This is a genomic window from Leucobacter sp. GX24907, from assembly GCF_053567335.1.
The window spans coordinates 228,264-285,119 of sequence record NZ_JBSGPD010000005.1; the positions used below are offsets into that span (position 1 = coordinate 228,264).

Annotated in this window: 50 protein-coding genes, 1 tRNA gene and 1 riboswitch (2 of these 52 running past the window's edge); of the genes, 18 read left to right on the top strand and 33 right to left on the bottom strand. The window is 66.1% G+C overall.

Going from position 1 to position 56,856, the window contains the following annotated elements; genetic code table 11:
- From ACUYV6_RS09540 to ACUYV6_RS09555, 4 genes are all read right to left on the bottom strand, one after another.
- Positions 1-24, bottom strand: the 5' end (the start) of a protein-coding gene (locus tag ACUYV6_RS09540) for an ABC transporter permease (RefSeq protein WP_449278428.1). 957 nt of this gene lie to the left of the window's left edge; only the first 24 of its 981 coding nucleotides appear in the window; the start codon lies at positions 22-24; its stop codon lies beyond the left edge, outside the window.
- A gap of 86 nt (positions 25-110) precedes the next feature.
- Positions 111-1,676, bottom strand: a complete 1,566-nt coding sequence (locus tag ACUYV6_RS09545) for an ABC transporter substrate-binding protein (RefSeq protein ID WP_449278429.1) — start codon at positions 1,674-1,676, stop codon at positions 111-113.
- A 72-nt stretch (positions 1,677-1,748) separates the two neighbouring features.
- Positions 1,749-2,987 carry an acyl-CoA dehydrogenase family protein gene (locus ACUYV6_RS09550; RefSeq protein ID WP_449278430.1) on the bottom strand — a complete coding sequence of 413 codons (1,239 nt, stop codon included), beginning with the start codon at positions 2,985-2,987 and terminating at the stop codon, positions 1,749-1,751.
- A gap of 348 nt (positions 2,988-3,335) precedes the next feature.
- A complete protein-coding gene (locus ACUYV6_RS09555) occupies positions 3,336-5,024 on the bottom strand; it encodes an ABC transporter ATP-binding protein (RefSeq protein ID WP_449278431.1) in 1,689 nt (562 codons plus the stop codon).
- 307 nt (positions 5,025-5,331) lie between these two features.
- On the opposite strand from ACUYV6_RS09555, the gene ACUYV6_RS09560 reads away from it, so the two are divergent.
- The 7 genes from ACUYV6_RS09560 to ACUYV6_RS09590 all read left to right on the top strand — a co-directional run bounded on the left by ACUYV6_RS09560 (position 5,332) and on the right by ACUYV6_RS09590 (position 9,161).
- The gene (locus ACUYV6_RS09560) at positions 5,332-6,180 is read left to right on the top strand and encodes a fumarylacetoacetate hydrolase family protein (RefSeq protein ID WP_449278432.1); all 849 of its coding nucleotides are present in this window, start codon (positions 5,332-5,334) and stop codon (positions 6,178-6,180) included.
- Complete coding sequence (locus ACUYV6_RS09565; protein WP_449278433.1) at positions 6,177-6,905, top strand: luciferase domain-containing protein; 729 nt, start codon at positions 6,177-6,179, stop codon at positions 6,903-6,905. Before ACUYV6_RS09560 ends, ACUYV6_RS09565 begins: the two co-directional genes overlap by 4 nt.
- Before the next feature lie 61 nt (positions 6,906-6,966).
- Complete coding sequence (locus ACUYV6_RS09570; RefSeq protein ID WP_449278434.1) at positions 6,967-7,359, top strand: TFIIB-type zinc ribbon-containing protein; 393 nt, start codon at positions 6,967-6,969, stop codon at positions 7,357-7,359.
- A 42-nt stretch (positions 7,360-7,401) separates the two neighbouring features.
- Positions 7,402-7,761, top strand: a complete 360-nt coding sequence (locus ACUYV6_RS09575; protein ID WP_449278435.1) for a DUF7882 family protein — start codon at positions 7,402-7,404, stop codon at positions 7,759-7,761.
- 19 nt (positions 7,762-7,780) lie between these two features.
- Entirely contained in the window at positions 7,781-8,071 is a 291-nt protein-coding gene (locus tag ACUYV6_RS09580; RefSeq protein WP_449278436.1) for a DUF7882 family protein, read from the top strand.
- A gap of 615 nt (positions 8,072-8,686) precedes the next feature.
- On the top strand, positions 8,687-8,956 hold the full coding sequence (locus ACUYV6_RS09585) for a GlsB/YeaQ/YmgE family stress response membrane protein (protein WP_449278437.1): 270 nt from the start codon (positions 8,687-8,689) through the stop codon (positions 8,954-8,956).
- 19 nt (positions 8,957-8,975) lie between these two features.
- A complete protein-coding gene (locus tag ACUYV6_RS09590; RefSeq protein WP_449278438.1) occupies positions 8,976-9,161 on the top strand; it encodes a hypothetical protein in 186 nt (61 codons plus the stop codon).
- Here the strand turns inward: ACUYV6_RS09590 and ACUYV6_RS09595 are convergent.
- The 3 genes from ACUYV6_RS09595 to ACUYV6_RS09605 are packed head-to-tail and all read right to left on the bottom strand — an operon-like array spanning position 9,158 to position 11,003.
- Positions 9,158-10,210, bottom strand: coding sequence for a DNA topoisomerase IB (locus tag ACUYV6_RS09595; RefSeq protein ID WP_449278439.1), 1,053 nt, complete (start codon positions 10,208-10,210; stop codon positions 9,158-9,160). The two genes, ACUYV6_RS09590 and ACUYV6_RS09595, sit on opposite strands and share 4 nt — an antisense overlap.
- Positions 10,203-10,721: a DUF6328 family protein gene (locus ACUYV6_RS09600; RefSeq protein ID WP_449278440.1), complete on the bottom strand. Its 519-nt coding sequence runs from the start codon at positions 10,719-10,721 to the stop codon at positions 10,203-10,205. Before ACUYV6_RS09600 ends, ACUYV6_RS09595 begins: the two co-directional genes overlap by 8 nt.
- Positions 10,722-10,745: 24 nt before the next feature.
- Entirely contained in the window at positions 10,746-11,003 is a 258-nt protein-coding gene (locus ACUYV6_RS09605) for a DUF7218 family protein (protein ID WP_449278441.1), read from the bottom strand.
- A 306-nt stretch (positions 11,004-11,309) separates the two neighbouring features.
- Here ACUYV6_RS09605 and ACUYV6_RS09610 point away from each other — a divergent pair, with 306 nt between their 5' ends.
- Complete coding sequence (locus tag ACUYV6_RS09610) at positions 11,310-11,858, top strand: type 1 glutamine amidotransferase domain-containing protein (RefSeq protein ID WP_449278442.1); 549 nt, start codon at positions 11,310-11,312, stop codon at positions 11,856-11,858.
- 42 nt (positions 11,859-11,900) lie between these two features.
- Positions 11,901-12,809, top strand: a complete 909-nt coding sequence (locus ACUYV6_RS09615; protein WP_449278443.1) for an SDR family oxidoreductase — start codon at positions 11,901-11,903, stop codon at positions 12,807-12,809.
- A gap of 72 nt (positions 12,810-12,881) precedes the next feature.
- Here ACUYV6_RS09615 and ACUYV6_RS09620 read toward each other — a convergent pair whose 3' ends face one another.
- From ACUYV6_RS09620 to nrdH, 10 genes are all read right to left on the bottom strand, one after another.
- Positions 12,882-13,859, bottom strand: coding sequence for a cation transporter (locus tag ACUYV6_RS09620; RefSeq protein WP_449278444.1), 978 nt, complete (start codon positions 13,857-13,859; stop codon positions 12,882-12,884).
- Positions 13,856-14,356 (bottom strand): hypothetical protein, encoded by a 501-nt coding sequence (locus tag ACUYV6_RS09625; RefSeq protein WP_449278445.1) that lies wholly within the window; start codon positions 14,354-14,356, stop codon positions 13,856-13,858. The genes ACUYV6_RS09620 and ACUYV6_RS09625 overlap by 4 nt, the downstream gene beginning before the upstream one ends.
- Before the next feature lie 28 nt (positions 14,357-14,384).
- Complete coding sequence (locus ACUYV6_RS09630) at positions 14,385-15,185, bottom strand: SDR family NAD(P)-dependent oxidoreductase (RefSeq protein ID WP_449278446.1); 801 nt, start codon at positions 15,183-15,185, stop codon at positions 14,385-14,387.
- A 76-nt stretch (positions 15,186-15,261) separates the two neighbouring features.
- Positions 15,262-16,551, bottom strand: coding sequence for an NAD(P)/FAD-dependent oxidoreductase (locus ACUYV6_RS09635; RefSeq protein WP_449278447.1), 1,290 nt, complete (start codon positions 16,549-16,551; stop codon positions 15,262-15,264).
- Positions 16,552-16,641: 90 nt separating this feature from the next.
- A complete protein-coding gene (locus ACUYV6_RS09640; RefSeq protein WP_449278448.1) occupies positions 16,642-17,127 on the bottom strand; it encodes a pyridoxamine 5'-phosphate oxidase family protein in 486 nt (161 codons plus the stop codon).
- Positions 17,114-17,494: a hypothetical protein gene (locus ACUYV6_RS09645; protein ID WP_449278449.1), complete on the bottom strand. Its 381-nt coding sequence runs from the start codon at positions 17,492-17,494 to the stop codon at positions 17,114-17,116. Before ACUYV6_RS09645 ends, ACUYV6_RS09640 begins: the two co-directional genes overlap by 14 nt.
- 45 nt (positions 17,495-17,539) lie before the next feature.
- A complete protein-coding gene (nrdF, locus tag ACUYV6_RS09650; protein ID WP_449278450.1) occupies positions 17,540-18,508 on the bottom strand; it encodes a class 1b ribonucleoside-diphosphate reductase subunit beta in 969 nt (322 codons plus the stop codon).
- Positions 18,509-18,560: 52 nt separating this feature from the next.
- Positions 18,561-20,702, bottom strand: coding sequence for a class 1b ribonucleoside-diphosphate reductase subunit alpha (gene nrdE, locus ACUYV6_RS09655; protein ID WP_449278530.1), 2,142 nt, complete (start codon positions 20,700-20,702; stop codon positions 18,561-18,563).
- Positions 20,702-21,115 carry a class Ib ribonucleoside-diphosphate reductase assembly flavoprotein NrdI gene (gene nrdI / locus ACUYV6_RS09660; protein ID WP_449278451.1) on the bottom strand — a complete coding sequence of 138 codons (414 nt, stop codon included), beginning with the start codon at positions 21,113-21,115 and terminating at the stop codon, positions 20,702-20,704. The genes nrdE and nrdI overlap by 1 nt, the downstream gene beginning before the upstream one ends.
- A gap of 102 nt (positions 21,116-21,217) precedes the next feature.
- Positions 21,218-21,454, bottom strand: coding sequence for a glutaredoxin-like protein NrdH (gene nrdH / locus ACUYV6_RS09665; RefSeq protein ID WP_449278452.1), 237 nt, complete (start codon positions 21,452-21,454; stop codon positions 21,218-21,220).
- A gap of 270 nt (positions 21,455-21,724) precedes the next feature.
- Between nrdH and ACUYV6_RS09670 the strand changes: the two genes are divergently transcribed.
- Positions 21,725-21,994, top strand: a complete 270-nt coding sequence (locus tag ACUYV6_RS09670; RefSeq protein ID WP_449278453.1) for a helix-turn-helix domain-containing protein — start codon at positions 21,725-21,727, stop codon at positions 21,992-21,994.
- A gap of 1 nt (position 21,995) precedes the next feature.
- On the opposite strand, the gene ACUYV6_RS09675 is transcribed toward ACUYV6_RS09670, so the two are convergent.
- The 6 genes from ACUYV6_RS09675 to ACUYV6_RS09700 form a co-directional block, all read right to left on the bottom strand.
- Positions 21,996-22,352: a hypothetical protein gene (locus tag ACUYV6_RS09675; RefSeq protein ID WP_449278454.1), complete on the bottom strand. Its 357-nt coding sequence runs from the start codon at positions 22,350-22,352 to the stop codon at positions 21,996-21,998.
- Between the two features lie 41 nt (positions 22,353-22,393).
- Positions 22,394-22,852, bottom strand: coding sequence for a 23S rRNA (pseudouridine(1915)-N(3))-methyltransferase RlmH (locus ACUYV6_RS09680; protein ID WP_449278455.1), 459 nt, complete (start codon positions 22,850-22,852; stop codon positions 22,394-22,396).
- 9 nt (positions 22,853-22,861) lie between these two features.
- A complete protein-coding gene (locus tag ACUYV6_RS09685) occupies positions 22,862-24,793 on the bottom strand; it encodes an ABC transporter ATP-binding protein (RefSeq protein ID WP_449278456.1) in 1,932 nt (643 codons plus the stop codon).
- A gap of 54 nt (positions 24,794-24,847) precedes the next feature.
- Complete coding sequence (locus ACUYV6_RS09690; RefSeq protein WP_449278531.1) at positions 24,848-26,074, bottom strand: pyridoxal phosphate-dependent aminotransferase; 1,227 nt, start codon at positions 26,072-26,074, stop codon at positions 24,848-24,850.
- Positions 26,075-26,223: 149 nt separating this feature from the next.
- Positions 26,224-26,607, bottom strand: coding sequence for a thiamine-binding protein (locus ACUYV6_RS09695; RefSeq protein WP_449278457.1), 384 nt, complete (start codon positions 26,605-26,607; stop codon positions 26,224-26,226).
- A 55-nt stretch (positions 26,608-26,662) separates the two neighbouring features.
- Positions 26,663-28,165, bottom strand: a complete 1,503-nt coding sequence (locus ACUYV6_RS09700) for a DHA2 family efflux MFS transporter permease subunit (protein WP_449278458.1) — start codon at positions 28,163-28,165, stop codon at positions 26,663-26,665.
- Positions 28,166-28,424: 259 nt separating this feature from the next.
- Here ACUYV6_RS09700 and ACUYV6_RS09705 point away from each other — a divergent pair, with 259 nt between their 5' ends.
- Both ACUYV6_RS09705 and trpS read left to right on the top strand, forming a co-directional pair.
- Positions 28,425-29,285 (top strand): exodeoxyribonuclease III, encoded by an 861-nt coding sequence (locus ACUYV6_RS09705; protein WP_449278459.1) that lies wholly within the window; start codon positions 28,425-28,427, stop codon positions 29,283-29,285.
- A gap of 50 nt (positions 29,286-29,335) precedes the next feature.
- A complete protein-coding gene (gene trpS / locus ACUYV6_RS09710; RefSeq protein ID WP_449278460.1) occupies positions 29,336-30,364 on the top strand; it encodes a tryptophan--tRNA ligase in 1,029 nt (342 codons plus the stop codon).
- Positions 30,365-30,536: 172 nt separating this feature from the next.
- On the opposite strand, the gene ACUYV6_RS09715 is transcribed toward trpS, so the two are convergent.
- A complete protein-coding gene (locus tag ACUYV6_RS09715) occupies positions 30,537-31,577 on the bottom strand; it encodes a zinc-binding dehydrogenase (protein ID WP_449278461.1) in 1,041 nt (346 codons plus the stop codon).
- 156 nt (positions 31,578-31,733) lie between these two features.
- Positions 31,734-31,878, top strand: a riboswitch (FMN riboswitch).
- A 73-nt stretch (positions 31,879-31,951) separates the two neighbouring features.
- Here ACUYV6_RS09715 and ACUYV6_RS09720 point away from each other — a divergent pair.
- From ACUYV6_RS09720 to ACUYV6_RS09745, 6 genes are all read left to right on the top strand, one after another.
- Positions 31,952-33,124, top strand: a complete 1,173-nt coding sequence (locus ACUYV6_RS09720; protein WP_449278462.1) for a bifunctional diaminohydroxyphosphoribosylaminopyrimidine deaminase/5-amino-6-(5-phosphoribosylamino)uracil reductase RibD — start codon at positions 31,952-31,954, stop codon at positions 33,122-33,124.
- Positions 33,125-33,841, top strand: a complete 717-nt coding sequence (locus ACUYV6_RS09725; RefSeq protein WP_449278463.1) for a riboflavin synthase — start codon at positions 33,125-33,127, stop codon at positions 33,839-33,841.
- Positions 33,838-35,088, top strand: coding sequence for a 3,4-dihydroxy-2-butanone-4-phosphate synthase (gene ribB / locus ACUYV6_RS09730; RefSeq protein WP_449278464.1), 1,251 nt, complete (start codon positions 33,838-33,840; stop codon positions 35,086-35,088). The genes ACUYV6_RS09725 and ribB overlap by 4 nt, the downstream gene beginning before the upstream one ends.
- Positions 35,089-35,191: 103 nt before the next feature.
- Positions 35,192-35,701, top strand: coding sequence for a 6,7-dimethyl-8-ribityllumazine synthase (ribH, locus tag ACUYV6_RS09735; RefSeq protein WP_449278465.1), 510 nt, complete (start codon positions 35,192-35,194; stop codon positions 35,699-35,701).
- Between the two features lie 239 nt (positions 35,702-35,940).
- On the top strand, positions 35,941-37,527 hold the full coding sequence (locus tag ACUYV6_RS09740) for a DUF222 domain-containing protein (RefSeq protein WP_449278466.1): 1,587 nt from the start codon (positions 35,941-35,943) through the stop codon (positions 37,525-37,527).
- A gap of 64 nt (positions 37,528-37,591) precedes the next feature.
- On the top strand, positions 37,592-39,526 hold the full coding sequence (locus ACUYV6_RS09745; RefSeq protein WP_449278467.1) for an ABC transporter ATP-binding protein: 1,935 nt from the start codon (positions 37,592-37,594) through the stop codon (positions 39,524-39,526).
- Between the two features lie 23 nt (positions 39,527-39,549).
- Here the strand turns inward: ACUYV6_RS09745 and ACUYV6_RS09750 are convergent, their stop codons facing one another.
- From ACUYV6_RS09750 to ACUYV6_RS09790, 9 genes are all read right to left on the bottom strand, one after another.
- On the bottom strand, positions 39,550-40,173 hold the full coding sequence (locus ACUYV6_RS09750) for a hypothetical protein (RefSeq protein ID WP_449278468.1): 624 nt from the start codon (positions 40,171-40,173) through the stop codon (positions 39,550-39,552).
- Positions 40,170-41,870: a polysaccharide deacetylase family protein gene (locus tag ACUYV6_RS09755; RefSeq protein ID WP_449278469.1), complete on the bottom strand. Its 1,701-nt coding sequence runs from the start codon at positions 41,868-41,870 to the stop codon at positions 40,170-40,172. The genes ACUYV6_RS09750 and ACUYV6_RS09755 overlap by 4 nt, the downstream gene beginning before the upstream one ends.
- A gap of 55 nt (positions 41,871-41,925) precedes the next feature.
- Complete coding sequence (locus ACUYV6_RS09760; protein ID WP_449278470.1) at positions 41,926-43,026, bottom strand: acyltransferase family protein; 1,101 nt, start codon at positions 43,024-43,026, stop codon at positions 41,926-41,928.
- A 54-nt stretch (positions 43,027-43,080) separates the two neighbouring features.
- Positions 43,081-43,153, bottom strand: a tRNA-Thr gene (locus ACUYV6_RS09765).
- A gap of 74 nt (positions 43,154-43,227) precedes the next feature.
- On the bottom strand, positions 43,228-44,871 hold the full coding sequence (locus ACUYV6_RS09770; RefSeq protein ID WP_449278471.1) for an alpha/beta hydrolase: 1,644 nt from the start codon (positions 44,869-44,871) through the stop codon (positions 43,228-43,230).
- A complete protein-coding gene (locus tag ACUYV6_RS09775) occupies positions 44,868-46,073 on the bottom strand; it encodes a DNA polymerase III subunit delta' (RefSeq protein WP_449278472.1) in 1,206 nt (401 codons plus the stop codon). The genes ACUYV6_RS09770 and ACUYV6_RS09775 overlap by 4 nt, the downstream gene beginning before the upstream one ends.
- Before the next feature lie 78 nt (positions 46,074-46,151).
- A complete protein-coding gene (locus tag ACUYV6_RS09780; RefSeq protein WP_449278473.1) occupies positions 46,152-46,772 on the bottom strand; it encodes an IMPACT family protein in 621 nt (206 codons plus the stop codon).
- Positions 46,773-46,793: 21 nt separating this feature from the next.
- A complete protein-coding gene (locus ACUYV6_RS09785; RefSeq protein ID WP_449278474.1) occupies positions 46,794-47,165 on the bottom strand; it encodes an RNA-binding S4 domain-containing protein in 372 nt (123 codons plus the stop codon).
- Positions 47,162-56,856 carry the 3' portion of an isopeptide-forming domain-containing fimbrial protein gene (locus tag ACUYV6_RS09790; RefSeq protein ID WP_449278475.1) on the bottom strand. Its footprint extends 64 nt past the window's final position, so 9,695 of the gene's 9,759 nt are visible here — the last part of the coding sequence; its start codon lies off the right edge, out of view; it ends in the stop codon at positions 47,162-47,164. Before ACUYV6_RS09790 ends, ACUYV6_RS09785 begins: the two co-directional genes overlap by 4 nt.

Genomic DNA, 56,856 nt, shown 5'->3' on the forward strand with positions numbered 1-56,856 from the left:
CCTTACCGGGGTCACAGAACCCACGACTACCTCCTACATTCTTCGTCGAATGCCGGGGCGGCGGGGTGGCTCGCGGACCGGTTGCGCAGCCGCGATCCACCCCGTCGTCCTCAGCCGCCGATCGTAATCGCGGTCAAGTCGAACGACATATCGGGTCGTCCCTCGAACCCCTGCACGTCCTGCTTGACGCCGTAGAGCATCGGGACCTGATAGAGCATTGCGAGCGGCTGCTTCTCGAGCATGACGGCGGACAACTCCTGCACTTTCTCGGCCCGCTCCTCGTCGTCGACGGTCGAGCGCATGTCCGCGACCATCTCGTCGAACTCGGGATCGGCCATCACGTGGGAGAAGTGGTCCGAGGTCCACTGCGAGAAGTGCGCCTCCGACATCATCGAGGGTTCGACACTGGTATTCAGCATGTAGAGCGGAGCTCCCGTACCCGTGGTGAACTTCTGCAGCCATTCGGTCGCAGGAAGCGGGGTCCAGTTCACCTCGATGCCGACCTCTCCGAGCATGTCGACGATCGCCGTCGCCACCTCGCGGTCGCCGGGGGTGCGGCCGGTGGTCGATTCCATGTCGATCGAGAAGCCGTCGGGGTACCCCGCCTCGGCCAGCAGTTCCTTGGCCTTGTCCGGATCGTAGGGCCACGGCTCCAGATCGGGGTTGTAGAGCGGCGAGTCCTCGGGCACCATCTGCGACGGAACCTCTGTCGTGCCGAGCAGGATGCTGTCGACGATCAGCTGCTTGTCGATCGCGTAGTTCACGGCCTGGCGGACGCGCTCATCCTTGAGCGGAGTGTCTTGGTCGTGCTTACCCAGGAAGAGGTTCTGGTACTGGCCCATGAGCGCCGAGACGGGCTTCGCCGTCTGCGAGTCCTCGAGCCCCTCCCAGATGTCCGGTGACATGGGGAAGACGACGTCGGCGCGGCCGGTGTCTAAGGCAGAACTGCGCGCGGCCTCGTCCTCAATACTGAGGAAGGTCACCTTCTCGAGATTCTCGACCGGCTTGTCGCCCCAGTAGTCGGGATTCGGCACGAGGGTCATGTGGTCGTTCGGGGCGAAGGAGTCGATCATCATCGGCCCGCTGCCGACGCCTTCGCCTCCCATGCCCATGCCGGTCTCTTCCGAGTGCTTCGGAGGCACGAGGTAGAGCTGCGCCAGCGCCGCCATCGCGAGCCCGTCGTGGTTCTTGACGAGGAGCTTAACGTGCGTGTCGTCGATGACCTCAGCACCCGAGTACACCGCGCTCAGCACGCCGAGCGAGTACGCCTTGTTGTCGGGGTCGAGGATGCGGTCGACCGAGTACTTCACCGCGGCGGCGTCGAGCTTCTCGCCGTTCGTGAAGGTCACGTCGTCGCGCAGCGTGAAGGTCAGCTCGGTGATGTCGTCGTTGAACTCCCATTCCGTCGCGATGCTCGGCAGCCAGCCGCCTTTGAAGTCGGGCTCGACGAGACGGTCGTACACGTGGGTGAGAGCCGCACGGCTCGTGGAGGCCGTATCCACCTGGATGTCGACGCTCGGAGCGAGCTGGCCGATGCCGACCTTCAGCTCGGTTCGCGCCTCGTCTCCCCCGGCGCCACCGCCGTTCATTCCGCATCCGACGAGCAACGCCGCCGCCGCGATCCCCGAGAGCACCGCCGCCGCGATGCGGCGGACTCCCTTTGCCTGTGTGTTCATTTCTGTTCTCCGTACCTTCATTGGTGGGGTTCTGGGAGAGGTCGCCTCATCATCGAGGCGACCCGGGAGGAGTCAGCTCACCCAGCTGATGGGCGGCGCCTCCTTCTTGAGCGTCCACGCCCCGACCCACTGAGCGCGCACGTCCATCACGTCCTGCAAGGAGAGCGTGCGGGCGTTGCGCCAGAATCGGTCGAAGCGGAACGTATTCGAGGTGGACTGTCCACCGAGGAACTTCTGCATGTCGGTCGCGAGATCGAGCACTGCTTCCACGATGGCGACCTTCGCCTGGCTTCCGGCGACGGACACCGCGGCCCGCTGCTCGGCCGGAGCGCCTGCACGCATGTAATCGACGGCGAGGTCGGCCGCCTGCATGAGCGATGCCTCGCCCGCAGCGAGACGGGCCTGATGGCGCCCGATCTGATAGCGGGTCGAGGTGTCGTCGTAGACCCCGGGGAAGGTCGGGCGCTCGTCGAGGCGGGCGACGAGCGCATCCATGCACCCCGCTCCGATGCCGAGGATCACAGACGTGAGCCCGAACTGGGCGAAGATGCCCGTGGTGTTGTCCGGACTCTTGAAGGAACCGTCGACAGTGGGCCAGTGCCATCCATCCGGCACGAAGACGTTCTCGAAGTGGATAGCACCGCTGCCGGTCGCGCGCTGCCCCATGTTGTCCCAGTCGTCGCTCAAGGTCACGCCCGGCGCGTGCAGATCGAAGAGGATGTCGTGCCCACCACCCTCGAACACCGACTCGTGGCCTTCCATGAGCCCGGTCGAGTGCCCGTACTTCGCTCCGGGCGAGCCCGTCGCGAAGTACTTGTCGCCGTTCACCAGCACGCCGCCGTCGGCTTCTGAGATGGCGAGGCGGAAGTCGAAACGGCGACGCGTGTGGTAGCGCTCTGCCTGGGGGCTGCAGAAGCGGACACCGTTCTCTCGCACCTCGCCGAGCAGCCGATCCCGGATCTCATCGGAGAGCGGGGACTGCGGGCCGGTGAGCCCGAGCGTCTGGCCCCGGTTGAATGACCAGATCTGCGCGGTCGAGCTCTCGCCCGCGCCAAGATTCTTGAGTATCTGGATGATCGCGGGAGTGTCCTCTCCCGGGTTCTCGGACGAAGCACCTCCGATGCTCTCCCGGAAGAGTAGCTCGTGGACGGGAGACGCCTCGATCTTCCGCATGTTCTCCTCGGGGTACGCTCCCTCGCGATCGACCTCGGCGGCGGTCTTCGCGAACTCCTCCCGGAGCTCGAGCGATGCCTCGATCTGCGGGGCGAGGCGCTGCAGCGAGGTGGCGGGGTAATCCTTCACGGCGGGCATATCGATCCTTCTCTTCCTCGAGTCGTTCACTCTCGGGATGCCTGCCTGTTTCGTGCCGCGTCCGTCGAGCCTGCGGCAACGATACGTGCGCCGGCTTCCCCGCTGTAATGGCCAAGAACCCACTGATTCACCTCGGACGGTGTCAACTTACACACTCTACCGATCCAATATCCCGCGCGCGTAGCGCAGGTGCGCGGGCTGCTGTTCAGCGGCCGAAACGGCGCATGGAAGCGACGCCGGGCGCACCCGACGCCGCTCGGCGAATCATCGCCATGGGTGTGTTCGAGTGTGCGAAACTACACCCGTCACCCGTCCCTCGTCCCTCGTCCCTCGGGGAAGCAGCTCTGCTCAGGCTCGCCCGCGCAGCGCCCTGGCAGCCCTCCGCCGCTCCGCCTGCTCGGCGGGGTCCGGCACCGGCAGAGAGGCGAGCAAACGCTGCGTGTAGGGCTCGCGGGGCCTCCGCAGCACCTCCGGGCACGGGCCGCTCTCGACCAGCTCGCCGTGGTACAACACACCGACCCTGTCGGCGAGCGTGTCGACGACGGCGATGTCATGAGTGATGAAGAGCGTCGCGAACCCGAAGTCCGCCTGCAGCTCGGTGAAGAGCTCGAGTACGCGAGCCTGCACCGAGACGTCGAGCGCACTGGTCGGCTCATCGGCCACGAGGAGCTTCGGGTTGAGCGCCAGCCCACGGGCCAAACTCGCCCGCTGCCGCTGGCCTCCGGAGAGCTCGTGCGGGTACCTGTCGCCGTACGAGCGCGGCAGGTGCACGGCTTCGAGCAACTCGTCGACGCGGCCCCGACCCTCCCGGGCACTGCGAGCGACTCCATGGACGACGAAAGGCTCGGCGACGTTCTCGGCGACTGTCATGACGGGGTTGAAGCTCGCGGCCGGATCCTGGAACACGATGCCGATGTCGCAGCGATGAGGGCGGAAGTCTCGCTCCTTGAGGTGCAGCATCTCGTTGCCGAGCACGCGGAGGGATCCTCCCGTGACAGGAACCAGGCCGACGATCGCCCGCCCGATGGTCGACTTGCCGGATCCGGACTCGCCGACGAGCCCGTACACCTCACCGGGGGCGATCTCGAAGCTCACACCCTTCACCGCTTGAAAGCCCGGTCTGCCGAGACGCCCCGGATACTCGATCTCGAGCCCGTCGGCGACGACCAGAGGGGGCGGGAGCGCCTCCTCCGTGACCGATTCGCGATCCCGCACCCGCATGCGCTCTCCGCCGAGACGCAGCACCGCACCGAGCAGCTGCTTCGTGTACTCCTCCCGAGGGTTTGAGAAGAGCTCGGCCACCGGCGCGCGCTCCACCACGCGTCCCTGGTACATGACCGCGACGTCGTCGGCGAGGTCTGCGACGACACCCATGTTGTGCGTGATGAGCATGATCGAGGTGCCGAACTCATCTCGGAGGTTGCGCAGCAGTTCGAGGATCTCGGCCTGCACGGTCACGTCGAGCGCCGTGGTCGGCTCGTCCGCGACGATGAGACGCGGGCCCAGCACGAGCGCCATCGCGATCATCACGCGCTGCTTCTGACCGCCGGAGAGCTGATGCGGATAGGCGTCGACGCGTTTCTCGGGCTCGGGGATCCCAACCTTGCCGAGCATCTCGATCACCCGTTCGCGGATCTCGCGGCTGCCGAGATCGGTGTGGGCCCGCAGGCTCTCGGAGATCTGCCATCCGATCGTGAAAACCGGGTTGAGAGCGGTCGACGGCTCCTGGAACACCATCGAGATGTCGCGGCCTCTGACTCGGCGGAGCTGCTCGCCGCTCAGGTCGAGCAGATTGCTGCTTCCCGCCCCTTCGTCTTCACGGGCGGTGAGCACGACGGCCCCCGAGGCCGCGGCATTCTCGGGGAGCAGACCGAGCACCGTGCGCGCGGTCACCGTCTTGCCCGAGCCGGATTCGCCGACGACGGCGAGCACACGGCCCGGTTCGACGGAAAGCGACACCCCCTCGACCGAACGCACGGTGCCCCGATCGGTGGTGAAAGACACCTCGAGGTTCTCGATGTCGAGTACTGGGTTCATCGCCCGCCTTCTTCCTTGAACTCGCGCTCCGACGTATGGCATTGATTCTTCTATGGTTCCGGAGGCCGAGTCGGTGGAGAATCCCACACTCTCTTGCGGCTTGTAGCTGCGCGTCCACACACCGAAGGCCGTCGGGTGCCGGCTTCGATGCGTGGTCCCGGGCCGAGACCCGAGGTCTGCACGGCGTCCCCCCACGGCCGCCGAATGGTGTGACATTCCACACCGCACGGGAGTGTTCCTCCGTTCCGATTCCCAGCACACTGAAGACGCACAGCATTTCCACCCTGATCCAGGAGGCGGTTGAAGAATGAAGATCGGAAAGCTCGCGGGAAACGCGGTACTCATCTCCGACGACGGCGCGATCGACGTGGCGCGAGCCAGCGTCGGACGCTTCGGCCCCGACCTCGACGGCATCTACGAGCGCTGGGACGACTTCGTGGGCTGGGCCGGTGGACCGGAGGCGGCAGAGGCGGCGGCCTCCCCCTTCGACGAGGCGCAGCTCGAGGCACCTGTCGGCCGACCCCGTCAGATCTTCGCGATCGGGCTCAACTATGCGGCTCACGCCGCCGAGACCGGCCATCAGCCGGCGCACGATCTCGTCGTCTTCACGAAGTTCGCCAGCTCGATCGTGGGCCCGGCGTCTCGTGTCGCGCTGCCCACGGACACTGTGGACTGGGAGGTCGAGATCGTCGCGGTGATCGGGGAGGAGGCACGCGGCGTATCGGTCGAGGATGCCTGGAAGCACGTCGCCGGATTGACGATCGGCCAGGACCTCTCCGAGCGCACGCTGCAGATGCACGGCCAGAGCCCGCAGTTCAGTCTCGCGAAGTCCTACCCAGGCTTCTCGCCGATCGGCCCCGTGCTGGTCACGCCCGACGAGCTCCCCGACCGCGACGCGATCGATTTCGGCTGCGCCGTCGACGGCGAGGTGATGCAAGCGGGCAACACGCGCAACCTGCTCTTTTCGATCCCGGAGGTCATCTCCGAGCTGTCGCAGATCGTGACGCTCCTGCCCGGCGATGTAATCTTCACCGGTACCCCCGACGGCGTCGGTCTCGGACGCAGTCCGCAGGTCTACCTGAAACCCGGTCAGACGCTCGTCAGCACCGCCTCGGGCCTGGGCGAGATCCGATCGGACCTCGTCGAGGGGCGATGAGGACCTTGCGCGGGGGACTGCCGATCGCCCTGACCATCGGCGCCGCAACCGCGGGGGCGATCTGGGCTCGACGCGACTATCTCTCCTGGATCGCGCTCGGGCCCGGCGGCCGACCTCACACGCTGCGCGGATGGCTCGATGTCACCCTCCTGCGGATGCGGAAGGGCGACCCCTTCGACACCGCGGCGCTCCGTCGGCGCGCTGAGCGCACTCCGCAAGCACCGCAGCTCGAGGCGGATCTGCCGAAGTGCTCCAGCCCGAGGCCACGGATCGACCCGCACCCGATCCCGCACCGCGTCGTCGGCACCAGCACCCCCGAGGAGCTCGTCGCAGACCTTCAGGAGATCTTCGACCGCGCGGAGGCGGACCATGCCGCCGTCCGCTACGCCATGAGCCACTACGAGCGCCATACTCCGGCGATCACGGCTGAGAAGATCGCTTTCGATCACATCGACGCGCTGAAGTCCCACGGCGAAATCGGACACCTCCACCCGAGCGACTGCTCGATGCACATGGTGCTGCATCCGCTGGACGCTGCGAAGGCCGTCGCCACTGGGTGGGGAGAGCTTCACTTCCTCAGCGACGGCCCGCTCCTGCCCGCCGCCTACTTCATGGCGTATCCGCCCCAGAGGCGCGAAGATCTGCCGGTCATCGACCGGCTGCTGCGCGCCGCGATCGCCTACGTCACCGGCGAACCTCCGCACGAGATCGAGAAAGCGCCGTGAGAATGCCCAGAAGAGCCGTGACCTCGGGAGATCCGCGGATCCCGGGCCCTAGCATGGACCCATGAACTGCCCTACCGACGGAAGCACCCTGCTCATGAGTGAGCGACAGGGAATCGAGATCGACTACTGCCCGCAGTGCCGCGGCATCTGGCTGGATCGCGGAGAGCTCGACAAACTGCTCGAACGTGCGCGGGCGGAGTCCGATCCTGCATCTTCCGCCGCACCCGGCACCGCGGCCTCCGCGCCGCCGGCCGCCGCACCTGCACCGCAGAACCTGCCGCCGCAGGGGTATGCACAACCCCGCTATGACGATCGCCGGGATGATCGACGCCACGACGACCGGGATTATCGTGACCGGAACTACCGCGACCGGGGCTATGATGACCGCCAGCGCGACCCCCGCTATCGTAAGAAGAAGAGTCCCTTCGAGTTCCTCGGCGACATCTTCGAGTAAAGATCTCCCCCGCAATGCCCCGGAATGTGGAACCATGACCTTATGGGGTTTCTCGCGTATGGGGGCGCTCAGGAGTACGAGTTCGACGACCGCACTCTTGCGCACCTGAAGGCTGCCATCACCATGAAGCTGCGCCGGCAGGAGAGCTTTCTAGTGAGTTGGACGAATCCGCCAGCCAAGGGGGCGGGTCGCATCTCAATCTGGCTCTCTCCGGGCATCCCTCTCGCTTTCAGATTCGCGGGAAGCCGTCCCCCGGCTATCGACAAGGTGTGGCTCTCGGTACTCCACGAGCTCTCGAACACCCCTCGCGGACTCGTGGTCATCTCCGAGGAGGAAGCGAAGAGGCACGCCGCTCGCCAGCTCCAGGAGGGCACGCACACCGAGACGGGCCACCGTCAGTAGCCGCGGCGAGGAGCGACGCATGGGGCATCTGCACTACGGGGGATCAGAGAGTTTTGCGCTCGATGACCGTCTGCTCACACATCTGCGCACCGTGATCCTCGCGAAGCTGCATCTGGAGGAGAGCTTGACCCTCACGTGGGAGGAGGGAGATCACCGGCGCAGCATCTGGCTGCATTCCTCGATCCCTCTGCACTTCGAGTTCGGTGCTGAGGCGACTGCTGACCTCAATCATCAGTGGGTCGAGTACCTTCTGCGCCAGGCGAACTCGCAGGCGGGCGTACTCGATCTCGAGGAGCCTGCGGCAGCCTAGAGCGACACACAAGTAACGGCTCAGGCTCGGTCGACAATGCCGTGTGCGCCATCGAGTCGGGCGCAGTGAGCACAGCAGTAGAACGTGCCTTCGTGCTCCACGCCGTGCCCCAGCACTCGACAATCGCAGTGCGCGCAGTGCGGCGCCATTGCTTCGACCGCGCACTCGAAACTGTCGAATGTGCCCACGGTGTTCCCTCGAGTGACGGTGAATGTCTTGTCATAGCTGTTTCCGCAGGTATCGCATCGGGCCAAGCCGGTCGGTGTCTCTACTTGCGCGGCGGTGTCTGACATGGCGTCGTTCCTTCCCCAGATCTCAGTGGCTGAATTCATGCAGCTGGGCCGGATGGGTGCAGCTGAGATGCTCCCAGCCTGCGTTGCTGTGGAATGATGCGGGAGGGGGTGGATCGCACGAGCGATTGCTGGTACTCGTGGAGACCGTGGAGTCACCGGTGATCGTGACGCGGGATCAGCCGGGCCCGCATCAGCCGCCCTGCACCCCTATCGTTTCGTCGGGGAACTACGCAAGCCCCTAGCGGCATTTCGCTCCAGAACAGTAATTTCAAACTACAGTGGTGTTGAGAGCCGCTAATTTCGCTCATGAAAGGGGAGCAAGATGGGTTTCATCGCATTTCTCGTTCTCGGTCTGATCGCCGGTGCGATCGCAAAGGCGATCCTGCCCGGTCGGCAGGGCGGCGGATGGATCGCCACCCTCATCCTCGGTGTCATCGGGGCTATGGTAGGTGGCTGGCTCGGCTCGTTACTCTTCGACGCCGATCTGGAGAACTTCTGGTCGCTGCAGTCGTGGCTGCTCGCCATCGGTGGCTCGATCGTCGTGCTGCTGATCTACGGGTTCATCGTCGGTGGCCGCAAGCGCGCCGAGTGACGAGCCGGAGGGCGGGAATATGACCGAACGCGCAGAGAATCGGGGCGCGCACGCCGAGGATCCGGCGGAGCGCGGCCTGACCGAAACAGTGCAGACCGGAGTCGGTCCGGACAATGAGGCGACGGACGAGGACGTCGTAACGGATCCCGCGCGCGACGACCGCGTGGGGTCGGACTGGGCCGACGAGGGCGGCGCACCGGGTTAGCGCCTCCGGCTCCGTCTGCCCATCCGGGTGAGCAGAGCCAGCGCGCTCAGCTCACCGATGTCCTGAGAGCGGCTCGGACGCATTCGCGTCCGAGCCGCTCTCACGCGTTTCACCACCTCCGGGTGCTCGGCTGCGTCGAGCACCCGGGGATCGACGTACGAGCTCTTGGTCACCGCGGCGGTGTTGCCGAGCTGCGCCGCGGCCGCCCGCACGGCCTCACGCAGCACCTGCGCCCGACCCGCGGAGGTCTCGAAGCGTTCAGGATCGGCGTCGAGAAGGGCGGTCGCGACGACGACCGTGCCTCCCCAGGTGCGGAAGTCCTTGGCCGTGAACTCGTCTCCCATGCAGCGCTTCACGTACGCGTTCACATGCCCGCTGCGCAGATCGTGCGCCTCCCCCTCGTCGTCGAGGAAGCGGAACAGCTCGGGCCCGGGCACCTCGTCGCGCAGGCGCGCGAGCAGGCGGAGCACGCGCGGGTCGCGCACCCGGCGCCGGTGGCGTTTGCCACTCTTGCCCGGAAAGTCGAACACCGCTTCGGACCCCTCGACCCGCACGTGCTCCCGACGCAGCGTTGTCGCCCCGTAGCTCCGGTATCGGCTCGCGTACTCGGGGTTGCCGACCCTGAAGAAGCTCAGATCGATGAGATGGACCACACAGGCCGCGATGCGATCGGAGCTCAGTCTGCGCCGCCGGAGGTCGCGATCGACCTGGGCACGAAGTTTCGGCAGAGCCCTCCCGAAGCGCTCCAAGCGCTCGAACTTGCGGCGATCCTGCCGACGCCGGAACGACGGGTGGTAGAGAACCTGCCTCCTTCCCGCCGCGTCGGTGCCCCGCGCCAGCTCCTTGGCCGAGCGGGAACGCGAGATCTCCACATCTGTCCAGGCGGGCGGGATCGCGAGCGCGTCGATCCGCTCGATCTCCGAGCGCCGGGTGATCTTTCGCCCGTCCAGCCGATAGACGAAACCGTCGCCGTCGACCTCGCGCGCGATCGAGAGACGCCTGCGCGGTCTGCGCCGAGCGGTTCTCCGACCGCTATCGCGCTCAGCCATCGCCTGCGCTCGGGCGCGATGCGAGCGGCGTGAATGCCCAGAGGCCGAAGCTCACGACCAATCCGATGCCGAAGGCGACGAAGCCGACGGTGCGGCCGACCACGAAGTCGAAGATGAGGCTCGTGACCCCCGCCGACAGCACCGAGACGATCACGAGATTCGCGCTGAGGATACGTCCGCCGGTCAGCACGATCCGCTGCTTCTGCAGCTTGCCGAAATACCGGCGGTGCAGCATCACGAGTGCGAGCGACAGGGCCGTGGCGAGACCGGCGAGACCGACCAGCGTCAGATAGACCGCAATCTGATAGCGGTCGAGTTCGGTGAAGCGCGGCTGGAACGCGACAGCCAGCAGGAAGCCGCCGAGAATCTGCGTGCAGGTCTGAGTGACGCGCACCTCCTGCAACAACTCATTCCAGTTGCGGTCCGCCCGCTGATTCGGGGTCTCGGTTCTGCCGTCGTCCCTGTCGTCGTATTTGTCTTCGTCGACGACCTCGTCGCCGTTCCCGATCATCTCTTCGAGGCTCTGCGGGCGGGCTCAGTGATTGCGGAGCTTTTCAATGAGCTCCGCCTTGCGCAGACGCGAGTATCCGGTGAGACCGAGTTCCTTCGCCCGTTCCTTGAGTTCGGCAACGGTCCGGTCCTCGTAGTCCTCGGCCTTTCCGCCGCGTCGGCCCACCGCGCCTCGGCCCTCCTTCGCCGCCGCGTTCGAGATGCGCGCGGCTTTCTCGGGCGAGTTCCCCTCGTCGCGAAGACGGTCGTAGAGTTCTGGATCCTTCAGCTGCGGTGTCGGCATAATCGGCTCCTTCCAGTGGTCGCCGCCGGGAGTTCCGGCCGGTTCTCCCACGGTATTGCCCCAGAGGCTTCCGCGAAACGCCCTCGACAGGAGCAGCCGAGCGCGCTAAGGCACGACGCGGGTCGCCCGGACGCGCACAATACGGCCCGCGGCATCGCATCCGCAGTCGTCCGGTGAAGCCGCCCGAGAGGTTAGCGCCTTCCCTTCTGATGCGCAACGGGGTGGCCGCTCACGCGCCCTGCGGCTTGGCTGGAACCAACCGCGCCCCATCCGAGCGCGGATCAGACCACGAGCAAGGAGACCACCATGACTCATCTGGCAGACAAGCGCGTAGCGATCCTCGCCACCGACGGTTTCGAGGACTCGGAACTCACCTCGCCCCTGGGCGCCCTGCGCGAGCACGGCGCCACCGTCGCCATCGTGTCGACCGAGACCGGTTCCATCGCAGGTAAGAACGGCCATGAGGCTCAGGTGGACATCACCACCTCTCGGGCCGATGCGGGCGATTACGACGCCCTCGTACTGCCGGGTGGGGTGAGCAACGGCGACAAGATACGACTCGACGACGATGCGGTAGCGTTCACGCGAGCATTCTTCGAGCAGCACAAGCCCGTCGCGGCCATCTGCCACGGCGGCTGGATCCTGGCGGATGCCGATGTGCTGCAGGGGCGCACCGTCACCTCGTACCCGAGTCTCCGCACCGACCTCCGCAACGCGGGCGCGGAATGGGTTGACGAAGAGGTGGTGGTGGATCAGGGGCTGGTCACGAGCCGCACCCCCGACGACCTGCCCGCGTTCAACGCCAAGCTCATCGAGGAGATCGCGGAGGGCACGCACCGGGGCCAGACGGCCTGAGCGGGCTGTACCGTCACGCATCCGACCCGAAGGAGAGCCGTCATGAGCGAGCGAACCACCATCGACCAGCTGACCTTCCAGAATCCGGTCACCCGGTACCCCGAGATTTCGCCTCCCGAACAGCACCAGCCCGAGCCGGGCCTCGATCGGGATCTCATCCCCCGGACCGATCGTGGCCAGCACTCCTATCGCGGAACCGGCCGCCTCGAGGGCCGCAAGGCGCTCATCACGGGAGCCGACTCCGGCATCGGAGCGGCGGTCGCGATCGCCTTCGCGCGCGAGGGCGCCGATGTGGCGCTCTCGTACCTTTCGGCCGAGGAGGAGGATGCACGGTTCGTGCAGGGCATCATCGAGGAGGCGGGGCGCACGGCCGTGCTGCTGCCGGGCGATATCTCCGATCGCGCCGTCTGCGAGGAGCTCGTCGAGCACGCCCTCTCGGGGCTGGGCGGGCTCGACGCCCTCGTCAACAACGCCGGCCGACAGATCGCGGTGGAGGACATCGCGGATCTGTCCGACGAGCAGTGGGTCTCGACCTTCGAGACCAACATCCATGCGGTCTACCGCATCACCCGCGCCGCGCTGCCGCACATGCCGGCGGGGTCGACCATCGTGAACTCCACCTCGATCCAGGCATACGCGCCATCGACCCACCTCCTGGACTACGCCTCGACGAAGGCCGCGATCAACAACTTCACCAAGGGGCTGGCACAGGCCCTCGCCCCGCAGGGGATCCGGGTGAACGCCGTCGCCCCCGGCCCGATCTGGACGCCTCTGCAGGTGTCTGACGGTCAGCCGAAGGAGGCGCTGCCCCGCTTCGGTCGCGACACACCGCTGGGTCGGGCAGGTCAGCCGACCGAACTCGCGCCGGCCTACGTGTTCCTCACCTCGCCCGAGTCGAGCTACGTCATCGGTGAGACGCTCCACGTGAACGGAGGGCAGCCTTCTCCCTGATGAGGGCTCCGACAACCGCGAGGGCGATGCACAGGAGCGGGCGGGCGACGATGGGAGTCGTCCGCCCGCTCCTCACTGCTCGGCCTCGTCGGGAATGCGGGGGACCGGGATCAGCACGACGTCCTGCAGCTTCCAGTCGAGCGCGGCCAGCCCCTTCGCGGCCTCCTCGAGCACTGCGGCGCGCGGCGGGCGGGTCCGGACGGGCACGAAGAAGACCTCGACCTGGAAGACCTGACCCTGATCCCGCATGCGCACACCCGCGTCGCGGACCCATGACTGACCGCGTACGCTGCGAAGGATCTCGGTGATGAGCGGATGCGGTTCCTCGTCATCGACGGTGCGCGCCCGCTCATCGAGCAGATCCCGCACGGCGTACTTCGTATTGCGCAGCCCATCCCGCACGATGCCCACCGAGATGAACAGCGCCGCAGCCCCGTCCAGCCACCAGACGCCGAGCCCGACGCCCAGCACCCCGACGATCGAGGCCGCATTGGTCTGCCAGTCGGCCTTCGCCATGTCGGCGTCGGCGTGGAGCACCTTGTTGTGGAGGACCGTGGCGAGACGCGCCTTCGCGCGGCCGTAGATGAAGGGTCCGACGACGATCACGGCCATGACCGCGATCATCGCCCAGCCCAACCAGACGGTGCGACCGAAGAGGTTGATCGTACCGATCGTGGGACGTTCGCCTGCGACGAGCCCGCTGATTGACTCGACGCCCAGATGGCCGCCGACGCCGAGCAGGGCGACGCCCGCGACCAGGTGGCCGATCCCCATCGTCCGGTGCAGCCCGAAGGGGAAGACTCGCGATGGGGGCTTTCGGATGAAGATCAGCGCCACGAGGAAGCTCAACTGCGGGATCACGGAGAGCATGTCCTCAATCCAGGCGGTCTTCATCGCTTGGGAGTTGCCGACGACGAGTGCCACGAGGGCGATCGTGAACGCCGTGTAGCCGATCGTCGCCCACTCCCAGCGAATCGCCTTCGTCAACGCCTCCTGCTGCTCGTGCGGGAGATCGGTACGCCCGATCGTGGTCTTCCGCTGCTTCGTCATCGTCCGGCCTCCTCGTCGGCGAGCGTCTCGAGTTTGGAGAGCAGGCGGTTCTGCCCGAGGGGCACGAGGAGCACGAGTTCTCTCGGCGATTCGCCCTCGCGCGGTGCGGCATCGAATTCCGGGTAGGGCCGAGAGACCCCCGCGCGATCGACCCAGAGCGTGTCGGCGGTGAAGCCGCCGATCGCGAGGTCGAGCCTCCGCGCCTCGAGTTCGTCGACCAGCGACTCCTCGCTGTCGAATTCCCACTCGACCTCGGCCCCGTGCTCGCGGGCGAAGCGCTCCACGGTGTCGGCGAGCGGCCCCGTCGCACGGTCGCCGCTGCGCTGCACCGCACGCGTTTCCGAGGCGCCCGCGCGGAGCACCCCGGTCGCCTCGATCCGGTCGAGCACGCCGTCGGGATCGGCCGGCACCGTGATCTCGCACCCCGTGAGCAGCAGGCAAAGCGCGAGGGCGGCACCTGCCCCCGCGAGCGGCGCGCACCTTCCGATTCTGCGCATGTCGTTCCCTCCTTCGCGCCCTCCGGGCTCAGATCGTCGCGACGGAGCCGCCGTCGACCCGGTAGTTCGAGCCGTTCACGAACGACGCCCGCTCCGAGCAGAGGAAAGCGATGACGGCCGCGACCTCTTCCGGCCGCCCCCGCCGCTTCAGCTCGAGGTACGGTCGCTGCTCGTCGAGGAAGCTCTCGATCGCCTCGTCGCGGTCGACGCCGAGATCCGCCGACCGCGTGTCCATCATGGCGTCGGTCATGGGCGTCTCGATGAACGCCGGCGAGACGGTGTTCACCAGCAGTCCCTCGCGGGCGTAGCTGCGGGAGAGCCCCTTCGCGAAGGCCAGCACGCCGGCCTTCGCGGCGCAGTAGGGCAGCTCGTCGTCGTAGGGCTGCACCGCGTCCTCGGAGGCGAGCAGCACGATCCGTCCAAAGCCGCCGGCCCGCAGATCGTCGAGGAACGCGCGCACGACCCGTACGGCGGCGAGCAGGTCGATTTCGATCGTCGAGCCCCACCCCTCGTCGTCGATCTCGTGGAATTTTCCCTGCGCGCCGGTGACTCCCGCGCAATGGACCAAAATGTCGACGGGTCCGGCCTGCCGCTCGGTGAAATCATGCAGCTCCCGGACATCCGAGGGCCGAGTCAGGTCGGCCGCGCAGAGGAGGAGCCGGCCGGGAGCGGCGTCCAGGCGCTCAGCCGCTTCCCGCAACTTCCCCTCCTCGCGGTCGCTGAGCAACACCGTCGCCCCCTCCGCGAGCAGCTCCGAGGCGGTGCTCCAGCCGATACCGGAGTCGCCCCCGGTGATGAGGGCGACTTTGCCCGCGATGCCGAGATCCATGTCGTTCTCCCTTCCACCCTGCCACCACCGTCACATCGACACCCGCCTCGAGCGCAATCGATCGGGCGGGCACCGCTCAGCCGTCGCTCCCAGCATTCGTCAGCGGGATGCGCGTGCGCAGCGCGTCGCGGTCCGAGGCGTCCGCCCGGTCGATCGCGTCCCGCGCCTCGTCTTGGCGCCCTTCGATGTTCCACAGCAGCACACCGCGCACCCGCTCGCCGTCGACGTAGTAGACGACTCCGGTGTCCTCGCCGTCCCACTGCTCCACGGTCTCGAGGGAAGAGTCCAGCGTGCCGACGGCCTCGTAGCGGTTACCGAAGATCACGGAGTAGAAGAAGGGGGTGTGGTCGTAGGCCTCGTCGGCGCCGGCCATGTTCCGGCCCGCCTGACGGCCCATCTCGGTCGCGTTGTCGACGTGCTCGATGCGGCGGCGGCCGAGGATCGCATCCGGGTACGACGCGATGTCGCCCGCCGCAAAGACCCGCGGATCGCTCGTGCGCAGGCGCTCGTCGACGATCACGCCGTCGTCGGTGTCGAGCCCGGCCGCGCTCGCGAGGCCGACGTTCGGCGTCACGCCGACGCCGATGGCCACGGCATCGCAGCCGATCGAGACCCCCGTCGAGAGTCGCAGAACGATCGAATGCTCGCGATCATCATCCCAGTCGTCGTCGCCCGCCCCGCCCCGCTCTCCTCGCTCGACCGGTTCGACGCGATCGTCCGGCCCGATCCGCGCCGATTCGACCGTCGCGCCGGGCACCAACCAGACGCCCTCGCACTCGAACATGCGGTGGAAGCGGTTCGCGAGATCCGCGGGGAAGACATCCCCGCCCAGCACCGGCTGGGGGAACACGAGAGTGGTCTCGGTGTCGTTCTGCACGAGGGCCGCCGCGAGTTCCGTACCGATGAAGCTGCCGCCGACGACGGCGAGATGCCGGTGGTTCCCGGAGTGCCGGCGGAGGGTCCTGTAGTCCTCGACCGAGCGAAAGTAGACGATGCGCTCGTCCTCGGGCAGATCGAGCCGGTTCGGCTCACCGCCGGTCGCCAGCAGCAGCTGCTCGTACCCCACCTCTCGGCCATGCTCGGTGCGCACGATCCGTGCCTCGCGGTCGATCTCGACGACCCGCTCGCCCGCGTGCCGGGTCGCCCCCGTGTCGGCCTCGGTGTCGAGCCAGGCATCGTCGAAGGCGAACGAGGGGTCGGTCCACAGCTTCTTGGAGAGCGCGGGCCGGGCCACCGGCGGCGTCTCCTCCTCCGCGACGATGCCGATCGACCCCTCGGGATCCATCTCGCGGATCCCCCTCGCCGCACTGTCGGCGACCATGCCCCCGCCCACGATCAGATAGCGGTACTCACTGTACTCGGTCATGTTCGTCACGTTAGCCAGGCCTCTCCACCGCCCGTCAGGGGCTTGCGCCTCATCAAGGCACCTGGTACTACGCCGGGCCCGGGGAAGTCTCTAGAGCTCGGTCGTTTTCGTGACACCCGGGTCTTCGGTATCGCGGATCTTCGAGACGAGAATCTTCACCGCCGCAGCGATCCTTCCGCCCGGCACTCCCCAGTACTGGGCCGATTCGGGGGTCACCCTCAACAGACCGACATTCGGATCGCTCGTGCCACCCTCGTAGTACCCCGAGACCTGCTCGTCCCAGAGCTCGTAGACCTTGTCGGGGTCGGTGACGAACTCGGCCCGCCCCGAGACCGAAAGCCAGCTGCCCGTCTCGGCGAACGCGAGGTTCACCTCTGGGTTCTGCCGGATGGCCTCCCCCTGGTCGCTCTGTCGATCGATGAAGAACCAGATGACGGCCTCGTCCGTCACTTCCTGCGGCGTCATGGGATGGGAGACGATCTTGCCATCCTTCGTCGCGGTCGAGAGCATCACGAAGCGCTCCCCGCGCATCACTTCGACGACCTGATCCTGCGTGAGTTCTTCAGCTGCGCTCATGGCTCCTCCTCGTCGTTCGTCCGCACGAGATCTTCGAGCGGTTGAACGAAGCTACGTCCTCCATCGCGTCGCCCGGCACCCCGTGGACTTCATCGGCTTCGGATGCTATTGCCCCGCACCGATTCCTCCTGGCGACCATGCCTCGGCGTGCAGACTCCCGATGATGACGTCCGTCTCCCGCGGAACGGAAGTAGACACCGCCGACACCCGACTCTGGGATGTCGTCCATCACGAACGAAAGAGCTTCGGTCAACGCGAGCAGACGCACCGTGATCGCGCCGTGCAGCTGCGGCAGCAGGGGAACCACCGCCTCGAGCATCGTGCCCACCACGACGCCCCCGATGGTCAGAACACGCGGCTTCTTCACGTGGATTTCCCTCGGGGCGGGGCAGCTCGGATACTGCTTAGAACGTTAGAAGTCCCAGTCGTCGTCCTCGGTGGCGACGGCCTTGCCGATGACGTAGCTCGAGCCGGAGCCCGAGAAGAAGTCGTGGTTCTCGTCGGCGTTCGGCGAGAGCGAGGAGAGGATCGCCGGGTTCACGTCGGTCATCTCCTTCGGGAACATCGCGTCGTAGCCGAGGTTCATCAGCGCCTTGTTGGCGTTGTAGTGCAGGAACTTCTTCACGTCCTCGGTCAGGCCGACCGGGTCGTAGAGATCCTGCGTGTAGTGCACCTCGTTGTCGTACAGGTCGAGCAGCAGCGAGATCGTGTAGTCCTTGAGCTCTTGCTGACGCTCCGGGCTCTCCTTCGCGACTGCGATCTGGTACTTGTACCCGATGTAGTAGCCGTGCACGGCCTCGTCACGAATGATGAGGCGGATGAGATCAGCCGTGTTAGTGAGCTTCGCACGACTCGACCAGTAGATCGGCAGGTAGAAACCGGAGTAGAACAGGAACGACTCGAGCAGCGTCGACGCCACCTTGCGCTTCAGCGGATCATCGCCCTCGTAGTAGTCGACGATGATCTGCGCCTTCTTCTGCAGGTTCGGGTTCTCGATCGACCAGCGGAAGGCGTCGTCGATCTCCTGCGTCGAGCAGAGCGTCGAGAAGATCGACGAGTAGCTCTTCGCGTGCACCGACTCCATGAACGCGATGTTCGTGAGCACCGCTTCCTCGTGCGGCGTGACGGCATCGGGAATGAGCGAGACGGCACCCACCGTGCCTTGAATGGTGTCGAGCAGGGTCAGGCCGGTGAAGACGCGCATGGTGAGCAGCTTCTCCTCGTCGGTGAGCGTCGCCCACGACTGCACGTCGTTCGACAGCGGCACCTTCTCGGGCAACCAGAAGTTGTTCACGAGGCGGTTCCAGACTTCGAGATCCTTCTCGTCCTCGATACGGTTCCAGTTGATCGCCTGCACCGCGTGGCCCAGCTTGAAGTTCATCGTCTCTTCTCTATCTCCGAAAACTATTCTTAGACGTCGTCTGGCCGACGAGCTACAGCATGCAGCTGACGCACTCGGTCATATCAGTGCCTTCGAGCGCCAGCTGACGCAACCGGATGTAGTAGATCGTCTTGATGCCCTTGCGCCACGCGTAGATCTGCGCCTTGTTGATGTCCCGCGTGGTCGCAGTGTCCTTGAAGAACAGGGTCAGCGACAGCCCCTGATCGACGTGCTGCGTCGCCGCAGCATAGGTATCGATGATCTTCTCGGGCCCGATCTCGTAGGCATCCTCGTAGTAGGCGAGGTTCTCGTTGGTCATGAAGGGTGCCGGGTAGTAGACGCGGCCCAGCTTGCCTTCCTTGCGGATCTCGATCTTCGACGCGATCGGGTGGATCGAGCTGGTCGAGTTGTTGATGTACGAGATCGAACCGGTCGGAGGCACGGCCTGCAGGTTCTGGTTGTAGATACCGTGCTGCTGCACGCTCGACTTGAGCTCCAGCCAGTCGCTCTGGGTCGGGATCTCGATGCCCGCATTCGCGAAGAGTTCGCGCACCCGCTCGGTCGCCGGTGCCCACTCCTGGTCGGTGTACTTGTCGAAGAACTCACCGGTCGCGTACTTCGAGTCTTCGAAGCCCTCGAAGGTGTGGCCGCGCTCGATCGCGATCCGGTTCGAGGCGCGGATCGCGTGGAAGAGCACCGTGTAGAAGTAGATGTTCGTGAAGTCGACGCCCTCGTCTGAACCGTAGTGGACGTGCTCACGAGCCAGGTAGCCATGCAGGTTCATCTGCCCGAGACCGATGGCGTGCGACTTGTCGTTGCCGTCTTCGATGGAGCGCACCGAGGAGATGTGACTCTGGTCGCTGACCGAGGTGAGCGCGCGGATCGCGAGTTCGACGGTCTGGCCGAGTTCACCGCCATCCATCGCAGCGGCGATGTTCATCGAGCCGAGGTTGCAGCTGATGTCCTTGCCGATCTCGGCGTAGCTCAAGTCTTCGTTGTAGGTGGTCGGGGTATTGACCTGCAAGATCTCGGAGCACAGGTTCGACATGTTGATGCGGCCCTTGATCGGGTTGGCATCGTTCACCGTGTCTTCGAACACGATGTAGGGGTAGCCCGACTCGAACTGCAGCTCGGCGATCGTCTGGAAGAAGTGACGCGCGTTGATCTTGTACTTCTTGATGCGCGCATCGTCGACCATCTCGGAGTACTTCTCGGTGATGGAGATGTCGCCGAAGGGCACACCGTAGACGCGCTCGACGTCGTAGGGCGAGAACAGGTACATGTCCTCGTTCTTCTTCGCGAGCTCGAAAGTGATGTCGGGAATGACGACACCGAGGGAGAGCGTCTTGATGCGGATCTTCTCATCGGCGTTCTCACGCTTGGTGTCGAGGAACTTCATGATGTCGGGGTGGTGCGCCGACAGGTAGACGGCGCCGGCACCCTGACGTGCACCGAGCTGGTTGGCGTAGCTGAAGCTGTCTTCAAGAAGCTTCATGACGGGAATGATGCCCGACGATTGGTTTTCGATCTTCTTGATCGGCGCGCCCGATTCGCGAATGTTGGAGAGCAGCAGCGCCACGCCACCGCCGCGCTTCGAGAGCTGCAGCGACGAGTTGATGCCACGCGAGATCGATTCCATGTTGTCTTCGATGCGCAGCAGGAAGCAGGAGACGAGTTCACCGCGCTGTGCCTTACCGAGGTTGAGGAAGGTCGGCGTCGCAGGCTGGAAGCGCCCCGAGATGATCTCGCGCACCAGGCCACGAGCCAGCTCACGATCACCCTCAGCGAGGCCGAGGGCCACCATGACCACACGATCTTCGAAGCGCTCGAGGTACCGCTTGCCGTCGAACGTCTTGAGCGCGTATGACGTGAAGAACTTGAAGGCGCCGAGGAAGGTCGGGAAGCGGAACTTCATCGCGAAGGCCTCATTGCGAAGCTCCTCGATGAACTCCAGCGGATACTCGTCGAGGAGGCCCTTCTCGTAGTACTCGTTGTCGATCAGGAAGCGCATGCGCTCTTCGAAGTTGTGGAAGAACACCATGTTCTGGTTGACGTGCTGCAGGAAGTACTGGCGCGCAGCCTCGCGATCCTTCTCGAACTGGATGCGGCCGTCGGCGTCGTACAGGTTGAGCATCGCGTTCAGCGAGTGGAAGTCCATATCGCTGACCTTCGACGACTCGAGAGCCGGCTCCATCACTGCGCTGCGTTCTGCTGTGTCCAAAACCGTTCCAATCCTTCTCGGACGTCGGTCACGTCGTCCTGTGTTCCAAAGAGTTCGAATCTATAGAGGTGCGGTACTCCGCACTTGCGGGCGATGATGTCTCCCGCGATGCCGTACGCATCCCCGAAGTTGGTGTTGCCGGCGGCGATCACTCCGCGCAGGAGCCCACGGTTCCGCTCGTCGTTCAGGAAGCGGATCACCTGCTTGGGAACGGCCCGGGTCTCGGGGCCGCCGCCATAGGTCGGGACGATGAGCACGAAGGGCTCGTCTGCGACGATCGGATCCTCATTGCGATACAGCGGGATGCGCGTGGCCGGCAGTCCCAGCTTCTCAATGAAGCGGTGCGTATTGCCGGAGGCGCTGGAGAAGTAGATGAGATCGGTCATGTTCTCCCTCCTCCGACTGCTTCGCGTGCTGCTTACCGTGCGCGAATGCAGGCGCGGACGTCCGGTTGTCCGCGCCTGCATCGTGTTCGCCCCGACCGTTGATCAATCGACGAGGCGACCCGCGAGTGCCGAGATCTTGTCGGGGCGGAAGCCCGACCAGTGCTCGTCGTCAGTCACGACCACAGGCGCCTGCAGGTAGCCGAGCTCCTTGACCGTTTCGAGCGCCGTCTCGTCCTGCGACAGGTCGAGCACGTCGTACTCGATACCCTGGCTGTCGAGCGCCCGGTAGGTTGCCGTGCACTGTACGCACGATGGCTTGGTGTACACCGTAATCGCCATTTCTCGCCCTTCCTGAAAAACTGAGGTGCCCCGACCCGGGGCACTACATATAGTGAACCACACCGTCGGCCACCACAAGATGATGTAGTTACATGGATGTAGTTTTCCACCTCCATTCCACTGACTCAACGCCTGCCCTGGGGAGAGGGTTCGGCACGAATCCGCGTCTCTCGCCGAGTTATCCACAGGGTGCAGGTGGCAGAAGATTTTTGGTCCACAACCTGTCCTCGGCGTGTCGCGCAACGGGCCGTTTCACCCCATGCTGAAGAGATGACTTTCCCCATCTCTCGCACCCCTGCACGCGCACTCGGAGTTCGACTCCGAGAGATCAGACTCGAAGCCGACCTCAGCCAGCAAGACCTGGCCCGGATCTCCGCACTGCACCCTTCCCACGTCGGACGCATCGAGCGGGGAAGCGTCAACCCCAGCCTCGAGACGCTTACCCAACTCGCCGGAGCCCTCGGCTGCACCGTCTCCGATCTCACCGCATACGTGGTCACCCCGCCGCCGCTCCACACGGTCTCCAGCGCCGAATACTGATTCAAAGTGCGATTGGCCACAGCAGCTCCGTTCCGTCAGGTTCGAACCAGCGCAGCGTAAGTAGCGCATCAGGCGCGATGATCGCCTGCTCCGCCTGCACGCCGCGCAAGACCACCCGCATGCGCTCCCCCGGATGCACCGTGCGCGGCAAGGACAGCCCGAGAAGGCCCTCTCCGGCGAGCGCCAGTCGTACCGCCCGCAGCGGCACCGCCCCCTCATTCTCCGCCTCGATCACCCCGCGCTCGGGATGCCGAGACAGCCGCCACGGCACCTCCACTGCACGCACCGCCTCGCGGGCAACATCGCCGGGAGGTCGGCGCGCGGCGAGCACTCTCGCCGGGAGTCGGAACGGGTTCATGCGAGAAGGCTAAGCGACACCCCCGACATTGGCTCATCTACTCACACGTGGTGGTACGACCGGCCCGCTGAGATCTCCTGGGACCGGTAGAGCTGCTCCGCAACGATGAGCCGCACGAGCTGATGAGGGAACACAAGCTTCGACAGGCTCCAGACGAGGTCTGCCCGCGTGCGCACGCGATCCTCAACACCATATGCGCCGCCGATCACCAGCGTCGCCGTGCGTCCACCGTCGAAGGCCTTCTGCAGGGCTGCAGCGAGGCCCGGTGAGTCCAAGTTCGTTCCGCGCTCATCGAGCAGCACGACGAAATCGTCGCGACTCAGCTTCGCAAGGATTCGCTCAGACTCCTCTGCTCGCGCCGCGTCGCCCTCGCGCGATGAGTGCGGCAACAGCAGCCAGGACGTTTGGAAGGGCTTCCGCAGTCGCTTCTCGTACCGCGTGATGCCGGTCGACACCCAGTCCTCGTGCTTCTTGCCGATGGCGAGGATGCGAACGCTCATGCTCTGACACTACCGGGCGGCGCCCGGCGGGGGCTCGGTCTCCGGCGCCGTGCCGGCCGCACGCGACTCCCGCTGATCCGCGTACAACTCCGCGTAGGCGCCGCCAGCAGCAAGCAACTCGTCATGCGTGCCGTGTTCGACGATACGGCCGCGATCCACAACGTAGATGCGGTCGGCGTCGATGACGGTGGAGAGTCTGTGGGCGATCGCGATGCTCGTGCGCCCGCTGCGAGCCTCATCGAGGGCACGCTGCACGATGCGCTCACTCACCGTGTCGAGTGCGCTCGTCGCTTCGTCGAGGATGAGAACGGGAGGATTCTTCAACAGCACCCTGGCGATCGCGATGCGCTGCTTCTCTCCTCCGGAGAGTCGGTAGCCGCGCTCCCCCACGACGGTGTCGTACCCGTCCGCGAAAGAGACGATGCTCTCGTGAATATTGGCCTGCCGCGCTGCACGCTCGAGCTCCTCGTCGGAAGCGTCCGGCTTCGCGTAACGCAGGTTCTCGGCGATCGTTGCATGGAACAGGTATGACTCCTGGGAGACCATGCCGATACGATCCATCAGTTCTTCCTGCCGCAGGCGCCGCACATCGTCACCCGCGAAGCGCACGACTCCATCGCTGGCGTCGTAGAGCCGGGGGATCAGCGAGCCGATCGTCGTCTTTCCCGACCCTGACGCACCGACGAAGGCGATGAATTCACCCGGGTCGACTCGGAAGTCGACGCGATCGAGGGTCGGCCGCTCGTGAGGTTCGGCGTCGGGGTAGCGGAAAGACACTCCTTCGAACTCGACCCGACCGGCCAGACCTGGCGCATCGTTCGGGGCTTTCGCGTCAGGAACATCGACGATCGCCGGTTCAAGGTCGAGGTACTCGAAGATGCGCGCGAACAGTGCCTTCGAGGTCTGCAGGTCGAGTGCGACGCGCATGAGCGCCGTCAGCGGGAACAGCAGACGGGACTGCACCGTCGTGAAGGCGACGATGGTGCCGGCGGTGATCGCGGAATCGAACCCCTGCCCGCTTCCTTCACCCCAGCCGCGCAGGATCAACCACCCCGCAACGAGATACACGATCGCCGGCACCGCAGACAGGAAGACCTGCACGATCGCGAAGAACAGCTGACCGCTCATGATCAAGCGGACCTGCAGCGCAACCTGGTTGTCGTTCTCCGCGGCGTAGCGCTCCGTCTCGGTGCGCTGCCGCGAGAAGGTCTTCGCGAGCAGCACGCCCGACACCGACAGTGCTTCCTGCGTGATCGCGGTCATCTCGGAGAGCGACTCCTGAGTGCGCCCGGCGATTCTCGCCCGCAGCTGCCCCACCCGTCGCTGAGCGAGTACCAGCACCGGCATCAGGATCATCGCGATGATCGTGAGCTGCCAGCTCAGCATGAGCATGGCGACGAGCGCCGCGATGACCGTGACCGTATTCCCGACGACGCTCGAGACCGTATTGGTGAGCACATTCGAGACGCCGCCGACGTCGTTCTGCAGACGAGACTGGATGATGCCGGTCTTGGTGCGGGTGAAGAAGCCGAGCTCCATCGCCTGCAAGTGCGAGAACAAGCGGACGCGCAACTGTCCCATGACCCGATTACCGACTCGGGCAGTGAGCAGCGTCTGCAGAATCCCGAGTCCGGACGAGAGCACGAACGCTCCGATCATCGCGGCCACGAGCCAGACCAGCAGCTGCATGTTCGGCCCGCCGTGCTCGGGGAAGAGCCCCTCGTCGAAGACGCGCTGCGTGATGAGCGGCGGGATGATCCCGAGCCCGGCCGATACCAGCACCAACAGCACGATGACCGACAGCTGCCAGCGGTGCGGAGCGAAGAGCTCCGCGATTCTGCGCCCGAGGAACGGCACCTCAGGTGCTTCGCGGTTGAGCTCACGCTGGCGTTCCGCATCTCCTGAAGAGACGCGAGACCTCGACGCGGGACCCATGCTCATGGTCGGAGGATAGCGCGCATCACCGACACGGGCCGAACACGGGCGACGAGCAAGTCAGTCGATGCGCGCCGTTTCGAGGTAGTCGGCGATGCGTCCGATGGCCTCGCTCAGCACCTCGACCCGGGGCAGCGTGACGAAGCGCACATGGTCGGGTGTCGGAAGGTTGAAGCCGCGCCCGTTGGTGATCATCACGTGCGTCGCACGCATGAGCTGAATCACGAAGTGCTGGTCATCATGAATGTCGTAGCGCGCAGGATCAAGACGCGGGAACAGATACATCGCACCACCGGGAGCGACGCAGGACACTCCGGGGATCTCGTTGAGCAGCTTCACCGCGATATCGCGCTGCTCGCGCAGCCGCCCGCCGGGAGCGCAGAGATCTGCGATGCCCGACCAGTTCGAGGCGCTCGACAGGGCCGCCGGAATCGCGTACTGCGACGGCACATTCGCGCACATCCGCATGTTGGCGAGCAGGGTGAGTCCTTCGAGGAAGTCATTCGCAAGCTCGCGGTTGCCCGACGAAACCACCCAGCCAGCGCGGTACCCGGCCACGCGCTGAATCTTCGACAGACCGCTGAAGGTGAGGCAGAGCGTATCGCGCACGTGGCGCGCGGCGTGCTCGTGCTTCGCACCCTCGTAGAGAATGTGGTCGTAGATCTCATCAGCCATCAGCACTAGGCCGTGGCGCTCGGCGAGCGCCGCGAAACCGCGCACCAGCTCGGGCGAGTACACCGCGCCGGTCGGATTGTTCGGGTTGATGAGCACGATGCCCTTGGTGCGCTTCGTGACGAGTTCCTCGATCGCCTCGAGGTCGGGCATCCATCCGTTCTGCTCGTCGCAGGGGTAGTGCACCGCGTTGCCGCCCGCGAGGGTGACCTGGGCCGTCCACAGCGGGTAGTCGGGCGAGGGAATCAGCACCTCGTCTCCGGGGCTCACAAGCGCCTGCAGCACCAAGGAGATGAGCTCACTCACGCCGTTGCCGATCAACACGTGCTCGGGGTCGACATCGGCGATCCCGAGCCCGGTGTAGTGCGCGGCGACGGCCTCCCGAGCGGGCAGAACGCCGCGAGAATCGCTGTAGCCCTGCGCGTGGGGCAGCGCGTCGCGCATCGCCTCGAGAATCTCAGGCGGCGCCTCGAAACCGAACGTGGCGGGGTTGCCGATGTTGAGCTTCAGGATCTCGTGACCCGCCCGTTCCAGACGTTCCGCCTCTTGCAGAATCGGGCCGCGTACGTCGTAACGCACGCCAGCGAGCTTGCTCGACTGTGTGATGGGACGCATGAGCTTCATTGTCCCACTTTCGTCACCGCTCTCCCAATCGGCGACCGGGCCAACCTCGGAATAATCATCGATGCGGCTACGCACTCGCTTCAGTCAATCGCGTATTCTTCGGCAAAGGAGGCCTGTGCGCAATTTTCTGCGGCGCGGGATCACGTCAGCCGCTCAACCGCCCGCTCGAGCCGCTCGAGCTTCCCGTCGAGCTCGCCCTCAAAGCCGGGCCGAATATCGGCCTTCATCACGAGCGACACCCGCGATCCGAACGGGAGCACCGCCTCGGTGGCACGCTTGACCACGTCGAAGACCTCGTCCCACTCGCCTTCGATCTCGGTGAACATGCTGCTCGTGCGGTGCGGCAACCCAGAATCACGCACCACCTTCACCGCAGCCGCGACCGCACCGGAGACCGAGCCGTCGGCGTGCTCGGCACCTGCAGCTGAGGCACCACCAGCCTCGCCGCCGGCCGCACCGCCGGGTGCATCACCGCGCGCACCACTCGGGGCACCGCTTGGGGCGACGGAGAACGCGAGAATCATGAGGACCCCTTTCGAACCTGCTCACACCCAGCGTATCCGGCAGCCCCGACATCGCTCAGTCGGCAGGCACCGTCGCGATCGGAACGGAGCCGGTGCGCGCGGGTCTTGGCGCGAACATCAGCGTGATCGCCGCACCGACGATGATGATGCCCATCGGCATCAGGATCGACTCGGCCATCGCATGCGAGAAGCCCTCGCGCAACGGTTCGGGGAGTGCGGCGAGACCCGATCCCCCCTCACCGCCCATGCCACCGGCCGCGGTCGCCGTCTCGCCGAGCCAGGCCCGCAGCCGAGATTCCATGAGCGCAGCCATCGCCGCAGCACCCAGCACGGCGCCGACCTGGCGGCTCGTGTTGTAGACCCCTGATCCGGCACCCGCGAGCTCCCGGGACAACCCGAACGTCGTGATCGAGGCCAATGGCCCCCACATGAACGCGTTGCCGAAGCCGAGCACCGCGCTCGGAATGAGCAGCAGCCACAGCGGTGTCTCAGGACGAGCCATGAAGAAGTACATCGCGAGGCCCGCGGCAACGAGCAGCAGACCGAGCAGCGGGATCCTGCGCGGATCGCCCCGGTCTATCAAGCGACCCACCGGCCGCGCGAGAACGATCGACAGCACCGCCATCGGCACGAGCATCAGTGCAGACTGCGTCGGATTCAGACCCCGCACGAGCTGCAGGTAGAACATCAACGGCAGGCTCAGGCTCGTCACCGATAGCCCGACGGTCACAATCACTGCGGTACCGACGGAGAAGTTGCGGTCGCGGAAGATGCGCAGCGGGATCAGCGGCTCACCGTGCTGCTTCCACTGCCACAGCACGAAGAGGGCGAGGATCGCCGCCCCCGCGACGATGAGACTCCAGACCGAGATCGGACCCCAGATGACCCCCCAGTCGAAGCTCTCGCCCTCCTGGATGCCGAACACGAGCAAGAACATGCCGACCGCGCTCAGCAGCACCCCGAGCCAGTCGAAGCGATGAGCAGTCGTCGGCATCTTCGGCACGAAGCGCAGGGCGAGCACGAAACCGATGACACCGACCGGCACGTTGATGAAGAAGATCCACTCCCAGCCGAGGCCGTCGAGCAGAAAACCGCCGAGGATCGGCCCGACCAGCGTCGCAACGCCCGCAGTGACGCCCCACACTGCCATCGCCGCACCGCGCTCGCGCGGCGGGAAGATGCGCGTGATCACCGCCATCGTCTGCGGCGTCATGATCGATGCGCCCAGGCCCTGGAAGACGCGCGCCGCGATCAGAGTCTCGATGTCCTGTGACAGTCCGCACGCGAGCGACGACAGCGTGAACACCGCGAGGCCGATGAGGTAGACGCGCCGGGGCCCGAAGCGGTCGCCGAGTCGTCCGGTGATGAGCAGCGGAACGGCGTAGGCGAGCAGGAAGGCGCTCGTCGCCCACAGGGTGGCGACCATCGTCGTATCGAGTGCCGTCATGATCGACGGATTCGCGACCGACACGATCGTCGTGTCGACGAGAATCATGAAGAATCCCAGCACCATCGACCACAGCGCGGCCCAAGGGCGGATCGTCGACTCGCTCTGCATGGGGCTCCTTCCGGCTGAACCAGCTCATCCTACGCCCGCGCGCTGACACTGCCGGTACCGGTACCGGTACCGCCGGCACTTACGCTGCCGCACCGATTCCGCCTTCAGCACATAGATATGGGATCAGCGCGTAGATATGCCGGAAATCGCTCTCGGGGGCATATTGAGGCGCTGATCCCATATCGAAGCGTCGACGCCACCTCTCCTCACGCCCCGGGCTCCGTACCCCGCACCGCCGCCGCGCCGTAGACTGGAGCGCATGGCTGAAACGCTCCGACTCGCCTCCGTCAACGTCAACGGCATCCGCGCCGCATTCCGCAAGGGCATGGGTGATTGGCTCGCCACGAGCGGCGTCGATGTGCTCGCGCTGCAGGAGGTTCGCGCGCAAGACGAGCACCTCCAGCAGTTCCTCGGCGAGGCCGGGTGGCACTGGCTGCATGACCCGTGCGAGATCAAGGGTCGCGCCGGCGTCGCCATCGCGAGCCGGGTTCCCGCCGTGGCCCATCGCCCCGGCCTCGGCGCGCTCGATCTCCAGGAGAGCATTCAGTCTTCGGGGCGCTGGCTCGAGGCCGACTTCGAGGTCGGCGGCCGGCTCCTCACCGTCGTCAGCAACTACACGCACTCCGGCGAGGTCGACACTCCGCGCCAGGATGCCAAGTGGGCGTTCCTCGACGCCATGGGCCAGCGCATGAATGAACTCTCCGATGAGCGCGAGCTCGCAGCGATCGTGGGCGACTTCAACGTGGGCCACCGCGAACTCGACATCAAGAACTGGAAGGGCAACGTGAAGCGCTCAGGCTTCCTGCCCCGCGAGCGCGCCTACTTCGACCGTTTCTTCGGCCCCCGGGGCGAGAACGTCGTCGGCGTCGACGGCACCGAAGGCCTCGGCTACGGCTGGGTCGATGTCGGCCGACGCTGGGCCGGCGAGGTCGACGGCCCGTACTCGTGGTGGTCGAATCGCGGGCAGGCGTTCGACAACGACACGGGTTGGCGCATCGACTACCACGTTGTCACCCCGCAGCTCGCCGAGCTCGTCGCGAACTACCGGGTCGACCGGTATCCGTCGTATGACACCCGATGGTCGGATCACGCACCTGTCGTCGTCGACTACTCGATCTGATCTCCCGCGGCAATTGCCGCCCGCATACATAAGGCAAGTACTCCAGCAACATGACTGACACCCCCACTTCCGCTCCCAGCACGAAGCCCGTCATCTTCTCCGGCATGCAGCCGTCGAGCGACTCGCTGCACCTCGGCAACTACATCGGCGCACTCAGCCAGTGGACGCAGATGCAGGAAGACTTCGAGGCGTTCTTCTGCGTCGTGAACCTGCACGCCATCACGGTGCCGCAGGATCCCGCCGACCTCGCCGCCCGCACCCGCCGCACCGCGGCCCAGTACATCGCGGCGGGCATCGACCCCGAGAAGTCGACCCTGTTCGTGCAGTCGCACGTGCCGGCGCATGCCGAACTGGCCTGGGTGCTCAACACACTCACGGGTTTCGGCGAGGCGAGCCGCATGACCCAGTTCAAGGACAAGGCGCAGCGCTACGGCGCCGACAGCTCGTCGGTCGGCCTGTTCACCTATCCGATGCTGATGGCTGCCGACATTCTGCTCTACCAGGCCGATGTCGTTCCCGTGGGCGAAGACCAGCGCCAGCACGTCGAACTCACGCGCGACATTGCGAACCGCTTCAACTCGCGCTTCGGCGAGACGTTCATCGTGCCCGAGGCGCAGATTCAGCGGGGCACCGCGAAGATCTACGATCTGCAGGATCCCACATCCAAGATGTCGAAATCGGCCGAGAGCCCGGCCGGGCTGATCTCGGTGCTGGATCCCGCGAACGTGACCAAGAAGAAGATCATGCGGGCGGTCACCGATGCCGGTGAAGAGGTGCGCTTCGACCGCGAGGCGAAGCCCGGGGTCTCGAACCTGCTGACGATCTACTCGGTGCTGACCGGTCGCACGGTCGAGTCGATCGAGCAGGACTATGTCGGCAAGGGCTACGGCTACCTCAAGAAAGATCTCGCCGAGGTCGTCGAAGAGACGTTTGCTCCGATCCGCACGCGCACCGAGGAGCTGCTCGCCGATCCTGCCGAGCTCGACCGCCTACTCGCGGGAGGCGCGGATCGCGCCACCGAGATCTCTACGGCGACGCTCGCCCGGGTGTACGACGCGATGGGGATCCTCCGCCGCTGAGCAGGCCCACCGACGTCGACTCAGAGGCCACTCCGAAGTCGCTCCGAGACCGCTCCGGCTGTCGCAGATTGAGGTGAAACGCTCCACAAGAACGCAATCTGCGACAGTCGGAGGCACGAGGCGACGAGCGCTGCCGCGATCGCAGCTCTGCGCCCCGCCGCCGCTCCCCGGTTCACGGCACGAGCACTGCGCGGCCCTGGATCTTGCCGTGATGCAGGTCGTCGAACGCCTGCACCGCATCGTCGAGCGGGTAACGGACGACCTCGACGCCGATCTTGCCCTGCCGCGCAAGCGCGACCGCCTCGCGCATGTCGGAGCGGGTTCCGCCGTAGGCGCGCTCGATATTCACACCCCAGGGGAGTGCCGTGCCGCTGTTCGCAACGTACTCGAACGAACCGCCTCCGAGTCCGACGAAGCGGATCGCTCCGCCCCCGCGCACGACCGAGATCGCGAGGTCGACCGTAGGCTGCACGCCGACGAAGTCGAATACGACGTCGGCCCCGACGCCATGGGTTTCTTCGAGGATCCGCTTGGCCGCCGAGCCGTCGCTCGGGATCGCGAGATCAGCGCCGTGAGACTCCGCGAAAGCCAACTTCTCGGGATCGGTGTCGAGCGCGATGATGCGGGCGCCGGTCGTCGCGGCGAGGATCTGCAGTGCCATGTGGCCGAGACCGCCCAGCCCGATGGTGACGATCGTCGCGTCGCCTGCGAGGCGATCACGCACTGAATTGATGGCGTGCATCGGAGTGAGGGCGGCATCGGCAAGCGGCGCCGCGTCGACAGGGTCGAGATCGCCGATGGGGTCGAGATGATGGGCCTTCACCGCGATGTAGTCGGCCATGCCTCCGGGGCTTCCGATGCCGGGAGAAAGCGGCGCGAGAGCATCGCGTTGGTAGACGACCTCGCACTGATTGTCACGGCCGGCGAGGCACTCGCGACACTGGCCGCAGGAGAGGATGAGGGCGACGAGGGCCCGATCGCCGAGGTTCCACCAGCTGACATCGTCGCCGAGCTGCTCGACGGTGCCGGCCACCTCGTGCCCGAGCGTGCCGCCGATGAGTGGATTGTCATCGCCCATTCCGATGATCGCGATGTCGGAGTGGCAGAGGCCTGCGCCACCAACTTTGAGTAACACCTCGTCGGGCTGGATCTCGGGCGTCGGCTTCTCATGGAGTTCGACCGTGTCGTTTCTGACGTACGTTACTGCGCGCATGACTACTCCTCACTCATTCAACAAGCAGAGGAGCGGTCTCGCCGCACCGCCGGGTGCGGGCGTCCCACGACGTCCTGCCTCCAGCCTACGGCTTCACTCGCGTCCCCTGTCTGCGAACAGGGAATGAATTCCTCGCGGGGAGGGTTTAGAGTAAAAGACGTGTTCCGGGGTCGGTGAGAATCCGAACCGGCGGTGATAGTCCGCGAACTCCGCATCTGCGGGGCCGAACCGGTGAAATTCCGGTACCGACGGTGATGAGCAGGCGAGAGTCGAGCTCGAGTCCGGATGAGAGGAACGCAGAGTCTCCCCATGGGCGACCCCTGTTCCCCGGTGCGCAATGCAGACCGCACGACCGGGCGACAGGAGGGGACGCGATGCTGGATCGGCAGCTCGTCGACGACGCGATGCGTCGTGCGCTCGCGCTCGCCGAACGCAGTCCGGCCGCCGACCCGAATCCCCAGGTCGGTTGCGTGATCCTCGACTCCGAGGGCCGCATCGTCGCCGAAGGCTGGCATTCCGGCGCCGGCACACCGCACGCGGAGATCGACGCCCTATCGCGCCTCCCCGAGTCGTGGAGGGATCGCGCATCCGAGCTCACCGCCGTGGTGACACTCGAACCCTGCAACCACACCGGCCTGACCGGGCCGTGCGCAGAGAGTCTGATCACGTTCGGGATCGGCTCGGTCGTCTATGCGCTGCGCGATCCCGGCCCGCTCGCCGCGGGCGGTGCGGATCGCCTGCGCGCCGCCGGGGTCGAGGTACTCGGCGGAGTGCGCGAGACCGAAGCCAGGAGGCTGCTCGCGACCTGGTTGGCGCAGAAGGCGGGCTCGGAGCCGGCTTCCCTCTCCCACACAACCTCGCTCCCCCATGCAGCTTCCCTCTCCCGCACAGCCCCCGTTCCCCATGTCACGGTGAAGTGGGCCCAGACCCTCGACGGACGCATCGCGGCGGCAGACGGATCGAGCCGCTGGATCACCGGTGCCGACGCACGCGCCGACGTGCACCGTCGACGCGCGCAGGCGGATGCGATCCTCATCGGCACCGGTACGCTCATCGCCGATGATCCTGCCCTCACCGCCCGCGATGCGCACGGTGCCCTGCTCGTGCCGGCCGCCGAACAACCGGTGCCGGTTGTGATCGGACATCGGAGCATCCCGCCGCACGCGCGCGTTCTGGATCACCCTGCGCTCGCAGCGCACGGCCTCGATGCGCCGATCCGTCTGACCGGCGACGAGTTGCGATCCGACCTCAGCAGCCTCGCCGAGCGCGGCTTCTCCCGGGTCTTCGTCGAGGGAGGATCGAGTCTCATCACCTCGATACTCGCAGCCGGTCTCGCCGACCAACTGCTCGTCTACGTGGCCGCCGCCCTACTCGGCGGACCTCGGCTCGCCGTCGATGAACTCGGCATCGAGAGCATGGACCGGATCTCACGCCTGCAACTTGAATCCACGGCGAGGCTGGGCGAGGACCTGCTGGTCATCGCGCGCGCTGCCGTCGAGGCACCTGGCGAGGCCGCCACCCTGCCACCCATCGAGGAAGGATCGTAGATGTTCACGGGACTCATCGAGGAGGTCGGCGAGATCGTCGAGATCGAACCGCAAGGCGATTCTCTGCGCCTCACCGTCAAGGGACCGCTCGTGACGAGCGACGCGAAGCACGGAGACTCCATCCAGGTCTCGGGTGTGTGCCTCACCGCAGTGGAGTTCGGCACCGCCGCCGACGGCTCGCGCACCTTCGCGGCCGACGTCATGGAGCAGTCGTTGCGCATGTCGACGCTGGGCGAGCTGCGCGTCGGCAGCCGTGTGAACCTCGAGCGCGCCGCACGCGTCGACAGCCGCCTCGGCGGCCACATCGTGCAAGGGCACGTCGACGCAACCGCCAGACTGCTGTCAGCGGTGGACCGCACGCAGTGGCGAGTGCTCCGATTCGAGCTGCCCACCGAGCTCGCACCGTTACTCGTCGATAAGGGCTCCGTCACCGTCGCGGGTGTCTCGCTGACAGTTTCGAACGTCTCGGAACCCGAAGAGACCGAGCCCTGGTTCGAGGTCTCCCTCATCCCCGAGACACTCACCGCAACCACCCTCGGCGACCTCGTCGCCGGCGATCACGTCAACATCGAGACCGACATTCTCGCCCGGCATGTCGCCCGTATGCAGGCATTCATCACGAACGCGGAGCGTGCGACCGAGCGACAACTCCCGTCGCACGCCGAGTCCCCGGACACTTTCGCTTCCACCCCGACCACCGAACAGGACCAACCATGAGCATCGCCACCATCGAAGCCGCTGTCGCCGCGATCGCCGCCGGCCGCCCCGTCATCGTCGCCGACGACGAAGATCGTGAGAACGAGGGCGACGTGATCCTCTCGGCCGAACTCGCGACCCCGGAGTGGATCGCCTGGACCGTGCATCACTCCTCAGGCCTGTTGTGCGCGCCCATGTCGAACGACGTCGCCGATCAGCTCGACCTCCCGATGATGGTCGAACGCAACGAAGATGTGCGCGGCACCGCCTACACCGTCACAGTGGATGCGGCGCACGGCGTCACCACCGGCATCAGCGCGAGCGACCGTGCGACCACCGTGCGCGCACTGGCTGCGGCGAGGGCGGTTCCGGACGACGTGCGTCGCCCCGGCCACATCCTGCCCCTCCGTGCCGTCGACGGCGGCGTACGCGTGCGCAACGGCCACACGGAGGCCGCGGTTGAGCTCATGCGTCTGGCCGGGCTGCGGCCCGTCGGCGTCATCGCCGAGATCGTCGCCGACGATGGCGAGATGATGCGACTTCCGGGCCTGCTGGAGCTCGGGAAGCGGGAGGACATCCCGGTCATCACGATCGAGCAGCTCATCGCCTACCTCGAGAAGCACGACCCCGCAGGAACTCCGAAGGAGAGCGAGGTGCAGCACCGCCGGGTGAGCGTGCGCGCCGAAGCCCTGCTGCCGACGGAGCACGGCGAGTTCCGCACTCGCGCCTACCGCGACCGTCGTATCGGGGTGGATCACCTGACCCTGATCGCACTGGACGCCGACGGGAACCCGCCCACTGACGGGGCGCTCGTGCGAGTGCACTCCGAGTGCATCACGGGTGAAGCCTTCGGCTCCCTCAAGTGCGAGTGCGGCCCGCAGCTCCAGGCCTCCCTCGACCTCGTGCACGAGCGAGGCGGCGTCGTCATCTACCTGCGCGGGCAGGAGGGGCGCGGCATCGGTCTCGCGAACAAGCTGCGCGCCTACCAGCTGCAGGAGCAGGGCATCGACACGCTCGACGCCAATCTGCAGCTCGGTCTCCCCGCCGATGGACGCGACTACACTGCCGCGGCCGAGATCCTCGCCGATCTCGGTATCGAGAATGTCCGCCTGCTCACCAACAACCCGGACAAGGTCGCGCAGCTCGAGGCCCACGGTGTCGCGGTCGAGGAGCGCGTTCCGCTGCTCGTCGGCGTCACCGACTACAACACGGGTTACCTCGAGACGAAGCGCGACCGCATGGGTCACGAGCTGCCCGACAGCATGTAGGTCGCGAGGCGAACTCGTCGCAGCGAGCCGTATTAGTACCGAGCCGCACTATTCACACGCAACACCGCCCCAGCAAGAACCGATCTAGTAAGAGGAGCACACCATGAGCGGAGCAGGAGCCCCCTCCATCGACGTCGACGGCACCGGCCTGCGCGTTGCGATCATCGCAGGCCAGTGGCACACCGAAGTCATGGATGGGCTGATCCAGGGTGCGCGCGAGACACTCATCGCATCAGGAGCCGATCACGCGCTCTTCCGCGTTGCCGGAGCCTTCGAGGTGCCGCTCGCGGCCCAAGCGGCTCTGGAGTCAGGCTTCGACGCGGTCGTCTGCCTCGGCGTCATCGTGCGCGGGGGCACTCCCCACTTCGATTACGTATGCAACTCTGTGACGGACGGGCTCACCCGGGTACAGCTCGACAGCGGGAAGCCAGTCGGGTTCGGCGTGCTGACGACCGACACCGATGAGCAGGCGTTGGATCGCGCGGGCCTCGCAGGTTCCCGCGAGTCGAAGGGCCAGGAGGCCGCTGAGGCTGCTCTGCAGTCCGCAGCCACTGCGCGCTTCATCCGTGAGAGCGGAGCCACGATGGAGCTGGAGCCGGGCAAGCGCGCCTGAGTTCCGCGCCTTGGGCGTGGGTGTCGCGGGTCGGTCACAGTCCACGCGGTGGGCGCAGGTCTCGCACGAGTCGCGTGACCAGATCCGGCTGTGCGCCGTCGAAGATCGACCTCGCGTTGGAGGGTACTCAACAAAGGTCCTCCGGTATTCATTGTGGGTTCCCGAGAATCACTCGGAAGCGTTGGTTTCATGCGGATCCTGGGGACCTCAATGTCGGTGGTACCTGGTCTACTGAAGTCATGCCCACCCCCGCTAATTCCTGCTCGCGAGTTGCATCGTTCTCTCGTCTCGAGAACGTCGAGCAGCAGCGCCGCGCTCTGGCTGCGGAGCAACTGGGCATCATCGGTGAGCTCGTGTTCGAAACGACGAAGATCCGCCCGCACAGGCCGGAAGCCTCCTCCTCGGAAGGCCGATCCTCCTCCGGGGAGCACAGGTCTTCTTCCGAGGCAGATCAGCCATCTTCTGCGGAGACCCGCACCATGTTCGCACCGGACGAGTTGGCGTATCGCTCGCTCCGTGCCGAACTCGCGCTGTTGCTGTGCATGAGTGAATACCAAGCAGAGCGCCTCATGGATCTCGCCTATCGCACCGTGTATGAGTACCGGAAGCTCGTACCGTCCCTTGCTTCGGGCGCAATCACACAGCAGCACGCGCAGGTCATCTGCGATGCAGGCCTACTCATCGGGCCGAGCAATGAGCCATCGGTTATGGAGCGTCGTGCCGGATATGAGGCTGCGGTTCTCGAGATCGCAGCCGTTGAGACCCCGAATCGTCTGCTTCCTATTGCTCGACGACTCGCCGAAACCTGGGCTGAGATCCCCATCGAGACGCGGCACGAGCGGGCCCGCAGCGAGCGCCGGGTCACGGTGACCGATGCCGAAGATGGCATGGCCGACCTCATCGCTCACCTTCCCGCTCCGGAGGCGTATGCAATTCGAGAACGCTTGACCAGGATCGCAAAGTCCGCCAAGCAAGGTCACCGCGTCGTCCCGCTCCCCGATTCTTCCTCGGATAGTTCCGCTTTCGTTGTCTCCCCCGATAGTCCCGATTCTGATGCTTCCTCACCAGATGCCTCCTCGCCAGATGTTTCCGCAACGGAGACCTCCGTCTATAACCCAGAGACCTCCGTCAAGGACTCGGACGCCGAGGACCACACACCTGATTCGCGCACTCGAGATCAGTTCCGCGCCGATGCGCTTGTAGACCTGCTGCTCTCCTCAGACCCGTTCGCGCTTACCTCCGGAAGCCCGGCAGAGGCGATCGAGGCACGCATCCAACTCATCTCACCGGCAGACTTCGGTGAAGCAGAGTCGGGTATTGCGGGCCTGCCCGGTGAGCTTGCGGGCTACGGACCGGTCGATGAGCTCACCGTCCGACGCTTCGCCGCCCAGTCTTCGCATCTCGAGAAGGTCACCACCCACTCCGACACCGGCGAAGTGATCTCGGTTGACCGATACCGGCCCAGCGAGCAGATACGCAGAGTCATCGGAGCCCGCGACCGGCACTGCAGATTCCCGGGTTGTCGAGTACCGATCCAGCGATGCGACCTCGACCACACGATCGACGCCGCATTCGGCGGCGAGACTTCCACCGACAATCTCGGAGCGCTTTGCCGAGGCCATCACACACTCAAGCATCACTCCGAGTGGAGCGTTGAGCAGCATCCGGGTGGAGTATTCGAATGGACGAGCCCCACAGGCAGAGTGCATGTCGATCGACCGCCGGGGTCGTATAGATGGCCTGCCCGCAGACCCGGGCAATCGACACCACGCGACCCGGACGAACCTCCCCGGAGATCAAGTCGGGTACGTTTCGAAGCGATCTAGGCAAGCTTCGCGCGAGCGATAAGTACCCGCCGCGCAAGCCGTCTCACAGCCACCATCGCCTAGAGTGAGCGGCGTGGCAGCACGATCGAGAACTCGCCGCGGATCCGCCTCGGAATCACCCGACACAGCGCCCCGCGGCCCCCGCGCCTCATTGCGCGAGCTGATCCCCTATCTCTTCGAACAGCGCGGCTTACTCACCCTCGCCCTCGCCCTCGGCGTGCTCGGCGCCGTCACCTCGCTCGTGCAGCCCCCGCTGCTCGGACAGGTCATCGCCCGAGTCGAGACCGGCGACGCGCTCGGTGCCCTGCTGTGGCTGCTCACCGTACTCGTCATCGCCAATGCCCTGCTGGGCGGGTTCCAGCACTACGTGCTCCAACGCATGGGTGAGGGCGTCGTGCTGAGCAGCCGGCGGCGACTCATCGCGAAGATCCTGCACCTGCCCATCACCCAATTCGACCGCCGCCGCACCGGCGATCTCGTGTCACGCGTCGGCAGCGACACGACCCTGCTCCGGGCAGTGCTCACCCAGGGCCTTGTCGAGGCCATCAGCGGCATGCTGGTCTTCGTCGGCGCCCTGGTCGGCATGCTGATCATTGATCCGATACTCTTCGGGATCACGTTCGCCGTCGTGGTGGTCGCGATCGTGGTGGTCGTGGCCGTTTCGAGCCGGATCCGCCCGGCCGTCGCACAGGCTCAGGAGAAGGTCGGAGACCTCGCGGCCCAGGTAGACCGGTCGATCTCGTCGATCCGCACGATCCGGGCAGCCGGGGCAGCCGGCCGCGAACAGGCAGCAACGGAGCGGGACGCGACCGAAGCTTACGCGCTCGGAGTGAAGGTCGCGAAGATCTCGGCAGTCATCGTACCCGTGTCGTTCCTAGCGATGCAGGTATCGTTCCTCATCGTGCTAGGCCTCGGCGGCTACCGTGTCGCCAGCGGCGCCATCGAGATCTCCCAACTCGTCACCTTCATCATCTTCCTCTTCCTCATGGTCATGCCACTCGGCCAGGCCTTCGGAGCGATCGCCGCGGTGGGCCAGGCACTCGGCGCACTCGGTCGCATCCGCGAGATCACGTCGCTCCCGACCGAAACCGAGCACGATGCGACGATCTCGCCGATCGGCGAGATCCGCAGCCTCGACGATGCCGCCGATCGAAACGCTCCAGCGATCCGCTTCGACGACGTGCACTTCACCTACCGCTCAGCCGCACCCGATCGTGCGGACGCTCGCGAACTCGTGCGCACCGGTCGCGGTGCCCGCCGCGACGCCGAGGCGGCACCCGCGAAGATCATCGAGACCCCGGTGCTGCACGGCGTGAACTTCGACGTCCCGCGCGGCGCCCGTGTCGCTCTCGTCGGCCCCTCGGGCGCCGGCAAGTCGACCATGCTGGGACTCATCGAACGGTTCTACGATCCCGACAGCGGCTCAGTCGAACTCTACGGAGCCGACCTGCGCACGCTCGACCGTGCCGAACTGCGCAGCCAATTCGGCTACGTGGAGCAAGACGCCCCCGTGCTCGCCGGCAGCCTTCGCGACAACCTCCGTCTAGGCGTGCCCGACGCAAGCGACGCCGCGTGCGAGCGTGTGCTGCGCGCCGTGAACCTCGGCGGCCTTCTCGACCGCGCCGGGCTTCCCGACGGAAGCAGCGGCCTCGACGTGCAAGTCGGCGAGAACGGGGTCATGCTCTCAGGCGGCGAAAAGCAGCGCCTCGCAATCGCACGATCGCTGCTGTCGGCTCCGCCGATCCTACTGCTCGACGAGTCGACCGCGAGCCTCGACGGCGTCAATGAGCGACTCATGCGCGAAGCCCTCGACTCCGTCTCGACCGGGCGCACGCTCGTCGTGATCGCGCACCGCCTCTCCACGGTCGTGGACTCCGACAAGATCATCGTGCTCGACGACGGCCGCGTCATCGGGGAGGGCACGCACGAGGAACTGATCGAAGCGGTCCCGCTCTACCGCGAGCTCGCGCAGCACCAACTCCTGGTTGCCGAGGACTGAGCCGCGCGGGCTACAGAGAATGATCAACCGAGCTCGACGCTCTCGAGCAAGGCCGACAGGCTCGCCCGATAGTCCTCGATGTTCGTGTTTGTGTCCGTGTTTGTGGCCGTGGCTGTGCCCCTGACCGTGCCCGCCGCCGTCGCTGTCGCTGTCACGATCACGCGCGCATCGCCCAGATCGAGTACTCCGCGCACCCCGTCATTCGTGTCGACATGGTGCAGCTCGGCCCCGGAGGCGAGTTGCTCACGCAGAGTGATCTCACCGGTCTCGTCTTCGAGATCGGTCAGAGCGTCTTCGAGCGACTCCTCGGAGACACGCAGCGCGATCCTCAACACACCATCAGGTGAGCCGACCGTCACCCCCTCCTCGACACCCAGCAGCAGGCGAGGATCCCGCGGCAGGGGCGGCTCCGGCAGGTCTCTCAGCACCGGCACCTGTAAGTCGACGACGAGCGGCCGCACCGTCCACCCTCGCTCCGGCACCACGTGCACCTCGGGTAGCCCGCTGCTGGTTGAAGCCAATGGCAGACTTTCCTCACCGTCAGCGGTCTCGACGTGCGCGTTCGAGAAGTGGCCCGGCGCAAAGGTCACCGCATAGACCGTCGCCGCGGCCAGCAACAGCACAATGATCAGTGCGAGGCGCTTCACGGTTTCTTCCCCGCGTTCGTAGCGCTGTAATTCAGTCCGTCGGGGATCGTCCCGCCGAACAGCTCGGTCACCGTCACCGGAACGAAGCCGCGCTTCTTCAGCTCAACGATCACCGCGCCAGCCGCTTCGACCGACTCGTCATGAGTGTCGTGGAAGAGGACGATGTCTCCCGGAGACGCCTCCGTCGCGGCACGCTTCACGAGCGCCTTCTTTCCCGGGCGCTTCCAGTCGTTCGTGTCGAGAGACCAGAGGACGGCCGGTAGATCGATCTTCCGCATCGCACGCGCATTGATCGCCCCGTACGGCGGTCTGAACGACGTGACCTGCTGCCCAGTGCGCTGCTCGATGAGTCGGGCCGCAGAGTGCACCTGCTTCTCAGCTCGTGCCGGCTTCACCCGGGTGAGGTCGGGGTGGGTCATGGTGTGGCTGCCGATCTCGTGCCCCTCCGCGAAGACGCGGTCGACGATCTCGGGGTTCTGCCGCACTGAGGTTCCCGTCATGAAGAACGTCGCAGGAGCGCGTTGTTCGTGCAGCGTCTCGAGCAGATCGGGGGTGTAGACCGACGGACCGTCGTCGTACGTCAGTGCGACGCAGGGCACCAGTGCGCAGTCGGCAACCACATCATCGAGGGACCACTCCGGCACGCCCATGAAGGGCTCCGCTGTGGCGGCTTCCAGGTCAGCGAAGCTGTTCGCCGACCAGGTCTCCACAACATCGGCGGCGACCTCGACCCGTACCGGCTCTTCCGTGGGTGCGATACCCAGATCCGCGAGCTCAGGGGCAGCGATGCCAGGGCCGATATCGACCCGCAGCGCACCGCCCTCACCCAACCATGCCTGATCGAGCCCGGCCGTCGCGATCTCCTCCTGCTCGGCGGAAGGCGGCTCGATCTCGGCGCGGCTGAGCGCTCCCGCCTCACGGCGCAAGAGCTCGACCGTCCGCATCCACAATTCGCGACCCGCGTCAGCATTCCAGCGCTGAGTGCTGTCGATGAGCTGGTCTCCGGCAAGGTCGGTATAGAGCGTCGTACGTTGATCGTCGATCACCGATTCCGGGGCTCCCCGCACGACGCGTATCGTCACGCCGATATACGACCCGAACGCGCCCGCGATCTCGCAAGTCACGGCTATACCCGAGCCGCCGCGCGGGCCCGTCGCGGCATCCTCTAAGACCTGACCCGCCGGCCACTCGACCGAGCCGGGCACGCACCCCCGTTCATCGAGCCCAGCGCTGGCCCGATGCACCTGCGGCTCGTATCCACCCGGCCCGGTCACGGCATCGCGGACGATCCCGTCAATGCGCTCATTCAGTTCCGTCTCTCCCGGAACATGTATCCACCGTGCCTGCATCGGCATATCGTCATTGCGGATACGCATGCCGATCACGGCATCTTCGACCTCAGTGGGCACCGAAGCTTGAGATTCAGGGGCCGGCGCGGGGGTCTCTGTGGGTGTGTCCTCTCCATCTTCAGCTGGGTCCTGTTCCCCGCCCGATTCCTGCGCAGGAACGAGGCTCACACCGTTCTCGACCACCCACGGTTCCGGACGCCAGTCGGGGTCGGGGGCCGGAGCGCAGGCCGCGAGCAAGAGCACGAAGACGAGCCCGATGGCCGGCAGCACCGCTGTCGGCCGCAGGGCACTCGTCCGAAGCACAGGCGCCCGCAGCACGGCCGCCCGCCGTCCGCTGCGCTGTCTCATCGCCGCTCCTCGTGACCCGTGCCGTCTCGGCCGAGCCCCGCACCCGCGACCCGGACTAGCTGCGCTGCATCATCCACTCGAACCGGGGTTCGATGATCCTGCGGAATACGACGGTCACCCACCGCATCGACAGCACCACGGCCAGCCCGACTGCGAGTAGTGCGAGCACTGCAATACCCACGCTACCCCGGTCACCGAACGCATCAACGACGCCACTCTGACGCAAACCCCAGACGATCGGGCCGTGCAGCAGGTAGACGTAGAGCGTGCGCGCACCCCACACCGTGATGATGCTCTCGCCCCTCGGGGTCACGATGAGCAGCGCGAGCGTCATCACTACGGCGATACCCAGCAGCAGGGCACGGATCGCGAGCCCGGCGAGCGCCACGCCCCACAGGCTTTCGGGCACCGCATCACCGATGGGTGCCTTGTCGAAGAGCAGGAAGTAGTCATCCCTCCAACGCAACCAGCTGTCGATCCTCCAGGTGTCACGCAGCTGCGGCTGTACTGCGAGACCGATTGCCGCGACCCCCAGCACGCCCCAGGCGATTGCCCGAGTCGCGATCGTCGGGCGCACGAACCAGCGGCCTTCGAGCCAGCCGCGATCCCGCGCCATCCAACCGAGTACGAAGAACGGCAAGAAGCAGAACGTGCGCGAAGCCGAGAAATCGGCACCGATCGCCGGTAGCAGGCCGGCCATGAGCGCGAGACCGAACGACACCAGCAGCGGATGCTTGAGCAGGGCGATGACCGGCAACACGATGCGCAGTGTCACCAGGGTCACCAGGAACCAGAGCGTCCACGATGGGGAGACCAGGAAGGAGGCTGGCAGCCCCTTCTCTTCGACTGCGAAGCGCAAGAGTGCCCAGATGCCCTCCCACAACCCCCAGGTGAGCAGCAGCTGGAACGTCGAGCGGATGCTCTTGGGCGTCACCGCGGTTCTCGAGAAGACACCGGAGAGGAGGATCATCGCCGGCATATGGAACAGATACGCGTACACGTAGAGGCCGAAACCGAGCGGAGTCTCCATGCGCGCCGTCGAAATCGTGTGGCCGACCACCACGAGCACGATGAGCAGAAAACGGGCGTTGTCCCAGAGCGCGACGCGCGGTTTCGACGCGGGCGGCGCCTGCACTGCGGCGGAGGGCTGCGTCATCCGGGGAGCTCCTCTCGGGTGAGAAAAGCCCCCGCCGAGGCGGGGGCCGATCGGAGCCGCCTGCCGGAATCGAACCGGCGACCTATTCATTACGAGTGAATCGCTCTACCGACTGAGCTAAGGCGGCGGGAACGCGGCATAGCTGTCGCGCACAATCGACTACTGTAGCACGTCCAGGCGGTCACGAGCACGTCCAGGCGGTCACGCAGAGCACCGGGGATCACCCGCGGGAACCGCGCCATTCAGCAGATAATCATCGATTACGGCGTCGATGCAGTCGTTCTCCCCGTACGCGATATGCCCCTCTCCTTCGTAGGTGACGAGCACGCCGCTCTCGAGCTGCTCGGCGACGGACTCGGCCCAGCGATACGGAGTTGCAGGATCACCGGCCGTGCCGACAAGGAGGATCGGACCGGCCCCGGCCGCCTTCGGCGGATCTTGCGTCGCATTCTCCGCGCCAGGCCAGCCCACGCAAGAGATATCGACGTACCCCTGGTAGGGGCCAATGATCGGAGCTGCCGCTGCGAGCTCGGCCGCCCGCTGGCGCATTCGCTCAGGATCGGGGTCAGTGGCACGATCGAGGCAGTTGATCGCCGCGAACGCCTCATTGGAGTTGCTTCGGTACTCGCCGTCGACACGGTCGTAGTAGAAGTCTGCGAGCCAGAATGCGGTGTCCGGATCGCCCTGCGCGATACTCGTGAACAACTGGTCGAGGGCGTTCCACGACTCCTTCGAATAGAGGGGCGTGATGATCGCGGTGATCATGGTGCGACTGGTCACCCAGCGGCCGTCGCGCCCTTGCAGCGGGTGCTCCTCGACCTGAGTGAGCAGGTCCCCGATCTGCTGCACCGACTGATCGACAGTTCCCGTGAACGGACAGTCGCTGCGCCCAAGACAGTCTTCAAGATAGGCGCGCAGCGCGTTCTCGAAGCCCTTGGTCTGCTCGAGCACCACATCGTTCGCGGTGCTCGTCGGATCCATGACACCGTCGAGCACGAGTCTGCCGACCTTCTCCGGGAAGGTATCGGCGTAGAGCGAGCCGATGTAGGTGCCGTATGAGAAGCCGAGGTAGTTGAGGTGCGCATCTCCCACGATCGACCGCAGCATGTCGAGGTCGTGCACGGTCGAGAGCGTATCGACGTGCTTGATGAGGTCGCCACTGCGCTCGGCGCAGGCCTCACCGAAGGCCTCGGCCTCGGCGGTGGCGACCTCGATCCACTCGTCGCTGCCGGCCTCGAGGCCGTCGGTGTCAGACCTTCCGAACAGGTACTCGTCGAGACCCTTCGAGTCAGCGCACTCGACCGCCGTGGAGGCGCCGACTCCGCGCGGGTCCCAGGTGACGACGTCGTAGCTCTTCTTGACCTCGGGCGTGACGGCGCCGTCGATATTCCGCATCAGGTAATCGACCGCGGAGACACCGGGGCCACCCGGGTTCACGAAGAGCGTGCCCAGTGCATCGCCGGCGGCCTCGTGCTTGACGAGGCGCAATGAGATCCGCTCGCCGGCCGGGTCATCCCAATCCAACGGGGCGTACACCTCGGCGCAGAGCATCCCCTCGTCGCAGGCGGCCCAGTTCGGTTGCTGCTGGCCGAAGCTCTCGATGGATCCGGCAGGCTCTTCCGGAAGCGGACCGGGTTCGCTCGAGGGGGTCCCCTCCGCATCACTGCCCCCTCCCGTGAACAGCGGGAGCAGCCCGTACCCGGCCAGGGCGACCGCCACGACCAGCGCGATGATGCCGAAGAACGGCCCCCATCCCTTCCGGCGCCACGACCGGCGTCCCCGCGGATCGTCGTCGTGAGCGGCCTCATCCGGATCAGGCTCCTGGAGTTCCGGCGGCATCGTCATCCGGCGCCTCCCGGTGCTAGTTCAGATAGTGCCGGTGCTGTGTGCGCTGAAGCCGGCGCGACAGACGTGGGTGCGACCAGCGTCGCGAAGAGCGCCTCGAGCACGAGACTCGGGGTCACCCCGCGTTCGAGACGCTCACGAGCGCGCTCAACCGCCTCGACGACGGCGAGCGAACGCTCGGCCCCCCACCCTTCGGCGAGCTGAGCGATACCGTCGCGCCGTTCCGCATTGATGAGCGGCGCGTCCGCACCGAGTGCCACGAGCAGCGTGTCGCGGAACAGCGAGAGCAGGTCGGTGAGCACCCGGTCGATGCCGTCGCGCAGGCTCCGCTTCGCCCGACGTTTCTGATCCTCTTCGAGTGCCCGGATCTGGGCGCGCAACGCGGGCGGAATCGCGCCACCGGCCTCGATGCCGAGCCCGCGCAGCGCCTCCTCGCGCTCCCGGGCGTCGAGCTCCGCGGTCATGGCATCCGCGTCGGCCTCGGCGACCTTCGTGAGTGCGGCAGCCGCCTGCATCGCGTCCCCCAGCGTGACAACGCTGAACGCGAGGTCGAGGGTGCGGTTGCGACGGGCGAGCGCTTCGGCGTCGGTCGCGAGCCGCCTGGCCATACCGATATGGCTCTGCGCGAGACGTGCCGCCCGCTCAGCGGTCTCCGCGGAAACCCCCTCGCGCTGCTGCAACAACTGGGCGACCTCTTCGATGGAGGGAGTCGCGAGGCGCAGCGAGCGGCAACGGGAACGGATCGTGGGCAGCAGGTCCGCCTCGCTCGGCGCGCAGAGCACCCACACCGTGCGCTCGGGGGGCTCCTCGATCGCCTTGAGCAGCAGGTTGGAGGTGCGCTCGGGCATGCGATCAGCGTCCTCGATCACGATGACGCGATGCCGCCCCTCGGCCGGCGCGTAGTGCGCGGTCGTGAGGATATCGCGCACGTCGTCGATGCCGATGATTAGCTTCTGGGTCGTCAAGACGCTGATATCGGGGTGCGTACGCGCACGCACCTGGGCGTGCACGGCCTCCCGCTCCTCGGGCCTGCGCGCGATGAGCGCAGCGGCGAAGCGCAGTGCGATGTTGGATCGGCCGGAGCCGGGGGGACCGGTCACGAGCCAGGCATGCGCGAGCTCTGAAGCCCCCTCCGGAGATGCCGCGCGTTCGAGTACCGCAGCCGCAGCCGGTTGACCCGCGATGTCGGCCCAGAAAGTCATGACTCGAGGCTACCGTGCAGAGCCGACAAGACTGTGTGGGTCACAAATCGACTGTGCTTGCTATAAATCCACAGCTTGTTATAAATCAACATAGTCGCTGTCGCCGCGCTCGACCCGCGCCGTCCCGGCGCTGAGCTCGGCGGCGAGAGCTTCCACTGACCCGAGTTCATCCTCGGCGACCAGGTACGTCTGTGCGACCGTATCGGTGTACTCGGCCTCCCCGATACCGTAACCGCGACGCCTCGCCTCCGCCTCGATCTGAGGTGCGACGTCATAGGCGGTCCGTACGATCACCGCGTAGCGCCGGGCACGACGCACTCGCTTCGCGATCTGCACGGCGTCGGCGACCGATCCTCCATAGGCGCGGGTCAAGCCGCCCGCACCGAGCAGCACACCACCGAAGTAGCGGGTCACGACCGCGACGACATCGCTGAGCCCCGCAGAGACGAGCGCGTTCAGCATGGGAGCGCCCGCCGTGCCGCCCGGTTCTCCGTCGTCGTTCGACCGCTGCACGCGACCGTCCGGTCCCAGCACGAACGCCGAGCAGTGGTGACCCGCCTTCGGATTCGCGGCCCGCGCGGCAGCGATGACCGCACGCGCCTCAGCCTCATTCTCGACCCGCTCGAGTCGGGTGATGAAGCGAGATCGCGAAATCTCGACCTCGGCGTCCACCGGTGCGGCGATCGTCTCGTAATCCACTACTCCCCTGCCTGCCTGCGCTTACTCGCGCGCCATGCCGCGCAGTCGATCGAGCTCGCGGCGCTCGCGCTTAGTGGGCCGACCGGCCCCGCGATCCCGAACAATAGCCGCGGGTCGTTCGACCCGGGCCGGAGGCGGCGGCGTGAGGTCCTCGAAGTACTGCGCGGCCTCGGTCGCGCTCCCTCGTCTCGTCGCGAGCCCGGTCACCCGGTAGATCCGATCGAAGCCGTGCAGGCGCACGCGCACCTCATCGCCGAGCGTGACCGACTGGGCGGCTTTCGCCGCCCGGCCGTTCACTCGCACGTGCCCAGCTCGGCAAGCGGCGGTGGCCTGGCTTCGGGTTTTCGCCAGGCGCACCGCCCATACCCAACTATCGACGCGTACCGAACTCATGCCTCGATGGTAGCGCGGCGCCTCCTGAGCAGCAGGGTACCTCCGGCGAGCAGGAGCAGCAGCGCGAGCACGAGCCAGAGCGCCGCGAGGTCACCACCGGTGATCGCGAGCGGGTCTGCCGCTGCGACCGGTGCCACTGCGTCGTCCTGGAGCACCGACTCGGGCGTCTTCTCCGCAGCCGAATCCACCGTGACGGTGTTCACGACCTCCGGATACGCGGCCTGACCGATGCGCACCTCGAGCGCGATCTCGACCTGCTCACCGACCGCAAGACCGTTCTCGAGCGTCCACACCACCGTGCCTCCGCGCACCTCGACAGTGACCCCGTCGGGCAGGTTCGGCGACCCGAGGAACGCAAGACCGTTCGGCAGTCGATCCGTCACCGTGATCGGGCCGGGATCGGGCGTGGGGCCCTCGTTCTCGACCGTGATGCGGTACGTGCCGGTGCCTCCGACCTGGAACTCTCCCACAGCCTGTTTATCGGTGAGCAGCGTCACGAGCGGCGGCACATCGACGACGTCTTCCGCACGATCATTGCTCGGTTCGGGATCGCGCTCCCGATCGTCGATCGGCGTCACCACGGCGGTGTTGAGTACCTCGGGGTAGGCGTGCGCCTCGACAAGCGTGCTGATGCGCAACGGCTCCGACTGCTCGCCGACGGCGATGCTCTCGGCGTAGCTGGCGACGACCTCGGTCGTGCCATCGGCGCCGGGCCGCACCGAGTCGATGGTCCACCCATTGCCGAGGTCGCCCGGTTCGCTCAGCACGGTCAGGCCGGCGGGCACGCTATCGGTGACCACGGCACCCGACGAATCGGAGGGACCGTGGTTCGTGACCACCAGGGTGAAGTCGAGCGCATCCCCGACCCGCACATCGGCGGCGTCGTGCGACTTCTCGAGCGCGAGATCGGCAACCCGGTCGACGACCACCTCTGCATCGTCACGGTTGTTGTCAGGGTTGCGCTCGGTGGTACCCGAGGTCACCTCTGCCGTGTTCACGAGGGATGCTTCGCTCGGCACGCTCGGCGCGACGTTCGCCGCGTAGCGCAGGGGCGGCAGCGACTGTCCCGAGTTCAGACCCAGTTGCTCGCCGTGCTCATCGATCGCGGTGAACACGACCGTCTGCGTACCGGTGTCAGGGTCCACCTCGCCCGGCTCCGCCTGCCACGACCGCAGCGTATCGTCGCCGATCAGTCGATCGAAGGTGATGCCCTGCGGCAGCACATCCTCGACACGGACCGGAGCAATCACATCGCTCGGACCGTCGTTGCGCACATCGATGCGGAACCTGGCTTCGGTACCGGCCGTGGCCTGGGCCGAATCGACCCACTCCTCGTCCGCGGCTTCCCAACTGCGCTTCTGCAGCACGAGATCGGCTTCGGCGGTCGCGTGGATGATCGCATCATCCACACTGGTGTGAGGGTCGTCCGAGTCGCCCGTCCGGCGATCCGTCCAACTCAGCGTGGCCGTGTTCTCGAAATCGGCCTGCTGACCACCGGCTCCCGCAACCGCGTTCGGTGCGAGCTTCGCCACCACCACGATCTCGGTAGTGCCGACCGGGAGCTGCGCGTGACCGCAGGTCGCCGTCTGCGAGCCCGCGATCGAGGCGGAGCAGTCCCAGCCGCTCTCCGCATCCACCGGCGACACCGACACGAGGGTCAGGTGCTCGGGCAGAGCATCGACGAGGGTTGCGGGGTTCGCCGACGGACCACTGTTCGTCACCGTCAGCAGGTAGCGCTTCGTCTCGCCCGCCACGGCTCCGGCCTCGTCCACCCAGACATCCGCCGAATCCTCGACCTTCTTGACCAGCGTCATGTCGGCCTGGCGCTCGATGGTCACCTCGTCGGTGTCATCGTCGCGCGGCCCATCGGGGCCGTCGACGGTCGCGGTGTTCTGCTTGACGCCGTTCGAGATGTTCGCATCGATGAGCACATCGAGCGTGACCACGATCGTGCTGTCCACGGGCAGGGTGAAGGTATCGGCAGAGCTGCCCACCGTCCACGCGAGATCACGTCCGCCGTTCGAGATCGTCGGCTCCTGCGCAGTCGCGGTCCCACCGCTGACGCTGATGCGCGCAGAGTTCGCGACGTAGCTCAGTCCCTCGGGCAGCTGATCGGTGATGTCGATCGCACCTCGGGAAGCCGACGGTCCGCTGTTCGTCACCGTGAGCGTGTACGGGATCGCCGTGCCCGCGATCGGATCGCCCGAGTGGGTCTTCTCGATCACGAGCCTGGCATCGCGGCTCGGGGTGTTCGAACGGTCATCATCGGTGTCAGGATCCGCGTTGTCAGCATCCGCGGTCGCCTCATTCACGACCTCGGAGTCGTCATCGAGCACGAAGTTCGAGTCGAGCTGCGTCGTGAGGATGAACGACACCGTGTTCAAGGTGTCATCGGCCGCGAGTCCCACCGGGCTCGCAAGGGGCGCAGGATCGGTGAGGTTGAAACGAACATCGCCGCTCTGGCCCACGGTGACGCTCTGCGGCGCCCACGTTCCGACCTCATCCGTCGCGCTCACGTAGCTGAGGTACGACGGCAGGTGGTCGACGACGTGCACTCCACGAGCCACGGCCGGGCCGTTGTTGGTCACGGTGATGCGGTAGCTCACGTGCTCACCCGGTACCGGAGCAGGGACCGGATCGAGGCCGCCGGCGGCGACCCACTCGCCGGAGCCGTTCTGCACCACTCGAGTCTTGTCGATCGAGAGCGCGGTGTCGGTGCTCAGCGGCACCGTCGTTCCGTCCTCGTTGTTCTCGAGATCAGGATCCTCCGTGTCGCCCGGAACCACGCTCGCCGTGTTCGCGACATCAGCGACGCGGGCCGGGTCGACCGTGCCCGAGAGCGTGATCGTCGCAATGCTCGCGCCGGGAGCGATCGCAGCACCCTGATAGGTCCAGGTGATCGTGTCACCGGCCTTCGCGGGCCAACCGTTCGACGTCGTCGCCGCCCAGGTCGAGTTCGACGGGTCGGCGACGCCGAAGACTCCCTCGGGCACCTCGTCGGAGACCGTGATCTTCTCGGTTCCGCTGAGCGAGTTCGATGGCCCCAGGTTCGTCACCTGCAGGTCCCAGCTGATCGGTTTGCCCGCTCCGCGGTCTGCTTCGGGGGTGGTCACCGACTTCTCGATCGCGAGATCGGCTCGTGTCTCGAGCGGCTTCGACTCATCATCCTCGTTCGGGTGATCGCTGTCGGGATCCTTCTTGCTCGGACGCTCGAACGTCGCGCCGTCGACCGATGCGACGTTCATCAGGTCGTTGCCCTGTGCGAGCGCCGCAGCGCCGACACTCACGTTCCCCAGAATCACGATGCGGTCGGTGCCCGCTGCGTTCAGCGAGACGGTATCGTCGCCCACGATGAAGGGGTTCTGAGCAGTCCCGGATCCACTCAGCGAGAGATCGGTGGGAGTCCCCCCGCCCGCGGGGTAGTAGCGAGCCGTCCAGCCGCTCACCGTTACGCCGTCGGGCAGCGTCTGCGTGTCGACCAGTTCGAACGGGCCGGAGCTCGCATCGGGTCCGTGGTTCGTCACGGTGATACGCCACTTCGGCTGCGCATACACTGACTGGTCATCGCCGGAGGGGAGCGGTGCTTGGCCGGGAACCCAGGTTCCCGCATCGAGACCGTAGAGGTTCTCGTCTGCATCGTCCTGTTCGACGACGCCGCCGATGGCGTCCTTCACCAGCAGCAGATCGGCCTCGGCGATGTGCGCATCCGCCGTGTCCTCGGGGGTCGGCACGTAGCGGTCTCCCGCACCGTTCTCCGACGCACCCGTGGTGTCGGTCGCAGTGATCCGCATGGTGTTGGTATGCGGGTTCACCTCGAGTCCCGTACCCGGCGTCGTCAGTGCGTCGTCGGTCGGCTTGGCGTCGAAGGTGATGGTGAACTCTGCGCCTGCCGCGAGCGGAGTGGCACCGGCTGCGGCCAGCTGAGCGGCCGACCACGAGAGCGTCACGTTCGCATCTGCACTGGTGCCGAGCGTCGGAGCTGCTAGATCCACAGGCTCAGCCGTGCCGATACGAATCTTCGGGTTTCCGACGTACTCCCAGTTCGGCGGCAACTCATCGGCGACAGTGACCGACTGCGCGATACCCGTCCCCTCGTTCGAGATTCGAAGCGTCCAGTTGAAGGGAGTGTCGACGTAGGCCAGACCCTCGGGGTCGGTCGTCGTCTTCTCCGGGACCACGCTCGGGAAGAGCGGAGTCACGGTCGCCGAGTCGGTCGCGGCAGGAACGTTGTTCTGCCCCGGCACGTAGGTGCGCGCCTCGTCTCCGTCGCAGGTGGCGAAGCCGTCCGCACACGACGAGAACTCCGTCACCGTTGCGGTATTCGTCTTGCCACCCGGGGTCAGCTGGGCGGAGGGGACGAACGTCGCGTCATAACTGAGCGCCGCGCGCTGCGGACTCGTCTCACCGGCCTGCTCCTGCGGGTACAGCGGCCCAGCGAGCGTCCATGTGATCGTGCGGCTGCCCTGGTCGTAGCTCACCGAGTTCGGGGTCGCGACAGCGTTGCCGTCGATGCGGAAGGTCGACTCGTCGATCACGACACCGGCGGGTACGACATCCGTCACCGTGATGTCGTGCGCCGGGGTACGGTTCGCCGTGGCCTGACCGATGTTCGACACTTCCACCCGGTAGCTGAAGCGCTGATCAGGGTTCCCGGACTTCGCGTCGGCAAGCGTGCTGTCGGCAGCGGCCGCGTGCTTCACCTGCTTGTCGATACCGAGCAGCGGGTGGAGCACACCGAGGTCTGCGGTGCCCGGGTCGGTGGACTCGTCACGCCCGTTGCCGTTTGCCGCCGTATTCCAGGTGAACACTGCGGAGTTGGTCAGCGTGTTCGCCGCTCCGATGTCATCGGTGATGCGCACTTCGTATGTCACCACCAGGGTGCGAGGCGTATCGGCCCGGGCGATGTGGAAGTCGTCCGAGCCCCAGGTGAGCACCTGAGCGCCGCCGGTTCCTGCAGCGATCGCCGGATCGACGTCGAAACTATCGAGGATCTCGGAGCCGTTCCGGAGTTCCATGCGGGTCGTCCCGGGGACGTACTCGACGCCCACCGGCAGCGTATCCACGACCTTCGACGAGTAGTAGTTCGCGTCGGCCGGAATGGCGACGCTCACGGTGTACTCGGCCTTCTCGCCGATCGGAGCGCTCTCGGGGTCGACGCTCTTGGTGAGCGTTGCTGTCGGGATGCGCACCGTAGCAGCGGCACCCGTCGCGCGATCACCGCGGCGATCCGCGTCGGACACCGTGTCGGGCAGGGTGAAGCCAATGATGTGCGCGCGGTTCGTGTACGTCTCGTTGCCGCCCGCCGCGGCGTTGACGACCGCGTCGAAGGTGAGCGTCTGCCGGTTCGCGGTTCCCTGCGCAAGATCGCCGACGGCCCATTCGATCAGCGTGCCGGTGCCGTCTTCGTCGGGGATGACGCGTTGGCCCGCGCCGCTTCCCTCGACACGGCACTTGCCGTCCGTCTGATCGGAGGCCTTCGCGCTTGTCGCACTGAAGTTCCAGCCGCCCTGCGGCTCCTCGAAGCTCGCCGGGAGGCAGTCGTAGACGACCGAATCGTAGAGCACCGGCGCGTTACTCGCATTGCCCGCGGTGAGCGTGAACGTGACGGTGCGACCGGCACCCTGCAGTTCGCTCGCGGTCTTCGCGAGCGTCGGCTGCGGCTCGACATAGGTCACGTCGGCGGTGCCGGTGATGCGGGGGTTCGCCGTGCCGGTGAGGCTCTTCGAATCGAAGTGCGCGGAGTTGCGCAGTCCCTTGTTGTTCGGGATGTTCGGCACGCCTGTGGCGTTGGTCTCGCCAATGTCCTTGACCCACAGTTCGAGCGTCACCGAGAACTCACGGTCGCTGTCGCCGGACGAGTAGGACGTCGGGAAGATGAGCTTGCCCGATGACGTGTTGAACTGGAACGCGTCGTCGATCGCGGCCGCGTCGGCAGCGATGTGGGTCGGTGCGGTCACACCGGCTGGTACTGCAACCGAGGCGCTCTTGAGCTCATAGCGCACTGTGTTGGCCGGGTTGGCCCCGCTGATCGAGCCTCCTCCGAATCCACGGAACACACCCTCGTCGAAGAGCACGCCCTCGCGCACAGTGGTGTTCGCGGGAATGCGCACGGAGATATCGTAGGTGGCGTATTCGCCCTGCACGATTTGTCCCTCGGCATTGCCATTCGCGGTGTGCTCGGTCGAGACCCGGGTCTTCTTCATCGCAGCGTTCGGCAGCTGGAAGCCCGACGTGTCTTGCGTCTCGGCGAACGGAGCGGTGAAGTTGCTCGCGTCGAGAATCCCCTGTTCAGTGGTGTTCAGCACACCACTGCCACTCTCGAAGGGAACGAGTGTCGAGGTCTCGGGTTCATCGGCAGTGTCTCCCGTATTGGCGACGCCGTACTCCACGATTCCCGCAGTATTCGTGTACTTCTGCTGCATCAGCGCTGCGGCACCACCGTCGGTGACGCCGCTCGGCACCCGCAGTGTGTAGAACAGGCTGAAGCCCTGCAGCGCACCCGGCTGGGAGCCGGCCACGTCATGGTGCATCGTCCACTTGATGACGGATCCCGAGCTCGTACTCGGCACGCGGATGTTCGCCGGGTACCCATCATCACCGGGGTTCAAGACTTCAGCCGTGAAGTCGCCCGACTCCAGGGGAGCGTCCGTATCGCACTCGATCGAGGCCTCATCGGCGCCCGCGCAGAGCAGCGCCGCGAAGCTCGAGGCATCGACGTCGGCCTTCGTGACGCCCTTCGGCAGAGCGTCCCAGACCACGTAGTCCCGGGTCGTGACCGCGCCTGCCTCGTTGCCGAGCGGAGCGGTGACGTCGATGCGGAAGGTGATGTCGTCCTGCTGCACGGCGTACTCGTCATCGACGTTGCTGCCGAAGGCGTTGTCCGAGGTGCCCGCAGAGTAGTTCGGTGCAGCGGCCTGGTTCGCCCCACTCGGCGCACCCTTCCACCCATCGGCGCCGAGCCCGGTGATGCCATCGAAGCTGTTCGTTTCGATGCCCTTGATCAGCGTCGGCGTTGCGACAAGCTCGATGCCGGCCTCATCGCGTGCGAAGAAGATATCGAGCTCATCGGAGTCGCCGTCTCGTCCCTGCTGCTGATACTTCGCCTGGTTCAGGGGAAGGTCGACCTCGCCCGCAGCTGAAGTGCCGGTCACAACTGCCTGGATGTAGAAGTCGAGGTTCGTGTTCGACGGCATGAAGAAGTCGTCGGTGTTGCCTGCGACGCAGTCGTTGGCGCCGAGCGTCCAGTCGATGCGCTGCCCGGTCACACTCGGCGTGGGCACGAACTTATCCAGCCAGGCCGCTTCGCTCCAGTCACCGTCGGATGCGGTGCACGCACCGATGCTGTTCAACGAACCGCTCGCGGGCTTGACGACGTAGTTCTCGCCGGGCACCAGCTCGCCGCCGGCGATCTTCAACCCCTGGGGCAGGTAATCGGTGAGTTTCGCATTGCGCACGTCGGCGCGCGCCGGCGGAACGACGTGAATCTTGAACCACACCCGATCACCGGCTGCGAACGGCTCTGGCGCCTCGTCTTCGACCCATCCGGCCGTCGTGGCGATGTCGGCGGCGGAAACCGCGCCGACGCTGCGAGGCAGCACCTCCTTGGACATCTCCGATTCCGGCGCGCTGACCGTGGCGCGCGAATCATCGTGCGCGCGCAGGTCATCGTCGACCCCGACACCGTTACCGTTCACGACATCGGTATCGACATCGTCCGACACGAAGGGCGTCGTCGTCATGACGATCTCGGCGTCGTTGTACACCCGGTCACCCGAGCTCGTGACACCGGACTGTCCGTCCTCCTGCGCATAGTTCGTGTTCTGCGTCGCGGTATAGGTGAGCAGCACGCGCTGCCCGGCTTCCATCGCCCCGATGTGCAGGTCGAGGAAGAAGTGTCCGTTCGAATCGTCGTAGGCGATACCGGTCAGGGATGCGTCGATGTCCGACCCGGTCGGGGTGCCATCGAGATTGGCGGTCTGCCCCTCCAGCGTCGCACCGTCACGGGTCGACCAGTAGCTGCAGTCGCCGGCTGCCGCGCTGAGCGCAGCATTCCACTCCGCCCGTGTGAGGTCATCCCCCACAGAGTCTGGGTTCTTCGGGTTGCCGAGGATCAGGCGCGGGAGCCCGTCGTACTGCGACGCGTTCGGTGTGATCGGAGCATTCTCCGGGATCGCGGGGCAGATGCCGTCGCCGAGGTCGTCGACCAGTCGGTTCGGCCGGATCGATGAGCTGCCGCCCTCGCCGAGCTCGGCGTTCACGTACTCGCTGGTCGTGATGTCGAGCGTGTAGCGAGCGAGTCGGGCTTGCTGGAAGTGACCGTCGTCGACCGACTTGAGCAGCCGGACGTCGAGTACGTCGACAGTCCGGGTGTCATCGTCTCGCGAGATGTGCACCGGATCCTGCCCGGTTGCCGGGTGCTTCAGCGTGTACGCCCCGGCGGTCTCAGCAGTGTTCGTCGCGCCTTCTGCATCCCACGGGCTGTCCTGCTGGCCCTGCCGAGTCGAGGCTCCCGTGTTGTTGTCCAGATTCGACCCCTGCTCCCCCGACGCCGCGGTGGGTGCGGAATCGTCGGGCCAGAGTGCGTTCTCGAAGAGCGGCACACCGGCGAGGTAGCGAATCTCGTACGTGCCGGGGGTTCCGGGTGTTCCCGCTTCGAAGTTCTGCGGCACGCCTCCGTTGGCGCCTGCGCCGAGCGTGCCGAGGTTCCAGGCGACCTTCGTGTGAACAGCGCCGTCGTGCATCACGGTGTCGACACTCGTCGCCGCGCCGCAGTCATTGCCGGTGATTGAAGCGCCCGCGGTGAGTCGAGGAGCGCCCGGGTACTCGACGGAATGTCCCTCATTGCCGTTCGCGTTCTCAGTGTGATCGTCCGTGCCGCAGGCGAGGTACTCGAGCATGGCCGGCAGATAGTCGACGACCTCGACTCCGGTCCCACCCGTCAGCCCGGTCACGTCGCCTTCACCGGTGTGCTCGACCTCGATGACATACTCGGCTCGGTTCTGGTGCACACCACGCAGAAGCTCGTCCTCGGGAAGATTCGCGACGCGCTTCGTGATGCGCAACGCCTCGACCGGTGCTTGCACTTCGGCCGGCTCGTTCGCAGACGTGTAGTCGTCGGCCACGCTCGCAACACTGGTGGTACCGGGGAATCGCGGCAGCAGGTCGGCGCGGGAGCTCGTGACCGCACTGACCACGAACGGGATCTCCGTGCCTGCGTCGTAGATATCGCTGTCCGGGAGGAAGCTGAGTTGCGCCGAGTTACGCGCACCGTTCGGCAGGTCCGAGATGTTCATGAAGACGAAGTACTGGCTGCCCTCGGGCACCGCGCACTTGCTGTTCGCTGCCGAAACGAGGCCCATCGCCGCGCACTGCTGCGCATCGGCCGTGTAGTTGCCGGGAATCGGGTTCCCGTTCGACCGTGTGTACGTCTTCGTCGGAGCACCGAGGTCACCGAAGCCCGTCGCCTTGATGCCGACCGGGGCGACGATCCCGACGCTGAGGTTGAAGTCACCGGAGTTCTCGGAATTGCGGAAGCCGAGATCGAGCGTGCCCTCCTCACCGGCGAGCAGTGGACTCTGCGAGACCGATGCGCTTACCGACGGCGCGGGGCCGGCAGCCAGCACCCGGTCGGCACCGACGCCGACCATGACGAGCATGCCCGCCACCAATGATCCCGCTGCGATTGCGGCAA

Excerpts from the sequence above, each read along its gene's own strand:
- ACUYV6_RS09580 (WP_449278436.1), top strand. The coding sequence starts at position 7,781 with ATGGGGCATCTGCACTACGGGGGATCAGAGAGTTTTGCGCTCGATGAC.
- ACUYV6_RS09755 (WP_449278469.1), bottom strand. The coding sequence starts at position 41,870 with ATGAGACAGCGCAGCGGACGGCGGGCGGCCGTGCTGCGGGCGCCTGTG.
- ACUYV6_RS09620 (WP_449278444.1), bottom strand. The coding sequence starts at position 13,859 with ATGACGAAGCAGCGGAAGACCACGATCGGGCGTACCGATCTCCCGCAC.
- ACUYV6_RS09615 (WP_449278443.1), top strand. The coding sequence starts at position 11,901 with ATGAGCGAGCGAACCACCATCGACCAGCTGACCTTCCAGAATCCGGTC.
- ACUYV6_RS09695 (WP_449278457.1), bottom strand. The coding sequence starts at position 26,607 with ATGATTCTCGCGTTCTCCGTCGCCCCAAGCGGTGCCCCGAGTGGTGCG.
- ACUYV6_RS09630 (WP_449278446.1), bottom strand. The coding sequence starts at position 15,185 with ATGGATCTCGGCATCGCGGGCAAAGTCGCCCTCATCACCGGGGGCGAC.
- ACUYV6_RS09570 (WP_449278434.1), top strand. The coding sequence starts at position 6,967 with ATGAACTGCCCTACCGACGGAAGCACCCTGCTCATGAGTGAGCGACAG.
- ACUYV6_RS09625 (WP_449278445.1), bottom strand. The coding sequence starts at position 14,356 with ATGCGCAGAATCGGAAGGTGCGCGCCGCTCGCGGGGGCAGGTGCCGCC.
- nrdE (WP_449278530.1), bottom strand. The coding sequence starts at position 20,702 with ATGGAGCCGGCTCTCGAGTCGTCGAAGGTCAGCGATATGGACTTCCAC.
- ACUYV6_RS09605 (WP_449278441.1), bottom strand. The coding sequence starts at position 11,003 with ATGCCGACACCGCAGCTGAAGGATCCAGAACTCTACGACCGTCTTCGC.
- ribB (WP_449278464.1), top strand. The coding sequence starts at position 33,838 with ATGAGCATCGCCACCATCGAAGCCGCTGTCGCCGCGATCGCCGCCGGC.
- ACUYV6_RS09575 (WP_449278435.1), top strand. The coding sequence starts at position 7,402 with ATGGGGTTTCTCGCGTATGGGGGCGCTCAGGAGTACGAGTTCGACGAC.
- ACUYV6_RS09675 (WP_449278454.1), bottom strand. The coding sequence starts at position 22,352 with ATGAACCCGTTCCGACTCCCGGCGAGAGTGCTCGCCGCGCGCCGACCT.
- ACUYV6_RS09760 (WP_449278470.1), bottom strand. The coding sequence starts at position 43,026 with ATGACGCAGCCCTCCGCCGCAGTGCAGGCGCCGCCCGCGTCGAAACCG.
- nrdH (WP_449278452.1), bottom strand. The coding sequence starts at position 21,454 with ATGGCGATTACGGTGTACACCAAGCCATCGTGCGTACAGTGCACGGCA.
- ACUYV6_RS09635 (WP_449278447.1), bottom strand. The coding sequence starts at position 16,551 with ATGACCGAGTACAGTGAGTACCGCTATCTGATCGTGGGCGGGGGCATG.
- ACUYV6_RS09595 (WP_449278439.1), bottom strand. The coding sequence starts at position 10,210 with ATGGCTGAGCGCGATAGCGGTCGGAGAACCGCTCGGCGCAGACCGCGC.
- ACUYV6_RS09640 (WP_449278448.1), bottom strand. The coding sequence starts at position 17,127 with ATGAGCGCAGCTGAAGAACTCACGCAGGATCAGGTCGTCGAAGTGATG.
- ACUYV6_RS09720 (WP_449278462.1), top strand. The coding sequence starts at position 31,952 with ATGCTGGATCGGCAGCTCGTCGACGACGCGATGCGTCGTGCGCTCGCG.
- ACUYV6_RS09565 (WP_449278433.1), top strand. The coding sequence starts at position 6,177 with ATGAGGACCTTGCGCGGGGGACTGCCGATCGCCCTGACCATCGGCGCC.
- ACUYV6_RS09685 (WP_449278456.1), bottom strand. The coding sequence starts at position 24,793 with ATGAGCATGGGTCCCGCGTCGAGGTCTCGCGTCTCTTCAGGAGATGCG.
- ACUYV6_RS09705 (WP_449278459.1), top strand. The coding sequence starts at position 28,425 with ATGGCTGAAACGCTCCGACTCGCCTCCGTCAACGTCAACGGCATCCGC.
- nrdF (WP_449278450.1), bottom strand. The coding sequence starts at position 18,508 with ATGAACTTCAAGCTGGGCCACGCGGTGCAGGCGATCAACTGGAACCGT.
- nrdI (WP_449278451.1), bottom strand. The coding sequence starts at position 21,115 with ATGACCGATCTCATCTACTTCTCCAGCGCCTCCGGCAATACGCACCGC.
- ACUYV6_RS09785 (WP_449278474.1), bottom strand. The coding sequence starts at position 47,165 with ATGAGTTCGGTACGCGTCGATAGTTGGGTATGGGCGGTGCGCCTGGCG.
- ACUYV6_RS09690 (WP_449278531.1), bottom strand. The coding sequence starts at position 26,074 with ATGCGTCCCATCACACAGTCGAGCAAGCTCGCTGGCGTGCGTTACGAC.
- ACUYV6_RS09590 (WP_449278438.1), top strand. The coding sequence starts at position 8,976 with ATGACCGAACGCGCAGAGAATCGGGGCGCGCACGCCGAGGATCCGGCG.
- ACUYV6_RS09550 (WP_449278430.1), bottom strand. The coding sequence starts at position 2,987 with ATGCCCGCCGTGAAGGATTACCCCGCCACCTCGCTGCAGCGCCTCGCC.
- ribH (WP_449278465.1), top strand. The coding sequence starts at position 35,192 with ATGAGCGGAGCAGGAGCCCCCTCCATCGACGTCGACGGCACCGGCCTG.
- ACUYV6_RS09715 (WP_449278461.1), bottom strand. The coding sequence starts at position 31,577 with ATGCGCGCAGTAACGTACGTCAGAAACGACACGGTCGAACTCCATGAG.
- ACUYV6_RS09610 (WP_449278442.1), top strand. The coding sequence starts at position 11,310 with ATGACTCATCTGGCAGACAAGCGCGTAGCGATCCTCGCCACCGACGGT.
- ACUYV6_RS09700 (WP_449278458.1), bottom strand. The coding sequence starts at position 28,165 with ATGCAGAGCGAGTCGACGATCCGCCCTTGGGCCGCGCTGTGGTCGATG.
- ACUYV6_RS09725 (WP_449278463.1), top strand. The coding sequence starts at position 33,125 with ATGTTCACGGGACTCATCGAGGAGGTCGGCGAGATCGTCGAGATCGAA.
- ACUYV6_RS09680 (WP_449278455.1), bottom strand. The coding sequence starts at position 22,852 with ATGAGCGTTCGCATCCTCGCCATCGGCAAGAAGCACGAGGACTGGGTG.
- ACUYV6_RS09770 (WP_449278471.1), bottom strand. The coding sequence starts at position 44,871 with ATGACGATGCCGCCGGAACTCCAGGAGCCTGATCCGGATGAGGCCGCT.
- ACUYV6_RS09545 (WP_449278429.1), bottom strand. The coding sequence starts at position 1,676 with ATGAACACACAGGCAAAGGGAGTCCGCCGCATCGCGGCGGCGGTGCTC.
- ACUYV6_RS09555 (WP_449278431.1), bottom strand. The coding sequence starts at position 5,024 with ATGAACCCAGTACTCGACATCGAGAACCTCGAGGTGTCTTTCACCACC.
- ACUYV6_RS09560 (WP_449278432.1), top strand. The coding sequence starts at position 5,332 with ATGAAGATCGGAAAGCTCGCGGGAAACGCGGTACTCATCTCCGACGAC.
- ACUYV6_RS09585 (WP_449278437.1), top strand. The coding sequence starts at position 8,687 with ATGGGTTTCATCGCATTTCTCGTTCTCGGTCTGATCGCCGGTGCGATC.
- ACUYV6_RS09600 (WP_449278440.1), bottom strand. The coding sequence starts at position 10,721 with ATGATCGGGAACGGCGACGAGGTCGTCGACGAAGACAAATACGACGAC.
- trpS (WP_449278460.1), top strand. The coding sequence starts at position 29,336 with ATGACTGACACCCCCACTTCCGCTCCCAGCACGAAGCCCGTCATCTTC.
- ACUYV6_RS09775 (WP_449278472.1), bottom strand. The coding sequence starts at position 46,073 with ATGACTTTCTGGGCCGACATCGCGGGTCAACCGGCTGCGGCTGCGGTA.
- ACUYV6_RS09740 (WP_449278466.1), top strand. The coding sequence starts at position 35,941 with ATGCCCACCCCCGCTAATTCCTGCTCGCGAGTTGCATCGTTCTCTCGT.
- ACUYV6_RS09670 (WP_449278453.1), top strand. The coding sequence starts at position 21,725 with ATGACTTTCCCCATCTCTCGCACCCCTGCACGCGCACTCGGAGTTCGA.